Genomic DNA, 57,671 nt, shown 5'->3' on the forward strand with positions numbered 1-57,671 from the left:
TGGAATCGACTGAAAGGAAGCATTATATGTTCTATATTTATATTATTTTTGATTTTGCAATGGCAGTAATTATGCTTTTATTTGGAATATGGTTTTATAGGTCAAAAGGACAAGCATCCAACTTCTTGTCTGGTTATAATATGAAATCTGCAGAAGAACGAAAAAAATATGATGAAAATGCTATGTGTAAGGCATATGGGAAAAGAATGATGTTTATGTCAATTCCTTTTATTGCTGGAATGATTATAGATATTTGGCATATAGGAATCGGTTGTTTAATTGCATGGGTGATATGGTTTGTTATGTTTATTCTGCTGCTTATGGATAGACATAAAAGAGAAGGTTAATTTATAGAGGAATAGAATGCTTTTGGGGTGAAAATACCGTTTATTTGTTTTAGACATACGATGTCCGGTTGAAAATTAGCGGATTCTCGTTTTATGTCGTGGTAATTTTGATACATATTGGTAAGCTGTAAGTGGAAGAGAGGTAGAGACATGGACACAAAAAAGATTGGAGCTTTTTTAAAGCAATGTCGTAAAGAAAAGAATCTTACACAAGAGCAGCTTGCTGAAAAGTTTGGAGTATCTGCAAGAACAGTTTCCAGATGGGAAACAGGAATAAATATGCCAGATCTCAGTATACTTGTTCAACTTGCTGAGTATTACGATGTTGAGATGAGAGAGCTCCTGGATGGAGAAAGGAGCCAGACTATGAATAAAGAGATGAAAGAAACATTGGACAAAGTTGCGGTGTATGAAGAATGGGTGAAACAAAAAGCATTAAAGGCTGGAAATCTTGCATTTGCATCAATGTTTGTGATTAGTGTGTTAGCGATTATTATTCAGATGTTATTAACTGTGGATATTCGCTTGGTTTTAGGAGAGACAGCAACTGCTTTGGTAGGAGGAATTCTGTATGCTTCTATTATGGTGTACAATGGAATATGGGATAAATGTTTGCCCAAAAGTGCTACTATATGGCGCGATTTTTTCACCAGTGTGATATGTGCAGGAATTTTTACAGTCATCTATGGCATATGTTTATTTAGAATGGGAGCTACAGAAACACAGGTAACACGATTAGCATTGGGATTTCTGATTGGTATTACTATTGTGGCATTTATTGTTCTTAGGCTCTTGGCATTTATTAATCGAAAAAGAAACCAGAATTCGTCAAATGTTCCGGAGAAAAAGGAAACTTCCCTATCTAAGGCAGAATGGACAAAAATTTATAATGCACAGAATATAGTAGAGACAGAACAACTTGTAGAAATGTTAAAGCAAAATGGAATAGCAGCTTTTTCGCAGGAAGCAGGTGCGAATGTTGCAATGCATGGGGCACTAGGATTTGGAATATATGGTGTGGATATATTCGTGAAAACCGATGATGCAGAGAAGGCAGTACAGTTGATCAAGGAGATTAATAACCAAGAATGAAGAAAATTTTTGACATTTTCACACATGCGTGCTAATATAATTATAGAGAAAGAGTGCTACCGATAGACGGTTAGTCCGATATATGTTTTGACAAAAATTGCCGCTTAGTTTACCAGACCAGGGCGGCTATTTTTGTGGTTTATTATTATCCTTGCCAAAGGTATATCCAAGACCAAAGCAGGTTAAGCCGAAGCTCACTACTGCTATAAAATCAACAATACTCATGGCTTAGCCCTCCTTTCCAGTGGATTCTCTTTCGAGTTTCTATGTAATCAGAGGGTCACAGTCCCTCTGATGAAGGACTAACCGCCTACCGTTATGATAGCACCCATGTTTCGATTATAACAGTCAAGGTGGGAATCTGCAACCGGAAAGTTGATGACCCATAAAAATCTGACTGTGATACTATTTTGATACTAAAAAATGAAAAGAACAGAAATATAGCGTAGAAATCTTATAACACAGGATAATAAAGACACGAAAATTACAGAAAATAATGAGATTCTAAGAACCTCACAAACGTGAAGGCGGACGTACAGTAGGTTCAGGAAGAGTTGCTTCTATCATCGAGTAATCTACGCGTAAGTAACGAGAAGATTAGATAAATAAAAAATATCCGGAGAGTGTTTACACTCTTCCGGGTATTTTTTTGTTTATCGATTAGCAGCAATATTGACAATGAAATTACCGGTATGTTATTTTGTAGATGCAAACAATTGGGTGGGCTTATAAGCAAGCCCTGTGCAGCAGAAAAGGAGATATCAATGAAGAAAATCTTGATTACCGGTGGAACCACATTTGTCAGTAAGTATGCAGCAAAGTATTTTGTAGAGCATGGATATGAGGTCTATGTAGTGAACCGTAATTCAAAACCGCAGGTTAAGGGCGTGACGCTGATTGAAAGCGACAGGCATAATTTAGGGGATAAGCTGAAGAATCTGCATTTTGATGTTGTTGCCGACATAACCGCTTATGATGCACAAGACATAATTGATTTACATAATTCGCTGGACTCTTTTGATCAATATATAATGATTAGTTCCAGTGCGGTATATCCGGAGTATGGTGTACAGCCATTTCCTGAGGATTCTGAAAGAGCAGTAAATAAATTCTGGGGAAAATATGGAACAGATAAGATCGAAGCAGAAAATGCACTGTTGGAGAGAGTCCCGGATGCTTATATTTTAAGACCGCCATATTTATATGGTTCTATGGACAACGTCTATCGGGAGGCGTTTGTATTTGACTGTGCAATGGCAGACAGAAAATTTTATTTGCCGGAAGCCGGTGAGATGAAATTACAGTTTTTCCATGTGGAAGATTTGTGTAGGCTGATGGAAGTAATAATTACAAAGTGCCCAACGGATCATATTTTGAATGTCGGAAATGAAAAGTCAATATCGATAAGAGACTGGGTTATCAAATGTTATGCTTGCTTTGATAAAGTGCCGGAATTCGTATCTGTACCGGAAACAGTAGAGCAGAGAAATTATTTCAGCTTTTATAATTATGAATACTGTCTTGATGTGACCCGGCAGAAGAAGATATATCCGGAGACGATGTCAATGGATGCCGGGTTACAGGAGGCTGCAAATTGGTATATAGAGCATGAAGGTGAGGTAAACAAGAAGCCATATTGGAAGTATATTGATACCAATTTGGTATAAAGGTAATTGACATAATAAGATGACAAGCGTGTGTATCGGGAAGGAAATTACGATGAAAATAATAGAAGTAACGGATCTGAATCGTCCGGAACTGGCGGTTTATGCGGAGCTTTCGGAACGGCAGCTTGCAACAATTTATGAACCGGAGGAAGGATTGTTTATTACCGAGAGTCCGAAGGTGATCGAGCGGGCATTAGATGGTGGATATGAACCGGTGTCTTTTCTGGCAGAAAAGGGACAGCTTGCAGAGGCTGAGGAGATTCTGGATCGGATGGAGGATGTCCCAATCTATGTTGCACCGGATGAGATATTGACGAAGCTTACCGGTTACCATCTGACAAGGGGGCTCTGGTGCACGATGCGCCGCAGGACATTGCCAACGATAGAGGAGGTATGTCAGGGAGCGAAGCGGATCGCTATTTTGGAAGAAGTGGTCAATCCGACAAATGTGGGAGCATTGTTCCGCTGTGCCGCAGCACTTGGTATGGATGCAGTGATATTGACCGGTGGCTGCAGTGATCCTCTTTACAGACGTGCAAGTCGTGTGAGTATGGGAACAGTATTCCAGATTCCGTGGACAATGTTGTCAAAGAAGGATGGTGTCTGGCCGGAGCAGGCAATGAAGACATTGAAAGAAATGGGCTTTAAGACGGCGGCAATGGCACTCCGAGAAGATAGTGTAGGAATTGATGATCCGCAGTTAAATAGTGAGGAAAAGCTGGCAATTGTGCTCGGTACAGAGGGCGATGGGCTGGCCGGAGATACGATAGCTGACTGCGATTATACGGTTATGATTCCGATGGCACATGGTGTAGATTCACTTAACGTAGCGGCGGCAGGAGCGGTAGCTTTCTGGCAGCTGGGACATCAGCGGCAGGAGTAGTATCCGTTTGTAAAGATTGTGCGTCGACGACAGGAAAGGGTGGTCTTCTGGCAGTTGAGATACCGCTGACAGGAATAAATAGTATTCATCTGGAAAGTTATAGCATCAGTCGCAGAAAGTTGCAGCCCGCAAGAAAACATGCTGGGAATATATTGATGCCAATTTGGTAAAATAATAAATTGACAAATAATAAGATGGCAGTATAATGATTGGTAGCACTGAATTGGTGCTACCAATTTCTTTTATATGAAAAAGTATAGTTCAAACGAAAAAGGATAAAAAATGTAGAGAGGATATTTGAATGAAGTATATTAGACAGTTTTTAATCATTCTTGCAATTTCATTTATCGGGGAACTGCTCAAATATGTATTACCTTTGCCGATTCCTGCCAGTATTTATGGAATGGCGATTTTATTTGTATGCCTGATGACTGGATGGATCAAGTTAGAGGCAGTGAAAGAGACAGGGAAATTTTTAATTGAGATCATGCCATTGATGTTCATTCCTGCCGGTGTTGGTCTGATGGTTAGCTGGGGAACGCTGAAGCCGGTGCTGATTCCGGTATGTGTGATCACGGTCGTTACGATCATTACGGTTATGGCGATGACAGGCAGACTGTCACAGTGGATCATCAGAAAGGATAGGAAGAAAGAGGAACAAGAGGATGCATGATTTTTTTGAAAACTCCCTGTTTGCGGGAGTTACACTTAGCCTGATCTCATATTTGATCGGGTCAATATTAAAGAAGAAATTCAAACTGGGAATATTTAATCCGTTGCTGATCTCGATTGTAGTTACCATCCTGGTACTGGTTGTGAGCAAGGTGGATTATGATACTTATAATGAAGGCGCCCAATATTTAAGCTGGCTGTTGACCCCTGCAACCGTATGTCTGGCGATCCCGCTCTATGAACAGTGGGAACTGCTGAAGCATAACTGTAAGGCGGTTATGGCAGGTCTTGTTGCCGGTGTGGTGACAAGTCTTTGTACGGTGTTTGTATTGTCAAAGATCATGGGACTTACACATGAGGATTATGTAACGATGCTTCCGAAGTCTATCACGACTGCGATCGGTATGGGTGTTTCAGAAGAACTGGGTGGATATGTAACGATTACGGTTGCGGTTATTATCGTAACGGGTGTTCTTGGAAATATATTTGGTGAATTAGTGTGCAAGATTTTTCGAATCACCGAACCGATATCAAAGGGTCTGGCATTTGGATCTGCATCTCATGCGATCGGAACGGCAAAGGCGATCGAGATCGGTGAAGTGGAAGGTGCAATGAGCAGTCTGGCGATTGCGGTTTCCGGTATTCTTACGGTTGTGCTTTCGTCGTTATTTGCGCATTTTATGTAAATATATATGCTGCTTATAAAATGCAAGGATTTATTTCGAATTTACAGATCGGATATAGAAATAATGAAGTTAGTTGATAATCTCATAGGCGGGTATCCGCTGGTAGCAGATATCAAAATATAGAAATAACGAAATTTATTGATAGTCAGGGAGACGAGTATGGAAAAACAACATGTTACATCAGAATATGAAAAAGCAATTCAATATATTTACAGCCTGATGCAGGACGGAACCTTGCAGAACGGAAGCAAGCTTCCAACCGAACGTACGATAGCGGAAACGTTAGGAATCGGAAGAAATTCGACCAGGGAGGCACTCAGTATCCTGCATGGCATGGGAATGATCGAACGCGTACAGGGATCGGGAAATTATATATCAAAAAATGCCGGAGAGTCGATCCGTCAGATGCTTATGATGATGCTGGCACTTGGCAGTATCACGAAATCCGAGGTCTGTGAGTTCCGTTGTACAATGGAAAAGTCTGTATGCAGTATGCTGATCGAGAAAGGAATACCATTTGAGTGTCAGGTGCTTCTGGAGGATAATCTGGCAAGGATGGAGCAGGCGGATGGTTCCGAACTGGTTAGCGTGGATAAGGAATTTCATGAATTGCTGATCCGGGCAACAGAGAATGAACTATTTTCGATGATCATGGAGGCGGTTATGATCGTTTATCGGGAATGGATCGATCTGGTGCTGCGCCGTGTGAATACAAAAGAAAAGGCAAACTTGCTTAATTATCACAAGCAGATCTATAATAGTGTATTAGAACGTGATGAAGCAGCCATGAAAGCGGCGGTAGATGGGCATTATCATCTGATCAGCCAGATGCTTGCATTGTAGGTGAGTAGAGGTAATATATAAGAAGGAGGTAAGAGAGTATGATCGTAACACTTGGAAGACAATGTGGATGTGCCGGAGATGAAGTTGGGAAAAAATTATCGGAGCTGTTAGGGATTCCCTTTTATACGAAGCCAGAGCTGATCGCGCTTGCAAAAGAAAAGAAAATTTATGAAAAGTATCCAATGTATTTTGGTGAGCAGCCGGTAAATGCGATGATCAGTTCGGTTGCGGATGATTTCTGTCCGAGGAATCAGTATGATACACCGAAACGGGCATTGTCAGCAATGTTTGGAGGACAGAGTTTTATCATTATAGGACGTGCTTCGAATTATGCCTACCGGGATGATAAGGATGCTGTCCGGGTGTTTCTGTGCGGAGATAAGAAGCAGCGGGCGCATCATATCGCGGGAAAGCATAAGATCTCGGAGCGAAAGGCTATAGCGCTTGTTGAAAAGACAGATGAGAAACGGCGTGGTTATCACAGATATTATACCGGAGAAGAATGGGGCTATGCAGAGAATTATGATCTGTGTATAGACGCGGTACGACTGGGTGTTGATAAGACGGCGGAATTGATCGCAGACTATGTAAAGCATGTTGGAGGAAGATAAATGACAACGAGAGAAGAAGCGCTGGCATATGGACTGTCTTTTCCTGATACATATCAGCAGGCGCCGTTTCATGATCCGAACTGGCAACTGGTGCGTGTGAAAGGAAGCAAGAAGGTATTCCTGTGGACATATGAGAGAGACGGATATATTAATCTGAATGTAAAGGTCGATCCTGAATGGCGGGATTTCTGGCGGAGCGCATTTGACGCGGTGATACCGGGCTGGCATCAGAATAAGGAGCACTGGAATACGATCATTCTGGATGGAAGTATTCCGGATCAGGATGTGAAACGGATGATCGCAGAGAGTTATGATCTGGTGACAACCAGTCCATCAAAGAGAATCTATGAGGCGGTGAAAAAGATTCCTGCCGGAAAGGTTGCAACCTATGGTCAGATCGCGGAGCTTGCCGGGGATAAGAAGATGGCGCGTGCAGTGGGAAACGCGCTTCATAAGAATCCGGATCCGGAGCACATTCCCTGCTTTCGTGTGGTAAATGCAAAGGGTGAATTATCCGGAGCATTTGCATTCGGCGGAAAGAATGTACAGGCAGATCGATTGACGGCAGATGGAGTTACAGTTGTCGATGGACGGGTGGATATGGAGAGATTTGGAATAAAGATCTTAGATGGAGAAATCATATAAAGTGAAAAATGATTTATATGCAGGAAATGACCGTTCAAATACAAAGGTTATTTGAAACAGAAAACAAGTCATTTTTGCAAGACTACTGTACAGGCAAGGGGGAGGCAGTATATAATATATCCGTAATTCCAACATGGGGATTTAAATGAGGTTTGGGATACATATATAACCAGAGACTTGTCGGGGGCGATAGTCTCTGGTTTTTTTGTTTGGGATGCATATTTTACGGAGTGGAAGTTAATTATTTTGTAATTCCGTTTGAATGTGTAAGATTTGTAGGCAATTCTTTATTTGAAAGGAAATAAAAATGTCAGAATATCAGTATGTAGAGCATGAATTTGCTCCGGTATATAATGAAGAATCACAGGTGCTGGTTCTTGGCAGTCTGCCATCGGTGAAATCCAGAGAGCAGGGCTTCTACTACGGACATCCGAGAAACCGTTTTTGGAAGGTTGTGGCAGCTGTACTTGGTGTACCGGAACCCTTGACGATAGAAGAGAAAAAACGGATGCTGCTTGCCGGTCATGTGGCGGTCTATGATGTGATCCGGGCTTGTGAGATCATCGGTTCCAGTGACAGCAGTATCCGAAATGTTGTTCCTGCAGATATTAAAAGCATTGTAGCACATACACCGATCCGGGCAGTTTTTACAAATGGTAAGACTGCCGGCAGATTATACAAAAAATATCAGGCAGAACATATCGCTCTTCCAATGATCGAACTGCCATCGACAAGCCCGGCAAATGCAGCGTTTTCGCTGGAACGACTGGAAGAAATATGGAAATTGGAGATTGGTAAATATTTGTAAAAGTATTTTACAATAGTGATGTTGACATATAAAAAGAACAGTATTTTACATTAATTATACACAACTTTACAGATTCATCAGATGATTTTACCTGTGTATGATAGCGGGCGTTTTTTCTAATTGATAAACTTATATTATAAAAAGTAATGATGAACGAAAGAGAGAAAGAAAATGAATGAAAATGTGATCGAACAGCCGGTTGCAGCTATGTATATGGTATCCAAAGAATTGAATCGTCTGGCAGGTTTTACGACAGAAATGTTGTTTGGTCTTAAATCAACAATTATGAGTAATCGATCCGAAGAAAGTCAACAGAAGTTTACAGAGAAGCTTCAATATGAAACAGTTCCTTCTGCAGGGCTTTTCTCACATCCTGAATTATGTAGATTGTTTTTTCTCATGCCATTAGTTTATTTTTAATTTTACAAAATTCTGGTGGGTGTGGTATAGTAAGGATAACTTTTTTTCTGATGAACAATAGACGTGGAGGTTACAAGGAAATGTCTCAGATAACGAAACGTGCGTTGGAAGCATCACTGAAGAAGCTTCTTACAAAGAAACCGCTTGATAAGATAACGATAACGGATATCACGGAAGACTGCGGCATCAACCGAATGACATTTTACTATCATTTTAAAGATATCTATGATCTGGTAGAGTGGGTGTGTGTGGAGGATGCAACGAGGATACTGGGTGAGAATAAAACCTATGATACCTGGCAGGAAGGCTTCCTTCGTATCTTTGAAGCGGTGAGCGAGAATAAGACATTTATGATGAATGCATATCATTCGATCAGCAGAGATCAGGTAGAAAAATATCTGTACAGTCTGACGTATGATCTGATGATCAAGGTCATCGAAGATAAGGCGAAGAATATGCAGGTGCGGGATGAAGATAAGAAGTTCATTGCTGATTTTTACAAATGCTCCTTTGTCGGTGTGTTGCTTGAATGGATTGAGAATGGCATGAAGCAGGATCCACATGTGGTCGTGGATAAGATGGGACTGGTGATGCATGATAATATTACCAGAGCACTGGAAGCATTTCGGACGGATGTCTTTCACAAAAAAACAGAGAGCTGACAGATACATTGAAAAAACAATGTGTCTTATTTTTCAGACCGGTTATCCCATCAAAACAGGGGAAATGATAAAATTTTAGACAGAACAAGTACCGTGAATATATTTTTATCACGGTACTTTTTTTGTTTATTGAGGGCAAAAACGGGGAATCTTATAATAAAGACAGTTTTTGAGATAACCGGTCTGTTTGCAGGCAGGCTGTATAGATTGGAGGTAATTCGTATGTATTACGCAAGTGGAAATTATGAAGCATTTGCCAGACCAAAGAAGCCGGCGGGTGTGGATCAGAAATCGGCATATATTATAGGTTCGGGACTTGGTGCATTGGCGGCAGCCTGTTTTCTGGTAAGAGATGGACAGATGAAAGGCTCGCATGTGCACATTCTGGAGAAAGACCCGATTCCGGGCGGTGCATGTGATGGTTATCAGTACAGCGATATCGGCTATGTTATGCGTGGCGGACGTGAGATGGATAACCATTTTGAGTGTATGTGGGATCTGTTCCGTTCGATTCCGTCCATCGAGACAGAGGGTGTCAGTGTACTGGATGAGTATTACTGGCTGAATAAGGCAGATCCAAACTATTCTTTGTGTCGGGCAACTGAGAATCGGGGGCAGGATGCACATACCGATAAGAAGTTTGGATTGTCCGATAAGGGTGCAATGGAGATCATGAAGCTGTTCTTTACCCCGGATGAAGAATTATATAATAAACGGATCGATGAGTATTTTGATGAAGAAGTGCTTAATTCTAATTTCTGGATGTACTGGCGGACGATGTTTGCATTTGAGAACTGGCATTCTGCACTTGAGATGAAGCTCTATATTAAGCGTTTTATCCATCATGTCGGAGGACTGCCGGATTTCACGGCACTTCGTTTTACCAAATATAACCAGTATGAGTCCATGATTCTTCCGATGGTAAAATATCTGGAATCATTCGGTGTGGTGTTCCATTATAATACTAAGGTTATAAATGTGGAATTCGAGATCGAAGCAGGAAGAAAGCTGGCAAAGAAGATTGATATTATCCGTGACGGTGAAGCAGATGCGATCGACCTGACCGAGAATGATCTGGTATTTATCACAAATGGCGGCTGCGTGGAGAATTCTTCATACGGAAGCCAGAACAAACCGGCTGAGTTTAAGACCGAGATCCGCGAAGGCGGTGGATGGGATATGTGGCGGAAGATCGCTGCACAGGATCCATCCTTCGGACATCCGGACAAATTCTGCTATGATCCGGAACAGTCGAACTGGATGAGTGCAACGGTAACGACACTAGATGAAAAGATCCTTCCATATATTAAGAAAATCTGCAAGAGAGATCCACTCTCCGGCAAGGTAGTTACAGGTGGTATCGTGACTGCGAGAGATTCCGAATGGCTGCTTTCATGGACGATCAATCGTCAGCCGCAGTTCCGTAATCAGCCAAAGGGACAGGTGCTTGTATGGGTATATGGATTATTTTCGAATAAACCGGGTGATTATGTAAAGAAGACCATGCGGGAATGCACCGGTAAGGAGATTTGCGAAGAGTGGCTCTACCATATCGGAGTACCGGAGGAGAAAATACCGGAGCTTGCTGAGCACAGCGCAAATACAGTGCCGGTTATGATGCCGTATATTACAGCATTTTTCATGCCGCGTGAGAAAGGTGACCGCCCGGATGTTGTACCGGAGGGAGCAGTAAATTTTGCATTCCTCGGACAGTTTGCAGAGACAGCAAGAGATACGATATTTACGACCGAGTATTCGATCCGTACCGGTATGGAGGCAGTATATACCCTGTTGAATATTGACCGTGGTGTGCCGGAGGTCTGGGGCAGTGTCTATGATGTACGGGATCTGTTAAATGCGACCGTAGCAATACGCGATGGCAGAAAGATCACAGATATGAAGCTTGGACTGAAAGAGAAGATCGCAATGAAGGAGCTTTTAAAGGCGGTAGAAGGAACCGATGTCGAGAAACTTCTCCGGGAGCATGGAGCGATATAGAGAAAAATAGAATAATAAATATAACAAATGCTCTGGCAGAGGTGTGGTTTGCCAGAGCATTTTTGGGATTGTACGATAATGTACAAGCGGAAGGACTGCCACATGGCAGATTCCTGTGTTTTGGTTGCGTTTAGAGATGTGTATATTTATTAAACAAGTGCTTCGCCAAGTGCGGTACAATCAGCAAGACCTGCTTCATCCGGTGTTTCATGGCAGATCAGTGGAGCTGCTGCAAATACAGCACCGTCAGCTTGACACTGAGCTTCCCATGTATCCATCCATTCGCCGCTTCCCCAGCCATATGAACCGAAGATGGCGATCTTCTTACCGTTTAATGCCGGTTCACATTCAGCGAACATTGGCTCGAATTCGCTTTCTTCTAAGACTTCGGCACCCATAGCAGGGCATCCGAATGCAATCGCATCGTAGTTATCTACCATATCTACAGTGAATTCTGCGGATGTTAAAAGATCACATTCTGCTCCTTTTGCCTTTGCACCTTCTGCAACAGCCTGTGCCATTAATGCTGTGTTACCTGTGCCACTCCAATATACAACTGCAACCTTACTCATAGTAGGTTCCTCCTTATAATCATGTATTTTATATTTAGAGATCTCCGTATGGAAATGCCTGCGGGAATCTCCTATATTCATTTTTGTTATGTGAACGTCGTTTGCATAAATACTTATTTTGTTATGCGGATGCAATTTTCTAAATACTTATGCGGCAACCGTCAACTGCCAGATCGTTCGTCCCTGATGCCAGAGATTTGCATAGATCTCACGGCATTTTTTAAACTTGGCAAATGTTTTCTGGGCCTCACCCAGATCTCCGTATACCTTCCAGTCGCCCATGCCTTTGCAGTTACTTCCGTGGTTTTTGATAAATCCGAGAACATCATTTAACGGATAACCAAGGAAGACACCGATCTCATGCGGAAATTCTTCCGAACCATGAAGACGGCTACGAAGCTGTTCAAGCATTTGATCGATCGTTCCTGCCTGATATCCTGTGCTTACAAGAAAAGAGATGATCTCCGGTCTTGATAATTCACGAACCATAGCATCCGGTCTGTAGACATAGATCAAAGCAGTTTCGGTATCTTCTCGCAGGATCGTGATCCGGATCCCTTTTTTCTGAAATTGTGCATCCCAGACAGCCACACTTTCGTATAATTCTTCTCCGGAAGAAAAACGATAAAGAAACAGGCTGGCAGGTTTTAAGGACGCCAATGTAGGCGAACAATGTGTGATCAAATATTCTTCAAACATAATCACAAACTCCTTTTTGCATCGATTCCGACAAATATTCTGCTATATTCAAAAATCCTAAAGCTATATGCAGTGCTGGTACGCTCGCGTCAAAGCAGCGTTGCATATCAAATTTTAGTATGCACCGTAACTCTGTAAATCATTCAATCTACAGGTTAGGCACATCTAACTCATGGGTGCATTATACGGTCTGATTCTGTAAAAATCAAGCGAAAAATGTGATAGAAATTCTCAATAAATTCGACCGTTTTTTGTTGACGGAAAAGGCTTCTGCATGGTATTTTTATAAATGGTTAGCAGGAACTAACTAAAAATCTTGTGAATAAATCGTGTGGCTCCATTCTGTATGCATCCCTGACTGCTGAAAACAGGGTATGTACCCGGATGCAATGACGGATCCGGGACAGAAGCTGTCACCAGAAAGAAGGATCAAAGCATGATGAATTATTTAGAAATCGAAAAAGTAATTGGACGAGAGATTATTGACTCAAGAGGAAATCCTACAGTAGAAGCAGAAGTTATTCTTGCAGATGGTACTGTCGGACGTGGAGCTGCTCCAAGTGGTGCATCAACAGGTGAGTTTGAAGCATTAGAGCTTCGTGATGGTGATAAGAATCGTTTTGGCGGTAAGGGCGTTCAGAAAGCTGTTGAAAATATCAACACAAAAATTAATGACGTATTAGTTGGAATGGATGCATCTGATACATATGCTGTAGATCAGGCAATGATCAAGGCAGACGGAACAAAGGACAAGTCAAATCTGGGTGCAAATGCAATCCTTGCTGTATCAATCGCAGCAGCAAGAGCAGCAGCTATTTCACTGGATGTACCTTTATATCGTTTCTTAGGCGGTGTAAGCGGAAACAGACTTCCGGTTCCTATGATGAACATTATCAATGGTGGATGTCATGCATTATCATCCGGTCTGGATGTTCAGGAGTTCATGATCATGCCGGTTGGTGCTCCTTCATTCAAAGAGTGTCTCAGATGGTGTGCAGAGGTATTCCATGCACTTCAGGCTATCTTAAAGGAAAGAGGACTTGCTACATCAGTTGGTGATGAAGGTGGATTTGCACCTGCACTTGCATCTGATGAAGAAGCAATCGAGACAATTCTCGAGGCAGTAAAGAAAGCCGGATATGAACCGGGTAAGGACTTCAAGATTGCTATGGATGCAGCTTCATCCGAGTGGAAGACAGGCAAGGTTGGCGAGTACAAGCTGCCAAAGGCCGGTACAGTATATACATCAGAAGAGCTGATCGCTCACTGGAAGAGACTGGTTGAGAAGTACCCGATCATCTCCATCGAAGATGGTCTGGATGAAGAAGACTGGGAAGGCTGGAAGAAGCTTACAGCAGAACTTGGCGACAAAGTACAGTTAGTTGGTGACGACCTTTTCGTTACAAATACAGAGAGACTTGCAAAGGGTATCGAGCTTGGCTGTGGTAACAGTATCCTGATCAAATTAAACCAGATCGGTTCTGTATCAGAGACATTGGAAGCGATCAAGATGGCTCACAAGGCCGGATACACAGCTATCTCATCTCACAGATCAGGCGAGACAGCAGATACAACGATCGCAGATCTTGCAGTTGCTTTAAATACCTGCCAGATCAAGACCGGTGCACCATCCAGATCTGAGCGTGTAGCTAAGTACAACCAGCTCTTAAGAATCGAAGAAGAGCTTGGTGCTTCAGCCGTATATCCGGGTATGAAAGCCTTCAATGTAAAATAATTATTGTCATATATTTTCCTCAAAAAAAATATGAATAAATGGTATGGGAGACGTAAGTTTTGCGTCTCCTATATTTTTTATCGCACTTTGTGGAGAAGTAGTTAATTGCTTCGCGTTTCCGCGCAGGTGCGAAAGAGTCACTTGTGACTCTTTATTAGGCGAAATGTTGAAAATAGCAGATAAATTCCGGTAAAAAATAAATCTCGATTTAGAAGAAAAAAGGAATTAGCGTATAGCGTGTTTGCTGTTTGAATGGTATAATTTTTATCAGTGTAAAACATATATTACCGAGAATTTACAGACTGGAATAGTGGAAGAAAACTGCCGGTTGGAAAGGCTGTATTATAGATGAAAAAAATTGAATTTTTACTGTTCTTCGGGGTACTTTTTGGTACATTGCTTACCGGCTGCTCATCTGAGAAGGAGTCAGCAGGAGCTATGAACAATGGAACGACAGAAGCGGCGCATGTCACGGAAGATGTGACCACAGAAGAACAGGAAGTAACGACAGAGAAGACGGAATTTGGAAAACAGAGATTAGAAGCAGTACCGGACAGACCTGCTTCCGATAAAACACAGACCGAGACTGTATCTGAAGAAGAATCAGATGAGGCAGAGCTGGATGGAGAAGGTGAAACTTCGGTATCAAAGAAAAGTGATGACTGGAAGACTGCATATGTTGATTATCTGGAACATGTGTCAGATACAGAGGGACAGCAAGGGTATACGCTGATTTACCTGGACAATGATGATATACCGGAGCTGGTAGAAGTAGGAAAGTCGGAGGCATCCGGTGTCCGTATTGTAAACTATTCAAATGGCTCCGTTCATGTAAACGGATTGAACCGTTTGTACTTTACTTACATAGAAGGAAAGAATCTCCTTTGCAATTCGGATGGGCTGATGGATTCCTATTATGACTATATTTACAGTATTGTTGATGGAGAGTTGACCTTGGTTGCACAGGGGCATTATGGAGCGAAGGATGGAACCGGGCTGAGATTTGATAAGAATGGGATGCCGATTTACACATATGACTGGAACGGAGAAGATGTCAGCGAAGATGAGTATAATGCTGACTTTGCACAAGTCTATGACAGTTCGGCAGCAACAGAAGGCTATGATACGGATAAGCTGGAGTCGATCAAAGAGGTTATAGATGATATAGAGACAAAGTAAGATAAATGGGGAGAATAAGATGAATAATATACGAGTGCTTTTTATCGTAGCGGCACTTCCGGCATTATTGTTGCTTGGATTTATATATTACAGGGATCGCAAAGAGAAACCGCCGGTTAAGTTGATGATTCTACTTTTGGCGACCGGTGCAGCAACTACTGTTCCGGCAGCTATCGTAGAGTTTATAGGTCAGGCATTTGTCATGGGTGATTCAGATGATTTGGGACTTCGTCTGCTTATCTTCTGTTTCTTTGTTATAGCTGTAGCCGAGGAATTAGGTAAATATCTGGTTACGATATGTATCACATGGAAAAGTAAGGAGATGCAGCATAGCTATGATGGCGTGATTTATGCCGTATGCTCTTCATTGGGATTTGCAATTCTGGAAAATGTGTTATATGTATATCAGGGTGGACTACTGACCGGAATTATGAGGGCGTTTACAGCGATTCCCCTTCATTGTACGGTCGGTGTTGTGATGGGAGCATTATATGCAAAGGCGAGAGAAGAAGCATATGCCGGTGACAGAGGCGGAATGATCGGTTACATGGCATGGGCGTATCTTGTGCCGGTATGTATTCATGGGGCATATGATTACGCGATCATGGCGGCTTCTTATGGTTTAATTGCAGAAGGATGGATTTATGTCATTCTGATAGGGGCATATATTATATCTGTTGTGTTGATTCTGGTATGTTCCAATCATGATCACAGAATTGACGGCAGACCTGAGACAGCTGATTATGGATTCTATCGAACCGAATACCGCAGGCCGGGCAGAAGCTATTATTATCAGACTCAGCAGGCAAATCCGATGGGCTATCCGCAGAATCAGGGTTATCCGGGAAATACCGCATACCCGCAGAATCAGGGTTATCCCGGAAATAATGCATATGTGTCGAATCAGTATTATACGGGTAATACAGTGAATCCACAGAATAACGGATATGCAGGAAATACCTCATATCCACAAAACCAGAGTTATATGGGTAATGCGATGAATCCACAGAATCAGGGTTATACCGGAAATAATGCATATGTGTCGAATCAGTATTATACGGGTAATACAGTGAACCCAAAGAATACCGGATATATCGGAAACACATCATATCCGCAAAATGCCGGAGTAAATCCATATCGTAGATCAGACACAGCAGCAGATCAGACACCAAATTCAACAACACCATACAGTGTGAATTCATATAATGGACAGATGTATTCATCATATAATGAACAGGAAGATAACTATAATATGAGATAGACCGAATATGCCGAACGTTTTAACGGAAATCGCATAAGCTATAATGAGCACAAAAATTATTTGCTCGTAAGAAGTTAAATCGCTTGCTTATCAGGGGGTGAAAGCATGAGATTTCACAATATACCCGTTCGCGATATCATGCAGGAGGCAGTTCGTTATGGCGGGGTGATCGTGGATGTTCGAACAGAAGAAGAATTCCTGAGAGGGCATATACCGATGGCTGTTAATGTGCCATTATCCGAGATTCAGTGTGGCAATTATAATCTTCCAAAACATAAAGTATTACTCACATATTGTCAGTACGGAGGCAGTAGCGCACTGGCGGCAAGAATACTGACACAGGCAGGTTACAGAGTGATCAATACAGTTGGTGGAATTGTACAGTATAAGGGTGCATTGACCAAAAACCGCTGACAGAGGTGAGGCAAACCATTATGGCAAACAGGAAAACGTGGTTTGAATATGAGAATAACAGAATAAATAGATCCCGGACATGACGGAGTATATTAAGAAAAGTACATGTCCGGGATTTTTTATTTAATTTACTTGTGGTGGCAGGGGGAAGTATGTATAATATGGTCAGGGAAATTTGGTGGATAGCATAAGATATCCCTGGGTATTTATTTCAGAAAAGAAAGGATATAGGGTAAATGAGAAAAAAATTTTTAGCAACAATCGTTGCGGTAGGGCTTGTTGCAGTAGCAGCATTTGCAGGGGCAAATGGGCTGACAGAGACACAGGCGGCATGTGAACATTCACAGGTGAAGGATGGAACCTGTGTGGATTGTAATGATCCGGTAGAATGCATTGAGGTAGAGGATGCAAGCGGAACAGCAAAGGGAACCTATTCTAAACTGGAAGATGCAGCGGCGGCAGCCGGAAATGGTGATATACTGAAGCTTCTATATAATTGTGAGAGTACATCAGCATATATTGATGCGGGAAATAAGAATCTTACAATTGATCTGAATAAAAAGAAATTAAAGGCTGTTCATTTTGAGATTATGGGTTCTCTTGTGATAGAAAATGGAGAATATAGTGGCTATATCAGGAATGCAGCGACAGGGAATGAACATACATTAACATTTGAAAATGTGAGAGCAGATCTTACGCAGCTTGGATGGTATGCAAAGGGTGGCCTTAAACTGGTAAACAGTAATATAGAACAGCAACATGATGGTGCAACATTTACAGAATGGTGGCTTGAAAAGCTGCAGATGGATCAGACATCTGTTTATAAGATTACAAATTCGCCAAGCGGACTAAGCAATTATGGGTTGCTTTCATTAGATGAAGCTGTGGGCGGTATTGAGGAATTTCTTCCGGCCGGATACACATTGGATGGACAGCCGAATTCCTATAATACGATATTAGATGAAACAGGCACAAAGGCGAGAAGTGTAGAGCTTCGTTACCGCAGACTGACAGATGCGAAAGTATCCGTATCCATCGATCCGACTTCGTATGTGTATGATGGAACAGCAAAGGAACCAACAGTGACGGTGGCATATGACGGCAAGAAGCTGATAGCAGGAACGGATTATACCTGTATATTTTCAGATAATATCAATGTCGGAACAGCAAGTGTTAAGATAACAGCAAAGAGCAAGACCTATCACGGAGAGATCGTAAAGAATTATACGATCGAGAAAGCACCACAGGCAGCACCGACAGGGCTGACAGCAGTTAATGAAAGTGCAACAGGAAAGAAAGACGGATCTGTTGCGAATGCCGCAGCGACAATGGAATATTCTACAGACCAGACTACATGGACGGCTGTAACAGGAACAGTTGTAAATGGTCTTGCAGCAGGCGATTATTTTGTAAGATATAAAGAGTCCGCAAACTATTATGCATCACCGTCCGCAAAGGTAACAGTCGGTCTGGCAGCTTCTAATACAACAGAAGCATCTACAACAGAGAGTGCTACTACAGAAAGTGTTACAACGGAGAATACTACAACAGAAACAGCTTCCAGTGAAGATACCACGACAGAAGATGCGACGGATGAGGAAGAAACGGAAGATGTGGATACCGAGGATGAGACAACAGAGGTTCTTCATGAGGATGAGACAGAAGCAACCGGTGATAAAGGCAAAAATGATCAGAAGAAAACCGGTGTAAAAACCGGTGATGCATTTGCAATGAAGGCAGCAGTTGCAGGTATGCTCATTTCGTTTGGAATGGCATGCGTGGTTATTATAAGAAAGCGCAGAAAATAAGAAAGAAAATTAACAGACAGAAAATAATAGTGCTGGATTTGGACAGAAATGTCTGAATCTGGCACTTGTGATTGAAAGGAAGCATATGAGCAGAATCGAATTGATCGCTCCATGTCATTTTGGATTGGAGTCAGTATTGAAAAAAGAAATCCTGGATCTTGGATATGAGATCGTTCAGGTAGAAGACGGAAGAATAACATTTGCAGGAGAAGAAGATGCGGTTGCAAGAGCAAATATGTTTATTCGTACAGCTGAACGTATCATGATCAAGTGCGGAAGCTTTAAGGCTGTAACATTTGATGAATTATTTGAAGGAACCAAGAGTATTCCATGGGAGCGGTATCTGACCCGTGATGCAAAATTCTGGGTATCCAAGGCTACATCAAATAAGAGCGCACTGTTCAGCCCATCTGATATCCAGTCCATCGTGAAGAAAGCTATGGTAGAACGTTTGAAACAGACCTACCATGTATCATGGTTCACGGAAGATGGAGCAGAATATCCGGTTCGTGTATTTATATTTAAGGATATTGTTACGATAGGACTTGATACATCAGGAATATCCCTTCATAAGCGTGGCTATAGGAAACTGGTTGGCAAAGCACCGATATCGGAAACTCTGGCGTCGGCACTGATCATGCTTACACCATGGAATAAGGATCGTGTACTGGTTGACCCATTCTGTGGAAGCGGAACATTTCCGATCGAGGCAGCTATGATCGGAGCAAGGATTGCACCGGGAATTGACAGAGACTTTCTGGCTTCTGAGTGGGCGAAGGTCGGCGACAAGAAGATGTGGTACAATGCAATCGATGAAGCAAATGATATGATCGACCATGATGTGAAGATGAATATTCAGGGATATGATCTGGATAATGAGATGGTGAAGTGTGCGATGGAGAATGCCAGAGCAGCAGGAGTGGATGAACATATCCATTTTCAGCAGAGAGATGTAAAGGATCTCAGGCATCCGAAAAAATATGGATTTATCATCACGAATCCGCCATATGGCGAGCGCCTCGAGGATCGGGAGGACCTTCCTGAATTATATAAGACGATCGGGGAAAGCTTCAGACGACTGGATGACTGGTCGATGTTCCTGATCACGTCATACAGTGAGGCGGAGAAATATATAGGAAGAAAGGCGGATAAGAATCGTAAGATCTACAATGGTATGATCAAATCATATTTCTATCAGTTCATGGGACCGAAGCCGCCAAAGAGAAAGTGAGACAGAGTTGAAAAAGTATTTGATCGTGGCAGCGGTTGTTATTCTGGGGGTATTTCTGTATCTGGGTTTTCTGAGACATCCGGATGTAAGCATTGAGAAGACGGAAGAAGCGGGTGCTGCCGCAGAAACTATGTTGAAAGAGATTGTGACGAATGCAAATGGAAAGGGCATTATATTATATATAAATGACAGCAGGATCACAGAAGCGGAGTATCAGCCGTATTTCAGTGACCATTTGCAGCTGATGCTCCCTATCGCGACATTTACCGATAAACTGGATTGCCATGTGAATGCATATGAAAATGGGACGATCACATTTTCCAAAGGAGACAGTCTGGTAAAGGTCTATGGTGATTCGGATGTGGTAAATATCAATGGAAATGCAATACAGGCAATCGACAAGCCAGAGAAAAAGGATGATATCATCTATGTGCCGGTGAATGAGATCTGCGAGGCATTAAACTACAGTTGTAATATCAATCTGGAGACAAATGCCGTGGTGTTAAAAAAGATTGCCGAGGAAGAAAAGCTTCCGGCAGCATATGATATGAGAGAACATGATCGTGTATCTCTTGTAAGAGATCAGGGTATCTATGGAACCTGCTGGGCATTTGCATCACTTGCGGCACTGGAAAGTACGATCCGTCCGGCTGAAAATCTGGTATTTTCTGTTGATCATATGGCAATGAATAACAGCTTTAATGTCAGCCCATTTGACGGTGGCGAATATTATATGAGTATAGCCTATCTTGCGGCATGGCAGGGACCGGTACTTGAGGAGGATGATCCGTACGGAGATAACCAGACGGTAAATGGGCTGTCAGCGGTAAAGCATCTGGAAGAAGCCATCATCCTGAAGGACAAGAATTACGAGGCGATCAAATCATCCGTATACAAATATGGTGGCGTGGAAACGGTTATTTACTGTGATATGAAGAATGCGACGAGTAGTTCTTATTATTATAACAGAAACCGCAGTTCCTATTATTATAATGGAGATCAGACACCGAATCATGACGTGGTGATCGTTGGCTGGGATGACAACTATCCGAAGGAATATTTTAATACAGAACCGGCGGGAGACGGCGCATTTATCTGCAAGAATAGCTGGGGGCAGGATTTTGGTGACGAGGGATTTTTTTATATCTCTTATTATGATACCAATATCGGTATGAACAGCGTAGTATATACGAAGCTTGGAAATAGTGACAACTACGACAAGATCTATCAGTCAGATCTGATGGGCGAGGTCGGAACGATGGGATTTGACGACAAGCCGGAGGCTTATTTTGCAAATGTCTATACGGCTGGAAAGAACGAGACATTGAAGGCGGTTTCTTTCTATGCGACAGGTCCGAAAACGACATATGATGTGTATGTTGTGACGGATTTTACCGATGTATCCGACTTGCAGCAGCGGACAAAGGTGGCATCCGGTGAAATGCAGTACGAGGGTTATTATACGATCAATCTAAATGAGGCAGTACCGCTTCCGGATGATCGGAAATTTGCGGTGGTTGTGCATGTGAACACACAGGATTCCACGATGCCAATCGCAATCGAATATAATAATGATGAGAAAACGGCGAACTTCGATATCACGGATGGCGAGGGCTATATCAGCCTGTATGGCACGAAGTGGTCGAGTGCGGAGCAGGAGAATGACTGTAATGTCTGTTTGAAAGCCTTCACGGATGTGGGGGATTGAGAAAGTGCTGCCATATCGGGCGTGGCATGGCAAATGATACTGTTATGCAGCAAGCCTGTCCACGCTGTGTAACTTCGAACTAACCTCGGTCAAACCTCGCTAAGGTCTCAGTTACTCATGTCGGTCCTTAGTGAGCGGCTATATGCAGCGAACTTAGTACCGCTACATGAGGATAGAGCGAAAGCGTCTTGCGGAATAATATGTATCTTTGCCATGCCACACTCGATATGGCAGGTGGAGTACAGAAAGAAAAGGAGAAGACAAGATGAAGAAATTGATTTTTGCTACGGGTAATGAGAATAAGATGAAAGAAATCCGCATGATCCTTGCGGATTGTGGATATGAGATCCTGTCGATGAAGGAGGCCGGAATTCAGGCTGACATCGTAGAAGATGGAAAAACATTTGAAGAAAATGCCATTATCAAGGCAGAGGCAATCCGTAAGATGACAAATTGTCTGGTGCTTGCGGACGATTCCGGTCTGGAGGTAGACTATCTCGATAAAGCACCTGGAATCTACTCTGCAAGATTTATGGGGGAAGACACCTCATACCGGATCAAGAATAAAGCGATCATTGACAAGCTTGCCGGTGTTCCGGATGAGAAGCGTACTGCAAGATTCGTATGTGCGATCGCGGCTGCATTCCCGGATGGAAAGACCATTACCAGACGTGGCACGATCGAAGGAATCATTGGATATGAAGAACGCGGCGAGAATGGATTTGGATATGATCCTATCTTCTTCCTGCCGAAGTATGGTAAGTCCACAGCAGAGTTGTCACCGGAAGAAAAGAATACGATCAGCCACAGAGGAAACGCACTTCGCTTGATAAAGGAAGTTATAAATGAGAATACTGATAATTAGTGATACACATGGAAGAACCAATACGATTCGGGATGTCTTAGATACGGTGGGTGACATCGATATGTTTATCCATCTGGGAGATGTCTGCGGAGATGAAGAATATATTTATGATAACGTAACCTGTCCGATACACATGGTTGCCGGGAATAACGACTGGGATTCCGATCTTCCGATGCAGGAGGAATTCATGATCGGCCGGTATAAGGTATTTATCACGCACGGACACCGGTACAGTGTCCATTATGGAACGGACCGCTTACAGGAGTTGATCAAATATGATGGTTACGATATTGTGATGTATGGACACACGCATGTCCAGAATCTGGAACGATATGGCGGTGCTTATATCGTAAATCCGGGCAGTCTGGCATATCCGCGTGATGGCATGAATGGCAAATACATGCTGCTGGAATTTGATCAGCATGGAACACCATTTTTTGCAGAAAATGAACTGAAACCGAAACGTCGGATGCGCAGCATATTTGAAGATATGTGGGGCGACCGGGAAGAGTAGAGATTATTAGAGACAAGAAAGAGGTCGGCTGTGAAGAAACGAGAGATTATAGAAGGTGTTATAAAAGACTATGATTTCCCAAATAAGGGAAGCTTTGAACTGGATGGCAAAAAAGTGATCGTGAAGGGAGCACTGCCCGGACAAAAGGTGTCCTGTATGGTATCCAAGGTGCGGAAGGATAAGGCAGAAGCACGTCTGTTGGATGTGCTGGAACGCTCCGAGATCGAAGATGCAGTACCACCATGTCCACAGTTTGGCATTTGCGGCGGCTGTGCATACCAGACCATGAGCTATGAGCATCAGTTGGAATTAAAGGCAGGACAGGTGAAGAAGCTGTTAGACGGTGTGATCGATTTGGAGGCACATCCATATGATTGGGAGGGCATCATCGGCTCGCCTGTTACAACTGCATACCGGAATAAGATGGAGTATTCATTTGGCGACGAATATAAGGATGGTCCGCTGGTACTAGGACTTCATAAGAAGAACAGCATGTACGATATCGTTCCTGTCTGCAACTGCGTGATCGTAAGCGAAGATTATAACAGGATCGTTTCTTATACGATGGAATTCGCAAGGGCGCATGGACTGTCTTATCATAAGAAAATGCAGCATGTAGGACTGCTTCGTCATCTGGTGCTTCGCCAGTCCAAGACAAATGGCGGACTTCTGGTAAATCTTGTAACCAGCACGGACGGATTAGAGAATCTGGATCTGAATGCATATGTAGAAGGGCTTCTGGCACTTCCGCTTGACGGAACGATCATTGGTATTCTCCATACGGCAAATGATTCTCTGGCGGATGCTGTTGTGCCGGAGAAGGTAACGCTGTTATACGGAAGAGATTATATCGAGGAAGAGGTGCTGGGACTGCATTTCCAGATCTCGCCGTTCTCATTTTTCCAGACAAATACAAAGAGCGCGGAACGACTGTACAGCAAAGCCCGTGAATATGCCGGAGATACCAAGGACAAGCTGATCTTCGACTTATACAGCGGAACCGGAACGATCGCCCAGATGTTATCACCGGTTGCCTCCAAGGTTATCGGCGTAGAGATCGTGGAAGAAGCAGTCGAAGCTGCAAGAGAAAATGCAAAGAGCAATGGACTTGATAACTGCGAATTCATCGCAGGCGATGTCTTAAAGGTCATCGACACCATCGAGGAAAAACCGGATCTCATCATCCTCGATCCACCGAGAGATGGCATCAATCCAAAGGCGCTCCTTAAGATCATCAACTACGGTGTAGATGAGATCGTCTATATCAGCTGCAAGCCAACCTCCCTCGCAAGAGATCTTGTGACCTTGCAGGAGCATGGATATTATGTGAAAAAGGCATGTGCAGTGGATCAGTTTGTGAATACCGGGCATGTGGAAACTTGCGTTCTCTTAGAGAAGACAAGTGCAACGCACGCAGTCTGAACTTAGAAACGCAGTTGTTCTGGCGAGCGGAGCGAGAGCAGAACTTCCTTGAACCTTGTCACGAAAAGATAAATAACAGCCAGAAAGTGGCGTATTTCCGGGCTTTTTCGGAAGTTGGGATTGGAAGCCCAACCTCTGAAAAGACTCGGTTTTCTTATATGGAAACATATCTACTGCAAAATGTGTGTCAGGTTGTGACCTCGGATTAGATAACGCAAATTGAGTGAGTGGATTAGATGTCAGGGATTTTGGAGTGGTTTTTGAAAAGTGAAAATAGCCGACAACAAATTCGGCAACTCGATACTAAGGGCATTTTCGGACAGTGGAATAGATGTTAAGGAAGGTGATATAAATGGACAAGCTACTATGTCTTCTTGAAAAGTATAGATGTCATTTGAATCGTGGAAATAAATCAAGTGTAGATTTTCTTCGAGATAATTATTCAGAGTATATTTCTGATGTAAAAGCGGCTTTATCACCAAAGGATAATCAGCTGGTAGGAGCGGAAATGTGCAAAATGGTTTCTGAGCAGATAGATACTATAGAGAAAAATGCAAGTCTGCTAATTGAAGTATTGGAATTATATAATAAGGGTAGGATTGTTCTAGCTTCGCAAAAAGCCTTTGAAGTATTCGAAAATATGAAACCGCAACTTATGCAGAGGTATTCTGGCGCTTATCGTCAAGAAGCCTATTTTAGAATACGTTCAGTAAATGACAATAATCCTTTTACATTGAACAGAAAAGAGTTGTTCCATATTCCATTCAATAAAAACTATTTAGTGGGTACTGAGCGATATAGTATGCCGGGGCATCCGTGTTTATACCTTGCTTCTCAAGCAGAATTATGTTGGTATGAATGTGGAAAGCCTGAAAAATTTGCTTTATCAAGATTTGACATTCCTCAGAGTGAGGATAATTACATGAAGTTTATCGACTTTTCAGAAAAGTTAATGCCACTTATGCACAGTTTCTTCTGCTGGTTTCATAATGAAGAAGACGTAGAACAAGTAAGAAAATATCTACTTAAGTATATATGTACATATCCATTAAGAGCTGCTTGTTCAATAGTAGTTGAGCATCCGGGGAGCAGATTTGTTGAAGAATATACAATTCCGCAACTGTTGTTACAATGGGTATTGAATGACCGTGATTTCGATGGAATAAGATATGAATCTTGCAATTCATCAGACGAGGTCAAATGCTTGGGAGGCCATAATTTAGTATTGGTTACTAATAACTTTGATAAAGATGGTTACGATGTTAATCTTAAAGCAAATATCAAAGTAGGCGAACCGGCTGTTTTCGATATAAATAGCATAAATATAAATCCGAATTTGAAGGATTGTTTAATGGGACGAGACATTAAGGAAGAACCTTTTTTGTGGGGATTAGAAGATGTTCCTAACAATTTTGAAAAAATATAAACTGGAGGATGAACTATGATTTCAGAAGAATTAAAAGCAATAGTAGATAAGTTTAAAGAGCAAGGAAAGATGAATTTCTTTGATGAAACAACTGAAGAAAAGATACTGGAATTTGAAAAAGAAAAAGAAATTACACTTCCATCAAAGTACAAAGAATGGATGTTGTTTTCTGACGGAGGAGAGCTGTTTCTTCCGGCAGGTGTTCAGCTATATGGAATTGAGCATAAGCCCCTTATAGATGTAAATGATAATTCAAGACCGAGTGATGACTATATTGTTATAGGTGCATTTGCTTCAGGAGACCCAATTCTATGCAAAAAGGCAGAAGAAACAATTTCTATATACAATCAGAAAATTGGAGAAATTGATGAAGAATTGGTATATCCGGACTTTGTAGCTTTCCTAAATGATTTATACGAACTACTTGGCATAGGAGAGTGATTCTATGGCAAAGAGTAGTTTTGTAGAACGAAACAAAGCAGTTCGTGAAGCATGGAATAAGGAACTTGAACTTGTACAAGAAGGTAAAGGCACAAGAGAGTGGACGCTGGAGCAGCAAAAGGACATTCTTGAAAAAGGGCGAGCTTATGATGAAAATGGCAAAGCTTTTGAAGGGCAGCATATGAAGAGTGCCGAAATGTATCCTGAATATCAGGGTGAAGCCGGAAATATACAATTCCTTACAAGAGCAGAACATTTAGAGGCACATGATGGCAATTGGCAAAATCCAACGAACTGGTATTATAATCCGATCACAAAAGAAAAGTTTGATTTTGGTGACGGTCCATTCATTCCGTGTGAGATAATTCAACTGCCGGAACCTATTATTTCTTTAACGGATGATTCGACTATACAGGAAATAGTTATTGAAGAAAAAGAGAATTTTAGTAAGGCTGAGGAGACCTTGAAACAATCTACAGAAACAAGTAGAAAAACGTACAGTAAACCTGAAACACCAAAGACTCATAAAGTACAGATTGAGACTTCTAAAAAAGCAAAAAATGCTTTTGTTAAAGGACTAAAATCAGTCGGAAGATTTATTGTCGAGCACCCAGTCGAGGCACTTGAAATAGCTGGATTAGCAATTGGTGGTGTGGCGAAAGCAGTATCTTCCATCAAAGGTAGAGGTTCTGGAAGTACGCATAGCACAGCATCTACTTCTTCAAATTCATTAGTCGCAGAGAAGGTAGCAAATATAGTAGAAAAAACAAGCAGGTCTTTACCAAGCGAGAACGATGTAACGGGTCATAAACAACGCTATCATACGAAAAACGGTGTTGTATGGAAAGATAAAGCGCCATATCACAGAGGTGGCAAATAACAAAGGGAACCCTCTTGGCCAACTAAGGTCGAGAGGGTTTCATGCATTTGCAAGTATTATCCTTCAATCTCAATTTTCAGTCCGGACTTAAGTTCCACAGTGAAGTGGTCATCCCAGACGATGATTCACTCAAGCCAGCATTTTACCATAGTGTCGTCGAAGAACTCAAGGCGTGTAGGTTGTTGCTTAATGCTCCCGGGAACTCCTAACGCTTCTTATCAATGCTATCAGCGGTATTTTGCTGAGTCATTTAGCTGACTCTTGCGATGTTCTGTTGTAACTGTGCTGGATGCATGGACTTATTTTCGAGAAGTTTATTGATTGAGACCGAGTTCTTCTGGTACTTATGGATAAATGCCCTTTGGAATAATGGCTTAATGATTGTCTTTTACGTAATATTGTAGGACAAGATCGTTATTCTTAACTCGGGTATTGTTAAGAATGTTGGTGTTGTAGGTTTTCTGGAGCAAAGCATCGCCGATGTATTTTTCGTTTCAAAGAATTTTGTTGATGGTGTTTGTATGCCGTCTTTTTCCTCTTGTACTGGGGAGAATGCTATCACGTTCTAGCTCATGGACAATCTTATTTATACTACGCACTTTGTGGTCACGTGTGAGCTTCCGGTTAGGTCAGACAGTTTAAAGACATGTATGGGACAGATGTTTTATCTTCCGGAAAAAAAGAATTTATTTGCGTTCGTAAATAATTTATAAACGATAGCTTGCAGAAGATTGAAAAACGTGAAAAATATGTGTTATACTTTAAAAAATATTTTGAGACCTGCTGTTAAGTATGAATCCATAATAGTAAAATTGGATTCTTGAGTTTTGATCGTGGCTGATCATGGATTATGCCAAGCTAGAGGGAAACCTCACAAAGGAGACAAAATGAAACTATCGTATAAAAAATTATGGGTGAAACTTGTAGAATTAGATATGAAGAAAACAGAGTTTGCTAAGAAGGCGGGAATTAGTTCTGCATCTGTAGCAAAGCTTGGTAAGGGGGCAAATATCACTACAGATGTGCTTGTAAAGATATGCGAGTATCTCAAGTGTGATATTGCTGATATTGCGGAAATAGTCCCAAATGAATCATCAGAGGAGGAGAGCTAAAATGGCGGATAAAAATACAGCCAATATTGGATTTGAAAAACAAATATGGGATGCGGCTTGTGTGCTTCGTGGAAACATGGATGCATCAGAATATAAGAATGTCGTTCTGGGATTGATTTTCCTAAAGTATATTTCAGACAGATTTGATGATAAGTACCAAGAACTTGTTGAAGAAGGCGACGGATTCGAGGAAGATATTGATGAATATACTTCTGAAGGTATTTTCTTTGTACCTGCAGGTGCACGTTGGAGTGAGATAGCAGCAAAAGCACATACTCCGGAAATCGGTACGGTTATTGATAATGCTATGCGGGCTATTGAAAAAGAGAATAAACGATTGAAAGACATTCTCCCTAAGAATTTCGCACGTCCAGAATTGGACAAGCGAAGATTAGGAGATGTGGTAGATTTATTTACTAATATCCAGATGATCGAACATGGTAGTGAAAAGGATATTTTGGGTCGTACCTACGAGTATTGCCTTTCTATGTTTGCTGAACAAGAAGGCAAGCGTGGCGGTGAATTTTTCACACCGTCATGTGTAGTGCGTACTTTGGTGGAAGTATTGAAACCTTTTAAGGGTAGAGTATATGATCCTTGTTGTGGATCAGGTGGTATGTTTGTTCAATCTGCAAAATTTATAGAGAATCACAGTGGGAACATCAGCAATATTTCTATCTATGGTCAGGATTCAAATCCGACTACATGGAAGATGGCACAGATGAATCTGGCTATTCGTGGAATTGAACCAGATCTTGGAACCTATGCTGCAGATACATTCCTAGATGATCGCCATCCAACATTGCGGGCAGACTATATTATGGCCAATCCTCCTTTTAACCTTTCCGATTGGGGATTGGATAAACTAAAAGAAGATCAGCGTTGGAAATATGGAATACCACCAGCAGGAAATGCCAACTTTGCATGGCTGCAGCATATGATTTATCACCTTGCACCGGCAGGAAGAATTGGTATGGTACTTGCTAATGGATCTCTTTCTTCTCAGTCAGGCGGAGAGGGGGAAATTCGTAAGAATATCATCAATGCTGATTTGGTTGAGTGCATTGTCGCAATGCCTACTCAGCTTTTCTATACAACACAGATTCCGGTTTCACTTTGGTTTATTAATAAGCAGAAGAAGCAACCAGGAAGGACATTATTTATTGACGCTCGCAAGATGGGCAAGATGGTAAGTCGCAAACTTCGTGAGTTGACGGACGATGATATCAAGAAGATTTCAGATACCTATGAGGCTTTTGTCGATGGAACTCTTGAAAATGTAAAAGGATATTGTGCTGTTACAGATACGGCTGAAATTGAAAAGCAAGATTATATTCTTACTCCGGGCAGATATGTTGGTATCGAAGAACAAGAAGCTGACGATGAGCCGTTTGAGGAAAAGATGGATAGGTTAACATCTGAACTGGCGGAAATGTTTGCAAAGTCGCATGAGCTGGAGGACGAAATCAGGAAGAAGCTGGGGGCGATTGGGTATGAAGTATAATCTTGCAGATATATGCGAATATGCCAAGGGAAAAGTTGATGTCGCCATCTTGGATGCTGATACTTATATATCTACGGAGAATATGATGCCCAATAAGAGGGGCATCACAAGTGCGACTTCCTTGCCGACTGTAGCGCAAACACAGGCATTCCTTGCCGGTGATATTTTAGTGTCGAATATCAGGCCATACTTTAAGAAGATATGGTTTGCTGAGTTCAATGGCGGGTGTTCTAATGATGTTCTTGTGTTTAGAGCAAAGAATGGCGTGAGCAAGCGCTTCCTGTACTATGTGCTTGCAAACGATACATTTTTTGACTATTCGATGTCGACTTCAAAAGGCACAAAGATGCCTCGTGGTGATAAAGCAGCCATTATGAAATATGACGTTCCTGATTTTACATATGAGAAACAGGAGAAAATTGCAGGAATACTGGATGCACTCGACAAAAAAATACAGCTTAACACAGAGATAAACAATAATTTAGTGGCTTAAAGGTCAATGTCGGACACATCAAGTTCCCCGGACATAAGTTTTGGCAACAATGCATCACGAAGCTCTGATAGGTTAATATTTTCTTTTTGATTTGAAAGTATTGTATCAAACAAGGGCCTGCATAGGGAATCAAAGTCCTGTAACACAAGTTCGGATGGGATCATTACCTGTATCTTGCCAAACTGTGTTTTATTTAAGTTGACTATTGTGCTACCACTTTGCCCAAGTTTGTTGATAGTATCGGCTAATGTTTGCATTAATAGGTAGATATAATATACAGAGATACCTTCTTTGGGAATTATTGAGTTAATCTGTTGATTAGATTGACTCTCTTCGGATACCAAAGTTACCAGACCGGCTGTCCCTATACAACTTACGCATACAGTATTAGGTGGAAGTGTTTTCTTCGGTTGAGAAGCAACACCTGCATCTGAAAGATAACGCTCGGTAGAAACAATATAAACGCAGCCATGCATATCAGGAATTGTTATGAATGGAGTATTACCACCATAATATTCACTTTTCTTGGTAGAGGGTGTTTTTCCACATATGATTTCAGTTCCGAGATCATCAATTGTACCATCTGACCAGTCATCTGGCTTCGTTCCGTCAAAAGGTTCATAATTAACAAACCAAGAACGGTATATAGCCTGAGCTTGTTGCTCTAAATTATTGTTTATAACATATCCCATAACTTCTGTGGGTGGCGGGAGTTAATATCAGGGGACTTCCGCCCCATAGTCGTTCTCTAAAATATTTCAAAGGAGAATTGACTGTGAAACAGAATTTAATCAAAGATGTTATTCAGGGAATGTTGCCTTACCTGAACAACGCGCAAAATGAAAAATTGCAAGAGGTGTTGCGATATACTCTTGCAAAGTATGAGGTAACGGAAAATCAAAACAAAGAGAAATACTCGGAGCAGAACTATGTAGAGTTATTTCTATCGGCAAAGAGAATAGAGGGCTGTTCCGAGAAATCTCTTAAATACTATAAGGCAACTATTGAAGCCATGCTTGATGAACTTCAAAAAGATGTTAAACACATAGTAACAGACGATATACGCGGATACCTGACAGAATATCAAGAAAAGAAGAAGTCAAGTAAGGTTACGATAGACAATATTCGTCGTATTCTGTCCAGCTTTTTCTCTTGGTTAGAGGATGAAGATTACATACTGAAAAGCCCGGTTAGGCGCATACACAGAGTAAAAACTGGTACTAATATTAAGGAAACATACTCTGATGAAGCTTTGGAGCTTATGAGGGATAACTGCACAGAGCTTCGAGACTTGGCGATTATTGATATGCTTGCTTCAACGGGTATGCGTGTTGGCGAAATGGTGCTGCTCAACAGAGATGATATTGACTTTAATGAAAGAGAATGTGTTGTTTTTGGTAAAGGCAGTAAAGAGCGAGTGGTTTATTTTGATGCTCGCACAAAGATACATTTACAGAATTACTTGGAGAGCAGAAGGGACAATAATCCGGCACTGTTTGTTTCACTGAAATCACCGCACAAAAGATTGAAAATAGGCGGCGTTGAAGTCCGTCTGAGAGAATTTGGAAAGCAATTAGGACTTAACAAGGTACACCCGCACAAATTCAGGCGTACACTTGCAACTATGGCAATAGATAAAGGAATGCCCATTGAGCAGCTTCAACAGCTCTTGGGGCATAGAAAGATAGATACAACCTTGCAATATGCAATGGTCAAGCAGAGCAATGTTAAGATTGCTCATCGTAAATATATTGGATAGAGAGGAAAACGAATATGGCTGAATGGAACAATACATATCTTTCTGACGTTTTAGTAGATAAAGGCTATATAAGAGGACCATTTGGATCAGCACTTAAAAGAGGTGATATGAAAGATAATGGTATACCAGTATATGAACAACAACATGCTATCTATAATAGTAGACATTTTAGATATTATATTGATGAGCAAAAGTTCAATGAGATGAAGCGATTTCAGGTAAATACTGATGACTTAATAATAAGTTGTTCAGGGACAGTAGGAAAAGTTTCTATTATCAGAAGTGATGATCCCAAGGGGATTATTAGCCAAGCACTTTTGCTGTTAAGAGTAGATCAAAATAAGATATTGCCGTTGTATTTGAAATATTTCTTTACATCAAGAGATGGATATAATGCTATTGTTTCACGTTCAAGTGGTTCTGTACAAGTAAATATTGCCAAAAGAAATGTTATCGAACAGATACCGCTTATGCTACCAAAGATAGAAACTCAAAGGAAAATAGTTGAGATACTAAATTCTATCGATAAAAAAATTGAAGAAAATGAAGAAATAAACAATAATTTAGAGCAGCAAGCTCAGGCAATCTATCAGCAAATGTTCATAGATAATGCTCGTTCTGATTGGGCAGAAGGCACTTTAAGTGATATTGCTGATATTACAATTGGTCAGTCGCCAAGTGGCAGTAGCTATAACGAGGACGGAACTGGCACAATTTTCTTTCAAGGTCGTGCGGAATTTGGATTTAGATTTCCGTCAGTTCGTCTATACACCACTGAACCTAAACGAATGGCACGGTCAAATGATACTTTGATGAGCGTTCGAGCGCCGGTAGGCGACCTAAATGTCGCTCATACGGATTGCTGCATTGGTCGTGGACTTGCTGCCATTCATTCTAAATCCAACCATCAATCCTTTGTTCTTTACACGATGTTTTCGCTAAAAAAGCAGTTAGATGTTTTCAATGGCGAGGGAACGGTTTTTGGTTCTATCAATCGTAATTCGTTGAATGATATGCCAATTCTTATACCATCTGATGATATTTTGGACGAATTTGAAAGGATTGTAGCACCGATGGATTTAACCATTCGCAATAATTACGATGAAATTTGCCGCTTGCAGGATATTCGTGATACCTTGCTTCCTCGTTTAATGTCCGGTGAACTTGATGTCTCTGATATAGACATCTAAGCCACTAAATTATTGTTTATAATTTTCAAATGAATGAAAAAGGGAGGAAAAATATATGAAAAAACAGCCTATTTTAGCAATTTGTTATGATTTTGACAAAACCTTATCTCCAGAAGATATGCAAGCACAAGGATATATACAGTCGATTGAGTATGAAGTGGCAGATTTCTGGAAGGAATCAAATAAGTTAGCATCAGACAATGATATGGATCAAAATCTTGCTTATATGTATATGATGCGTGACAAATCAAGAGGAAAAGTATTATTCACAAAGGAAACATTACGTCAAGATGGTGGTAAGGTACGATTGTTTCCAGGGGTTAGCACATGGTTTGACAGAATTAACGAATATGGTAAAAGTAAGGGGGTTATTGTAGAACATTACATTATTTCATCTGGATTAAAAGAAATGATTGAAGGTACAGAGGTAGCAAAAGAGTTTAAGAAAATATATGCAAGTTCATTCTATTATAATGATGCAGGAGAAGCAGTATGGCCGGCACAGGTAGTTAATTATACCAATAAAACACAATTTTTGTTTAGAATAGAAAAGGGAGTGCTTGATGTAAATGATCAAGAAGTTAATTCTTTCTTTGAACCTAATCAGTATAGAGTGCCATTTAGAAATATGATTTATATTGGGGATAGTGATACGGATATTCCGTGCATGAAGCTTGTAAATATAAATGGAGGACATTCCATAGGAGTGTATGATTCTGATTCAAAGGATAAATCAAAGGTTTTCAGGATGCTTGATGAGAACAGGATAAAATATTTTGCTCCAGCTGATTATGAAGAAGATTCAACACTTGAACGATTGGTTAAAAAAATAATTGACAGAACTATCTCTAATGAAATTCTTGAAGAGATTCATTTTGATTGTGTATCAGAGAAAATATCTGAAACGAAAGGTCAAAGTGAAGAAGAACGCAAGAAAGAAGAATTAATAGATAAACTTGAAGATAGTGAAAGCTTTGCTAATACGCATACGGTTATAGGACAACTTTCAAAGATTAAAGACTGGTCGGTAAAGCAAAAAAATAAGTTATATAAAATTGCATTAGAAAACACACAAGTCATGTATATTTTGAAAGATAAGGATGTTAAGAAATTTTATAGCATGATTTGTAAGGATGATAATAACGAAGATGCTGTGAAGATAAAAGAAATTATATATGAAGAGTAATTAAGTTTACAAATGAGGAACAGAAAATATTTTTCTTATTGGAATATAACGAAAAATACAGGAGGTTGAACATGCCAAATTTATTTACAGAGGATACATATGAACAGGCAATCATTGAATTGTTTGAAAACATGGGCTATGACCACCTCTACGCTCCGGATTTTGATAGAGATTATACCAGTCCGATTCTGGATTCTATTCTGAGAGATAGTTTGGTGCGTATCAACCGTGGTCTGCCTGTAGAAGCTATTGATGAGGCAATGTCTAAATTAAAGAATTTTGATACCGGAAGCCTGCTGCAGAAGAATATGATATTCATGGATTATCTGCAAAATGGCGTTACGGTTAAGTTTTTTGTGAAGGGCGAGGAGCAATCGTCGATTGTACGTTTGATTGATTACCAAAATGTAAATAGCAACTCTTTCTATGTGGTAAATCAGTTTACGTTTTTAGAAAATGGAAATAACCGTCGTCCGGATATTATTCTATTTATTAACGGATTGCCTCTTGTTTTGATGGAATTGAAGAGCCCGGCTAAGGATGAAGTTGGAGCAGAAAATGCATTTCATCAGATTCGAAATTACATGCAGGATATTCCATCTATTTTCTATTATAATGCGATTTGTGTAATTAGTGATTTATCTACGAATAAGGCTGGAACTATCACCTCCGGATTAGATCGTTTTATGGAATGGAAAACAAAAGACGGTAATTATGAAGATACTGCGTATGCGTCCTTTGAAACTTTCTATGAGGGTATGTTCCAAAAGGAACGTTTGCTTGATATTTTGAAGAATTTTATTCTTTTTTCAGGCGTAAGCAGTAATCGTTTTAAAGTATTAGCAGGATACCATCAGTATTTTGCAGTACGTAAAGCTATTGAGAAAGCAAAGGTAGCAACAAAGACCGATGGTAAGGGTGGTGTGTTCTGGCATACACAGGGCTCTGGTAAGTCATTGTCGATGGTATTCTATGCACATTTATTGCAAGATGCATTAGATAGCCCGACCATCGTAGTTATGACAGACCGTATTGATTTGGATGATCAGCTCTATGCACAGTTTTCACAATGTGCAGATTTCTTGCGTCAAACACCGGTACAGGCGGAGAGCAAGGAACATCTGAAGTCACTTCTTGATGGCAGAAGTGCAAATGGAATTATATTTACTACGATGTTTAAATTTGAGCGTGGAGAGAAAGCTTTATCGGAACGCAGAAATATTGTTGTTATGGCGGATGAAGCACATCGTGGACAATATGGTTTTGATGAGAAAATCGTTATGTCAGAGAATGAAAACGGTGAAAAGGAAGCACATACGGTAATTGGTAATGCCCGTGTTATTCATGACGCATTGCCGAATGCTACATTTATTGGCTTTACTGGTACACCGATCTCAGCTAAGGACAGAAATACTCGTGAGGTTTTTGGTGACTATATCGATGTTTATGATATGACACAGGCCGTGGAAGATGGCGCTACTCGTCCGGTTTATTATGAAAGCCGTGTAGTTCATCTAAAGTTGGATGAGAATACGCTGGCGTTAATTGATTCCACTTATGATGTCTTGGAGCAACAATCCGATGCGCAAACGATCGAGAAGAGCAAAAAGATGCTTGGCCAGATGGAAAGCGTACTGGGAGCAGATTCTACGATTGAATCTCTTTGTGATGATATCGTTGAACATTATGAAAAATACAGAGCAAATCTTCTGACAGGGAAAGCCATGATTGTGGCGTATTCTCGCCCGATTGCAATGAAAATTTACCGCCGCATCTTAAAAATTAGACCTACATGGACAGATAAAGTTGGTGTGGTTATGACTGGTGGTAACAATGACCCGGAAGATTGGAAAGAGATTATCGGAACCAAAGCGCACAAAGAAGAACTCGCGAGGAAATTTAAAGATAATAATGATCCAATGAAAATAGCCATTGTTGTAGATATGTGGCTTACCGGATTTGACGTACCTTCTTTAGCTACCATGTATGTGTACAAGCCAATGCATGGCTATAATTTGATGCAGGCAATAGCTCGTGTTAACCGTGTATTCAAGGACAAAGAAGGTGGCTTGATCGTAGACTATGTTGGAATTGCGTCAGCTCTAAAGGCGGCGATGAAAGAATATACGAAACGCGATCAGTCTAAATATGGTGACATGAATATTGCAAAGATGGCCTATCCGAAGTTTCAAGAAAAGCTGCAGGTATGCAAGGATTTACTGCATGGCTTTGATTTTAGCGGCTTTGTAGGTGGTTCTCCGCTTACAATGGCTAAGCTTATTACGGGTGGTGTAAACTTTATTCTCGATGCAAGTGTACCAGAAAGAAAAGATTTGTTCTTGAAGGAAGCTATGCTTTTGAAACAGTCTCATTCGCTTTGTTCAAGTATGACAACAGAACAGGAAAGGCATGAAGCAGCTTATATGGAAGCTTTGCGATCTACGGTTATTAAGATCACTTACGGTGGTACCGGTGGAAAGAGCCTGTCGCTTACTGAGATTAACGATCAAATCAACGAACTTTTGAAAGCGGCAGTACAGAGCGAAGGTGTCATCAGCTTATTTGACAGCAGCAAAAGTGGTGGTGAAAATTTCAGCTTGTTTGATCCGGCAGTCCTGGATGAAATCTCTAGGATGAAGGAAAAAAATATAGCTGTCGAGATCTTGAAAAAACTCATGGCCGAGCAAGTGGCTCTTTACAAGAGAACAAATGTGGTACAGTCACAAAAATTCTCGGAAAAGATTGCACAACTGATGAACTCTTATTATAACGGACTAATCACCAATGAAGAAGTTATTAAAGAACTGCTGAAAACTGCAGAGGAAATTGCAAATCTCTATAAGAATGGTCAGAAACTGGGGCTTTCACAAGAAGAGCTTGCATTTTATGATGCCCTTACAAAACCAGAGCATATTAAGGATTTTTATAAGAATGATGAGTTGATTGCTTTGACAAGAGAACTTACAGAAATGCTTCGTAAGAATCGCACTATCGATTGGCAGAAGAAAGAAACTGCTAGAGCGCAGATGCGTAAGATGGTTAAGCGACTCCTCAAGAAATATAAGTATCCGCCGGAAGACTATGATTTTGCAATAAGCACAGTAATTAGTCAGTGTGAGCTTTGGACGGATAATGTGGAACCACGAAAAGAGGAAAAACTCTATAAATATGTATCTGAAATAGAACTAAGCAAGGTGGCAGAGGATACGGTTTCTTATGGAGAAAAGAAGTAATGGAGGTGCGATATGGATGCACGTAAAGGCAATATTTATGAGATATTGAACGGAAATAAGCAATTCTTGATTCCGGTTTATCAGAGATTCTACAGCTGGGATATAGATCAGTGTAAACGACTTTGGAACGATATTGTAGAGATGCAGAGAAAAGGTAAAGTGGGCCATTTTGTAGGTTCTATTGTTAATATTGCTGAACAGGCAATGCCAACAGGTGTTCAGAAATATATGATTATTGACGGCCAACAGCGAATGACTACCTTAACACTGCTTCTTCTGGCTTTGCGTGATTATGCAATAAAGAATCCGAATGACACAACAATCAATGCTCGTCGTATAGATAATATGCTTCTAAAAAACGAGTATGAAAGTGGTGATGAACGATATAAGTTACTGCTGACTGAAACAGATAGAGATATTCTTATAAGCCTTGTTGAGGAAAAGCCAATTGCAGAAGGCACTAGATCAAGACTGATTGAAAATTACAATTTTTTTGCTGGAAAACTTGCTGATAAAGAAATTCAGCCTGCAGAGGTATATGAGTCAATTGGAAAATTACAAATTGTTAATATCACATTAGATCGCGCTGTTGACGATGCACAGGCAATTTTTGAAAGTTTGAATTCTACTGGTAAGGAACTTTCTGAATCTGATTTGATTCGTAACTATGTTTTGATGGGATTAGAGCCATCTGAACAAACTTATGTATATGAACATCTTTGGCGGCCTATGGAACAGCTGTTTATCTATGAAACGCAAGGAACGGTAATGGATGCTTTCTTCCGCCATTACTTGACCATGAAACTTTCTCGTATTCCAAAGCAAGGACGTGTATATGAAGAATTTAAATTGTATCATTTGAATTGTGAATTTGGAACTATCAGAGAATTATGTCAAGATTTGCTTGAATATGCAAAATATTATACAAATATTGTATTCAAGCGAAATACTGACACGGATTTAAAGAAGTTATATGAGGACATTATCGATTTAAGAATGGAAGTATCTTACCCGTTCTTGCTGAAAATTCATCATGACTGCGTAGAAGGACTAATTACATCAGATGAACTGAAGAAAATTTTGAAGCTTTGTATTAGCTATGTTCTGAGACGTGCAATTTGTGAGATCCCGACCAACTCAATGAACAAAACCTTTGCAACATTGAAGAATTATATTAGACCAGATGATTATCTGAATTCTATTAAGGCATTTTTCGTGATGCAGGATACATATAAAGAATTCCCAGATGACGATAAGTTTGAAGATGCATTTGTAAGCCGTGATATTTATAATATGCGTGCTAGAAATTATATTCTCAGTCGTTTGGAAAACTTTGAAAACAAAGCTCCGATTATAATAGAGAATTACACCATTGAGCATATTATGCCGCAGAACAAAAATCTTTCTTTAGAGTGGCAAGCTGATCTTGGTACTGAGTGGCAAGAGGTTCAGAAAAAGTATTTACATACAATTGGCAATCTTACTTTGACTGCATATAATTCTGAAATGAGTGACAGGCCTTTCTTGGAAAAGATGGATATGCCGGGTGGATTCAAAGAAAGTGCACTTAGGCTTAATAAATATGTGGTTTTGCAAAATAAGTGGAATGAAAAACATATCCAAGAGAGGGCAAACGAATTAGCAAAGAAAGCAGAATCTATTTGGCCATATCCAACTTTAACAGTTGCAGAACTTGCGCCATATCAAGTAGAAGATAAAACAGTGCAGAAATATTCCTTGGAAACATATGATGTGAATGCTTTTACAAGAATACTATTCGAGTCTTTAGATAAGCGCATTATGAACTTATCCCCTGCGGTTAAGAAGGAATATAAAAAGTTGTATGTTGCCTATAAACTAGATACTAATTTTGTTGATATTGTTTTTCAGAAACAAAGATTGCGTATCTCGATTAATATGAAGTTTTCAGAGATTAATGACCCTAATGGTATTTGCAAAGATATTACTGGCTTAGGACGTTGGGGAAATGGCGATGTAGAATTGTTTATGGAGCATCAGGATGAATTAGAGCAAATCATGGAAATTGTGAAACAATCCTTTGATGCACAGGCAGAGTGATGATTTCTGAATAGGCCAAGTCGAAAGCTCTCCCGACGGCTAACATCAAGTAGGACGTATCGTGTCATGTGGAGACTATAATAGGGCTACGTCGTACAGATTCGTGAAAATCCTTGAATTTACGCACTTTTGCAGCTTTTTCAATTTCGGCAGAACCGATGTGAAAAGGAATAAAAAGCAGATAGTGGACAGAATTCATGTCGTTGTCGGCTATAGAGTCGACACGAGGGACACAATATTCTTTGATGAATAAAAGTGAATAAAATAGCCAATTTGGCAGGGATATTTAATTACAAATATTGAATATCCCTGCCTTTTATTTTTCTATTCAAGGAGGTGCCTATATGTTAAAGATAAGGCTTCAAGGGACAAAAAATGACATACGCTGGTTTGTACGTTTACTTCAGAGAGATAAGCGATTTGACGTGAATAATGTTTCGACTTTTTTCGATAATGTTGGAACAGATAAATATAAACGTGTGTATGCAGAAGTATCAAGAAAGAAAAAGGATTCTGGTAAGAAACCAAGTAACGTTATGCAGGTAGAAGAAAAATGCCACTATGTAGGAAGTGGCATGGTGATTCGATAGAAATGGAGGTACAGACTTGAAAGTACAGGAGGGATACCGACTTGGCAGCATTGTTCGCAGAGATTTTTGCCCTGCGTTACAAATAGATGCAGATTCCGAGCAGGTTGTAACTTCAATGCTGAATCAGAATTTTGTCCCCATCGTTGATGGCCGGAATGCTCTATGCGGGATTCTGACAAGGAAACGGCTGATTGAATTTCTGGCACAAGCTCGTGATAAAAAAGAATAAGTCCTGCATCTTTAGACGGTCTTAATACAGATGCGCATTCTCTTTTACTTTCTTTACTCCCTTTGATTTATAATTAAGGGCACATAAAGGGGTATAAAGGAGGATTGCAGTTATGGGAGTAGTGTTGTTAAAAAGGAAGTTGACTTCGTTTCAAATTATCATCCTCGGGTTTTCCGGTGTGATCCTTTTCGGCACCTTCCTTTTAATGTTGCCGTTTTCCAGCCGAAGCGGACTGGCAACGCCTTTCTCGGATGCATTGTTTACTTCTACCTCAGCAGTTTGTGTAACCGGACTCATTATACATGATACGGCAACATACTGGTCGGCCTTCGGCCAGTTTGTCATTTTACTGCTGATTCAGATTGGAGGCATGGGGGTTATTACCATAGCCGCATCTTTTGCAATGATTTCCGGTCGGAAGATTTCTTTGATGCAGCGCTGTACCATGCAGGAGGCGATTTCAGCGCCAAAGGTAGGGGGAATCGTTCGCTTGACTGGCTTTATCGTCAGGGTGACACTGGTGATGGAACTGCTGTGTGCAGCCGTGATGGCGCCGGTGTTTTGCCGTGATTTCGGGAAAAAGGGACTTTGGATGGCACTGTTTCATTCCGTGTCCGCTTTTTGTAACGCAGGCTTTGATCTATTGGGTGTGCGCACTCCCTTTTCCTCCCTGACCAGCTATGCAGCAAATCCAGTCATAAACTTTACTATTATGTTCTTAATTGTGTTTGGAGGCATTGGCTTTCTGACTTGGGATGATATTCGGACAAATCGATTGCATTTGCACAAATATCGGATGCAGAGTAAGGTGATTCTTTGTACCACAGCGGTTTTATTGATCGTTCCGGCAATTTACTTTTATTTTTTTGAGTTTGCTGATCTTACCCGAAAGGAACGGCTTTTATCTTCTCTTTTTCAAGCTGTGACACCACGAACGGCGGGTTTTAATACGGTGGATTTAACTGATTTGAGTGAGGCCGGACAATTTATCACCATTGCGCTGATGCTGATCGGCGGTAGTCCCGGGTCTACCGCAGGCGGTTTGAAAACAACAACCATTGCTGTTTTGCTTACTACTGCGATTTCTACCTTTCGGCGCAGAGAAAATGCCAACCTCTTTGGACGTCGCATTGATGATGATGTCGTAAAAAATGCAGCGACAATTTCGCTTATGTATATCACGCTATGTTGTACCGGTGGGCTTATCATCAGCGTTTCCGAAGGACTTCCCATGCTTACCTGCCTTTTTGAAACTGCCTCAGCTGTTGGCACAGTCGGCCTGTCCCTGGGAATTACGCCGGAACTGAATCTGCTCTCACGGAGTGTTTTGATTCTGCTGATGTTTTTTGGACGAGTCGGTGGCCTTACATTAATTTTTGCGGCCTTGTCCAGTGCACAAAAGAAAGTTTCAAAACTACCAAAGGAAAAAATAACAGTAGGATAAAGGAGACATTATGAAATCAATTCTTCTAATTGGTCTGGGGCGATTTGGAAAGCATATTGCCCTGCACTTAAATCATTTGGGCCATCAAGTGATGGCGGTAGATACTTCGGAGGAACGTGTAGAGGCTGTTCTGCCCCTTGTTACCAATGCACAGATTGGAGACAGTACGAATGCCGATTTCTTGGAATCTCTCGGTGTTCGCAACTATGATGTATGCATTGTGGCCATCGGCAACAACTTTCAAAGTTCACTGGAAACAACTTCTCTGCTCAGTGAATTAGGAGCGAGGTTTGTAGTTTCCAGAGCTGCAACTGATGTTCAGGAAAAATTTTTGCTGCGTAACGGTGCAAATGAAGTAGTCTACCCGGAAAAACAGCTCGCAAAGTGGACAGCAATCCGTTACAGTGCGGATCACATTCTCGATTACATAGAACTGGATGAAAATCATGCCATGTTTGAGATTCCCATTCCCAAAGATTGGGCGGACCATTCGATTGGAGAGCTTGATATTCGTAAAAAATTCAATATTAACATTATGGGAATCAAGAAAAGCGGCAAGCTGGAGTTATCTATTACTTCAGACACAGTGCTGAAAGCAGGAGATACCATGTTGGCGTTAGGAAGTAACAGAAATTTGCAAAAGTGCTTTCATACTTGATTTTAAGAAAAATCAAAGGAATTGGGGGTGAATCCATGCAGGATGTTATTTTACTTGTAAGTACATCAGCCATATTTATTTTTGGGGATTTTCTGATGAATAAACTGGATGTTTTTCTGGAAAACAATTTTGAGCCGATTACCCAGAATCAAATCACACAAATAGCACTATGGAGGGATTCCAAAAAATTACCTGTCGTCGATTTTTTCATTGGATGCCTGAACAAATTTGCCGTGGATCAGTCGCAGATGTAGGCTTTGACGTTGTGTGTTATAATATTGAAAAAGGAAATCGCTTTTACTTGAGTGACAGATAGGAGGGTTAAAATGGAACTGCCAAGACAAGATCCGGATCAGCGTCTTCGTGTGATCCGTAACGATGCATCCACTAAGAAAAGCGGAAAACTCAAAATCTTTTTCGGTTATGCCGCAGGTGTCGGAAAGACCTATGCCATGCTTCAGGCGGCTCATCAGGCTAAGGAGCGTGGCATCGATGTGGTTGCTGGATACATAGAACCCCATGCCCGACCCCAGACGATGGCACTTCTGGACGGTTTGGAGCAGCTTCCTGTGAAACAAGTTGCTTACGAAGGAATGACCTTTCGTGAATTTGATATTGATGCTGCACTCAAGCGAAATCCTCAGCTCATACTGGTGGATGAGTTGGCCCATACCAATGCCGAAAGCAGTCGGCACACGAAGCGGTATCAGGATGTTCAGGAACTGCTAAATACTGGAATTGATGTCTATACGACTGTAAATGTCCAACATATTGAGAGTCTCAACGATACAGTAGCCTCTATCACCGGAATTCTTGTGCGGGAGCGTATTCCGGATTCCACCTTTGATCAAGCAGATCAGGTAGAACTGGTGGATATTGAGCCTGCGGAGTTGCTGGAACGACTGGCAAGTGGAAATGTGTACCGGGAAGATCAGGCGCAGCGGGCAACAGTTAATTTTTTCACGCTGGAAAATCTCACCGCATTGCGGGAAATCGCCCTCCGTCGGTGCGCTGACCGGGTGAACTTGCTGACGGAAAGCGCCAGAGTACAGAGCCGAGGCGATTACCATACAGACGAGCGCATTCTGGCATGTCTTTCCTCGTCGCCATCCAACGCAAAAATCATTCGGACTGCTGCAAGGATGGCAAGAGCCTTTCGGGGAACATTTACCGCTCTTTATGTGGAAACGACAAATACAGCGGCGATGAGTGACGATGATAAAAAACGTTTGCAGGATAATAAGCGTCTGGCTCAGCAACTTGGCGCTGCGATTGAGACAAGTTATGGCGATGACGTGCCTTATCAGATTGCGGAATTTGCCCGTCTTTCCGGCATCTCAAAAATCGTAATTGGACGAAGTACCATTGCACGAAAGAATATTTTCAGCAAGCCCACCTTGACGGAACGCCTGATTTCCAGCGTACCTAATCTGGATATTCATGTGATACCGGATGCCAGCACAGGAACCAGCTATCAGGAAAAAAAGAGTAAGGCGCAGGTAGATGCGATGCCCCTGCGTGATGTTCTGAAGAGTATAGCTGTATTGCTGGTAGCTACACTAATTGGCTGTGGCTTTGACGCTCTTGGGTTCACGGAGAGTAATATTATCGCAGTTTATATATTAGGCGTACTTGTGACCGCTGTAATCACAACCAACCGACTGTGCGGGATTCTGACCTCGGTTGTCAGTGTGCTGGTTTTCAATTTCTTTTTTACCACTCCGAGACTGACATTCCATTTTGACGATCCGAACTATATTATTACCTTTACCATTATGTTTATAGTAACACTGCTTTCCGGATCTCTCGCTACCCGGCTGAAAGAAAATGCGAAACAATCTGCCCATACAGCTTACCGTACAAAGATTCTTTTTGAAACCAACCAGCTTCTGCAAAAAGAGCAGGATGAGAATGCGGTAATCACCGCTACGGCAGGGCAGCTCATGAAGCTGCTGAAAAAAGATATTGTGGTCTACCTGTCTGATGGTAAAGAACTTGCCACCCCTAACGTTTTTCGTGCTGTTAATAGCATTCAGGAAGATTTAATTTCTGAGAACGAGAAAGCAGTCGCCGATTGGGCCTTCCGAAACAATAAACACGCCGGTGCCACAACAGATACATTATCCAGTGCAAAGTGTTTATACCTTGCGATTCGGGTTAACCAGAATGTATATGGAGTAGCTGGTATTGCTGTGAACGGTACTCCATTGGACTCTTTTGAAAATAGCGTGCTTCTTTCCATTCTTGGCGAGTGCGCATTGGCGCTGGAAAACATCAAAAATGCCAAGGAGAAGGAGGAAGCGGCTGTCCTGGCACAAAATGAACAACTTCGTGCCAACCTGCTGCGGGCAATCTCCCATGATCTTCGGACGCCTTTGACAGCGATTTCCGGCAGCGCAGACAATTTGCTTGCAAATTATAAAAAAATGGACGATGCACTACGGGAGCAGACCTTTACTGATATTTATGACGATTCCATGTGGCTAATCAATCTGGTTGAAAATTTGTTAGCAGTCACACGAATTGAGGGCGGACAGGTCAATCTAACTCGGAGTATCGAACTCATGGATGAGGTCGTTTCTGAAGCGCTGAAGCACATCAACAGAAAAAGTAAAGAACACACCATTCGTGTGACCAGCGGTAAAGACTTTATCCTTGCCCTCATTGACGCGAAGCTGATCGTTCAGGTGATTATCAATTTGGTTGACAACGCCATCAAATATACCCCTGTCGGTTCAGTAATTGAAATACACACCGATCAAAAAGAGCAATGGGTCACGGTTTCCGTTTCCGACAACGGCCCTGGGATTCCCGATGAGCAGAAACCCCGTATTTTCGATATGTTTTATAGTGGGGCCAATAAAGTGGTCGACAGCCGCAGAAGCCTTGGATTGGGGCTGTCCCTCTGTAAGTCCATTGTGACCGCCCACGGCGGCACGATTTCCGTATCAGACAATCAGCCAAATGGCACTGCTTTTAAATTTACATTACCTGCAGAGGAGGTAGAACTTCATGAATAAACCTTTGATATTAGTGGTTGAGGATGACCCGTCTGTACGAAATCTCATTACGACCACTTTAAAAACAAATGATTATCGTTATGTGGTAGCACCTAATGGCTCGGCAGCCATTATGGAGGCCACATCGCACAATCCTGAAATCATCTTACTGGATTTGGGCTTGCCGGATATGGATGGCATTCAAGTCATTCAAACGGTTCGCTCTTGGTCCAATGTTCCGATTATTGTAATCAGCGCCCGAAGCGAGGATAACGATAAAATCAAGGCGCTGGATGCCGGAGCGGATGATTATTTGACAAAGCCCTTTTCGGTAGAAGAACTGCTGGCACGACTTCGGGTGACGCAGCGAAGACTCTCTCTGATGACGGCAGAGATGTTTACTGCCAGTTCTGTATTTGTGAATGGTAAGTTGAAAGTGGATTATGCCGGGGGATGCGCTTATCTGGATGAAAACGAACTTCACCTGACACCCATTGAGTATAAGCTGTTGTGTCTGCTGTCCAAGAATGTCGGCAAGGTACTGACCCATACCTTTATCACACAAAATATCTGGGGCCGCAGTTGGGATAACGATGTGGCTTCGCTGCGGGTATTTATGGCAACATTGCGAAAAAAACTGGAGCCAACAGAGGAGTCTCCACAATATATTCAAACACATATTGGTGTGGGCTACCGTATGATGAAAATAGAATAACGCTATAAGGACGGCCAGTGTTCTCTATGAAAAATAGACGATTGAGTTTCGGATTGCCCTAATCATTTTTTGATTTTTAGGAATAAGCACTCCAAACACAAAACCGTTGCTATTTAACAGCGATGATTTGCGCTTGAGATGTCGCGGCGGTTGAAACCAAACATTTCTGCCGCCCTCCTCCTCCGGGCAAGTATAACATTGCATCGGCATTATCGTTCCATGTAATTCAGTATAATAATGGCTGTTCTTGGCGCGCCAGTTTTCCCTCACGGAAATCTGGCGTTTTTTGTTGCCATTTTTTCGGAGGTGACCCGGTTGCCTGCCGGTGTCGGTCTCCGCCTCCATTCGATTCACCCGTCAATCATCCGTGAATCGAAATGGAGGTACATAATGAAGAAAATTAACCTTCGGGAACTTTATCCTGAAGTTTATACAAGTAGGAGAAGAAGTTTATATCAGTATGATAAATAAAGCTGAAAAATATTGTTGGTTTATGACGCCATATCTAATCATAACAGATGAAATGACGCATGAAAAATAAATTTTGTTGAGGTTAAATTGAGATTGACTTTGTATTGTATAAGTATGAAATAAAAAGGAATCAGGTGATGTACAATGATAAAGCATAAAATATGTAAAATCCTTCTTGTTATACTGGCAATTTTTTTATGTGTGGTTTTTTATGAATTGCTCGGAATCTGCGTTGCATATAAAAAGCAGCCGGAAGTGTCCAATACAACCAAAAAAGAAACAATAAATGGGTCATGGAACGAATGCAGTGAAAATACAGAACGGGCAGTAATCATAGAAAAGAATCCAGAAGCGCTTTTACAAAGAGTGCGTTTGATTAAGAATGCAAAAAAGGAAATTATTCTTTCTACTTTTGCATTTCAATCCGATGAAAGTGGAAAATTGATTTTAGGAGCACTGCATGATGCGGCAGACAGAGGTGTACATATTCGTCTGTTAGTAGATGGAATGGAGAGCTGGATTGATATGGAAGGAAATCCGTATTTCTATGGATTATCTTCCCATGAGAATGTTGAAATTAAACTGTATAATAAGGCCAATCCGTTGAAACCGTGGAAAATGATGGGTAGAATGCATGATAAATATTTGATTGCAGATGGAAAGAGATATATTCTTGGGGGAAGAAATATACACAATTATTTCCTGGGTGATTTTCCGGGACATAAGAACTATGACAGAGACGTGTTAGTGGTTTGCGATGAACCTGAGAAAGAAAATTCAGTTAACCAGTTGTCAGAGTATTTTGAAACCATATGGAATCAGGAAGACAGTGGTTATTTTCATAACAATAAAAAACTGGCAAATAGAAAATCTGTAAAGAACGCAGTTTTAGAGCTGCAGAACAGCTATCAGAAATATTTTGAGGAGAATAAGGAAAGAATCTGCGAGACCGATTATACGGACGAAACTTTTGAGACAGAAAAGATTACATTAGTGTCAAATCCTATTCACACAGGTTCCAAAGAACCAGTAGTGTGGTATCAGTTGGGAGAATTGATGAAAAATGCAAAAAATCGTGTGAAGATCCACACGCCATATATTATCTGTAATGATATGATGTATAATACATGGGAGGAGATTGCAGAGAACGTTTCAGATTTTTCTATCATGACAAATTCAGTTGCGAATAATAGGAATCCATTTGGGTCTGCCGATTATGCGAAAAACAGAAATAGAATCTTAAGTACAGGAATTAATATCTGGGAATATGAAGGCGGTTATTCATACCACGGAAAAAGTATTCTGATTGACGATGATCTGTCTGTAATCGGTTCCTTTAATATGGACATGAGAAGTGTATATCTGGATACGGAACTGATGCTTGTAATACGCAGTAAAGATATTAATAAACAGTTGGAAGAGGGCATGATGGAATATGAAAAAGTGTCCCGCCAGATATTAGAAGGCGGAACTTATAATGATCCATATCATGTAGAGCCAATCGAATTAACAAAGAAACGTCAGAGAAAAATATTTTTGGTACAGCATCTGCTTGGATGGGCAAGGTATCTGTTTTAATAAGGAGGAAGGAAAACGTGTTTCAAATATTGATTGTAGAAGATGATAAAGAATTAAGCCAGCTATTCCAAAAAGTGCTTGAGAAGAATGGATATCAAGTCAAAAGTGCATCGGATGGAGCACAGGCATTAGAAGTATTGGATAAGGAATATATTGATCTGATCATTTCTGATATTATGATGCCGGTTATGGATGGCTATGAACTGGTGTCAGAACTTCGTTCAGCAGGATATCAGATACCAGTGCTTATGATCACTGCGAAAGGTTCCTTTGATGATATGCGTCAGGGATTTTTTTCGGGAAGTGATGATTATATGGTAAAACCGGTAAATGTGAATGAAATGGTTTTAAGAGTCGGAGCACTGCTTCGCCGTGCACAGATATTGAATGAACACAAAATTGTGATCGGTTCAACAGAGTTTGATTATGATGCAATGACGGTTACAACTGATAAGGAAAGTCTTGTTTTACCTAAAAAACAATTCCTGCTTTTATATAAGCTTGCAGCTTCGCCAGGCAGAACATTTACAAAACAACAGTTGATGGATGAAGTATGGGGATACGAGACGGAGGCAGACCCACATACAATAGAGGTACATATAGGAAGACTCAGAGAGCGTTTTAAAGATAACCCAGATTTTGAAATCGTAACAATGCGTGGAATTGGATACAAGGTGGTGAAAAAATAATGGAACAAAAGAAAAAAAAAGGATTGCGGATCCGATCCTGTCTGACTGGTGCAATCTGGCTTGCACTTGTATTTTCAACAGTCATATCTGCTTTATTATTTGCTTTTTTGAATCATTTTTTTAATCTGCCGGGCAGCATACCTGTGCTTGGCTGGCTTTTGATTTTCAATACATTGATTGCAGGGCTGATCACTTCCTTTATCAATGCAAAGTTACTGGAACCAATTACCAGACTTAGTAAAGCAATGAAGGAAGTTTCTCAGGGAGATTTTGAACAGCATTTGGAAACGAACAGCCGTATAGCAGAAGTTGGAGAATCTTATCAAAGTTTTAACGTTATGACAAAAGAACTTCGTGCAACAGAGGTGCTGCAGATGGATTTTGTATCTAATGTTTCTCATGAGTTTAAGACCCCGATTAATGCCATTGAAGGATATACAATGCTGCTTCAGGGAGAAGAACTGTCTCCGGATCAAGAGGAATATGTAGAAAAAATCTTATTTAACACCCAAAGGCTTTCCGGATTGGTTGGTAATATTTTGCTGTTATCCAAGTTAGAGAATCAGAATATACCAATGAAAAAAACGGAATATCGTCTGGATGAACAGATCCGCCAGGCATTTCTTTCATTGGAAACAAAATGGACAGAAAAAGAAATTGGTTTTCAGGTAGAATTGGAGGAAGTTAAATATACTGGGAATGAAGGACTTTTTATGCATATCTGGATAAATCTTTTAGATAATGCGATTAAGTTCAGCCCTTCAAAGGGGACAATTACGATGTTTCTGAAACAAGAACAGGATTCTGTTAAGTTCATTCTGGAAGATGAAGGACCAGGAATAGAGGATGATGTAAAATCCAGAATATTTGACAAGTTCTATCAGGTAGATGGATCTCATAAAGCAGAAGGAAATGGCCTAGGTCTTGCACTTGTAAAACGGATTGTAGATAGTGCCGGAGGAACAATCAAAGCAGAAAACCGTGAATATGGTGGATGCAGATTTGTTATAGAGCTGCCAAAGCAGAAAGATGAGATTATATAGTTTTAAGATAAATTAGAAGATAGGAGGATTTATATGACATTTTATCAGGAGTTGCAGTTAAATCAGGCAGGTTCTAAAAAACTGTTGAAAGAGAGTGAAACACTAAAAGAAAAATTATATCATATGTGGGTATATCTGGTGAAGATAGCTGTTACAATGGCATTTTGTTTTTTCTTTGTTAGTATGTTCAGCATCCTATTTGGAAATGAGAACAGCATTGTAGGTGTAGTAGTCTTATTATGTCTCATGGTGTTTAGAAATGCGGATCTGGGGATCCACACCGGACAATCTACGATGCTTTTGGCTTTGTTCTTTGTAATTATGACTGTATGTCCGCATTTAGCAAATCAGTTTTCACCGGTATTGGGAATGCTGTTAAATATTGCGGCACTGGCTGTGTTGATTCTGTTCGGATGCCATAATCCACTCATGTTTAATCAATCTACATTGGTTCTTGGGTATCTGCTGCTATATGGTTATGATGTTACGGGAAAAAGCTATCAGATGCGATTAGTCGGAATGGCTTTAGGTGCAGCACTTACCTGCTTCGTATTTTATCGAAATCATAAAAACAGAACTTATAAAAGAAATCTGAAAGATCTGATACAAGAATTTGATATCACTTCTTCCAGAACAAAATGGCAGATATGTCAGATTTTATGCGTACCGATTGTCCTTTGCATTGCAGAACTTTGTAATATGCCACGTGCAATGTGGGCTGGTATTGCGGCCATGTCCGTGATTTTGCCGTTTATGGAAGATATGCACTACAGAGTCCGTAAAAGGATTGTCGGAAATATTGCAGGTGTTATATGTTTTACAGTATTATATTTTCTGCTTCCTTCGTCAATCTATGCATATATAGGAATTCTTGGTGGAATCGGTGTAGGATTTTCAGCACAATATGGCTGGCAGGCAGTATTTAACACATTTGGTGCTTTAGCCATTGCTGCAGAGACTTATGGACTACAAGGAGCGGTTAGTCTTAGAGTGATTCAAAATGTTTTTGGTGTTGTGTTTGCTTTAGCATTTTGTGTTATATTTTATTGGTTTATGTCTAAAAAAAAGGAAAGTGAGGTGACCGTACATGCAGAGTGAAGTGAATCAGGAAGAAAATTTGAATAGAATTATTACGGTTCCTAATCTTCTTTCTTTTTTTCGGCTTTGTCTGATTCCGGTAATTATATGGAGTTATTGTGTAAAGAAAAATCCTCTGTTAGCTGGTGAAATCTTATTGCTGTCTGGTCTTACGGATCTTGCTGATGGATATATCGCAAGAAGATTCCATAGGATTAGTAATTTAGGAAAAATACTTGATCCGGTGGCTGATAAGCTGACACAGGCAGCGATGTTAATCTGTCTGTTTACTCGTTTTCCGCATGTGCTTCTTTTAATCGTAATAATGGCAGGTAAAGAGTTGTATATGGTAGTCAGTGGATGTCTTGTGATACGAAAGACAGGAAAAGTATATGGTGCAGACTGGCATGGAAAGATAGTAACCTTTTTATTATATGGAACTGCAGCGGTGCATATTATATGGTTCCACATTACACCGATGGTATCAGATCTATTGATTGGTTTGTGCGCTATAATGATGGTCATATCGGTCGCTCTGTATATTATCCAGAATACCAGGACTCTTAAGGGAGAGACTGTATAAGCAATTTTATATTGCAATGACTAGAAAAATATTTAGGAGAAGATAGATATAAACAGTAAGTCAAACACACAAACTATGGAGTCTTTAGTCGGTTTAATAAAATTTTAGATTCTCTATTTACCAGGTTCTTCCACAGCTGATTGAACTCTGGGGACTGAATGTAAAAACGGATGTTGAATCTAAAAAAAGTTCGCCCAACTGAGCGTGAAATGACAACCCCATTGTTTCTGCTTCGATGTGTGCAGTTAGGCTTATCGATGGCAGATCTTGATATGCTGTCGATAGGTCTTATCAATGATATGTATGCAGAGAGCAGAAACGATGATTGCAAATATGCAGAACTAGCAACGCAGGAAGATTTCGACAAGTTTTAATGGTAATAATTATTAATAATATGTTATACTCAAATCAGTAAAGAGGTGATTATATGGTTAATAGCCATTTTATTCCTCAACTCATTTTGAGACATTTTTGTGAAGACGAAAAAATCCAGTATTATGATTTGAATTCAGGGAATATAGAGTCCAAGAGTACCAAATCAGTATTTTCCGAAAAAGGGTATTATCCTGAGAATATTGAGAAAGACTTATGTCACAAGATAGAGGTTCAGTTTGCTAATATATTGAACAACAAAATTCTTAAAGAAAACTACAATATTGCTTTAACATCAGAGGACTTATTAACAATAAAGAAGTATTTAATTATTACGACTTTAAGAGTTAAGGATGAAAATATGGAGCATAATCTCTGGTATAAGACCTTAAAAAGAGATGGATTTATTTTTGAGAATGACCCATTTAAGGATATATTCAGTGGTGATTTCTACGAAAACATGAATAAGATTTTAGAATGTCAAAATAAGGAAGAGTTGGTTAGGATAGCAAATAAAGGCGAGAACATGAATCTTTTTAATTATGTGAAAGATGTTGTTTTTTCGTATAATGTATTTGTAAGAACAAACAATAGTAAAGAGGATTTAATTATTACTGATAGAGGATGGGCTGCATATATGGGACCTATTGGTGTAAGAAAGATGAACGCACTAATGCAAAGTGGTCGGATTGAAGATGCTATGTTGCTTCAAATGGTATCACCGCAAGATTATGGTATATTTCCTTTATCAAGGAATATGGCAATAATTACAATGAGTCCTGCATATAAACAGCACTTAAAGGGTTCAGGTACAAGGATAATATATCCGCCACATGCCCCAACTTTATCTGCGTGTTTGGGATTTGGGAGTGAAGATACGATAGAACCACCTACAAATAAATTTTTAAAATCTGGTGCGATGGTGTATCAATATAAAATTAAACAGTTAGTAAAAAGAGATGTTATCTTTTTGAATTCATTGTTACTAGATTATGCGAATCAGTTTTTTGGCTATGCAAATGCAGATAAAGTAAGATCAAGTTTGAAGGAAAAGAATATTGATATTTAGTTGAGAGCATCAATCCTTAAGTGGGTTGGTGCTTTTTCTTGCTCGGAGAAATCCGAGCATTTTTATGTCAAAATTTAGGAGAGAGGAGGTGAGAATTCATGGCAAGCCGTATACAAGGAATTACCGTAGAAATTGGTGGTGATACAACCAAATTACAGAATGCCCTTAAAGGTGTGAATGGACAGATCAAGTCCACCCAGTCGAAGCTGAAGGATGTTAACAAACTGCTGAAACTGGATCCGGGCAATACGGAACTTCTGGCACAAAAACATAAACTGCTTGCTGAGGCCGTTGGTGAAACGAAAGAAAAACTGGCAACCTTAAAGACGGTAGCAGAACAGGCAAATACAGCACTTGCCAATGGAGAAATCTCACAGGAACAGTATGATGCCCTTCAAAGGGAAACCGTAGAGACGGAGCAGGATTTGAAGAACCTTGAAACACAGGCAAATCAGTCAGCTACGGCAGTCCAGAAGATAGCCACAGCCGGAGAAAAGTTAAAGACCACAGGAGATAACATTTCCTCTGCCGGACAGAAACTATTACCCGTTACAGCAGGGGTGACTGCTCTTGGAACCGCATCGGTTACTACGGCTGCCAATTTTGAATCTTCCATGTCACAGGTACAGGCAACAATGGGAATCACAAAAGATTCTATGTCAAAGGTAAACGGTCAGTCAGTGAATACAATGGATACCCTTTCTAAACTGGCAAAGAAGATGGGTGCAGAAACTGCATTCTCTGCATCAGAGTGTGCAGAGGCTCTTAATTATCTGGCTCTTGTAGGATATGACACACAGCAGATCTAGAAGGTTGGTTAGGTTTCCAACATTGACCTTGTGGTAACTTTGGACAGGAAAAGGAAACATAACAAGTAAAAATATCTGTTAATATAAAGAATACTACAGAATAAATTTAAACAGGTTTTACCGACAATGAAATGTTGGTAGAACCTGTTTTCAGTTTTGAGATGACCTGTGTTATAATGAATATTAATTTATTTATAGTTGCAAAAGAAAAAGGAGATGCATAACATGTGGTCTGTGACCAGAATAGATGAAGCAGATTATGGCTGCGAGGAGCGGATGCCCGGGGAACCGCTTCTGGTGCTGGTAACAATCGAAAGTGACGATGGCAGAATGTGCCGGTTTGAGTGTGCGGAGAACTGGCTCCTGCAACAGGGCATAGATGAGGGTGATGAATGGCCGGAGGATATTGAACAGGTGGAAGCGGACAGAGAACAAATTGACCGGATGAGCGAGTGGATGAACAAATACTATGAAGCCGTAGAGGAAATGGAAGACCTGTTTGATGCAGAGTGAATAAGTAAACGAAGAAAGACAGAAAAGAGAGGACTTACCATGCAGATAATGAATGCAACAGAAGAAGATAAAGATGAACTGCTGGCTTTATACCATGCGATGATCGGGGGACCATGTGAGTGGAGCGAGACATACCCGGATGAGAACACGATCGCATTTGACCTTAAGAATGAAGACCTGTTTGTGATGAAGAACGATGCGGGAGAGATCATTGCGACGATCTCAATCGACCATGACGATGCCGTGGAGTCGCTCACCTGCTGGCATGAGGATCAGGCACCGTCGGGAGAATTGTCCAGACTCTGTGTAAGAAAGGATATGCAGGGACAGGGAATCGCAAAGCAGATGATGAATTATGCCGGTGATGTGTTGAAGAACAGGGGCATGAAAGGAATCCATATTTTGGTTCGGGAAGGCCATGTGGTAGCACTCTCGACATATGCAAAGATCGGGTTTAGAACTGTCGGGGAATGTGATCTGTTTGACAAACATTTCATTTGTATGGAGAAGAAATTCTAAGACAAATTACGGACATAAAAATTATATCAGTCAGGAAATATAGCACTGCGTTCCGGTGTTTGCCGCAACGCCTCAAACTCGCTATTTTCCTGACTTTTTTCATGATTTTTCTTGTCTGAAACGCTTGTGGAATCAGGTGCTTTTTGATAGAATGACTGCAAATAACTTCCCTGGGGAGGGAAGCAGATGGAGGACAAAATTATGAGGAAAAAATTAGGGATTTTTCTAAGTTTATGGCTGTGTATCAGTATGATATGGTTGCCATTTGCCAGCACACAGGTAAGGGCTGCAGAAACCAACATGGCAACATTGAATTTTATCGGGGCATCTATTGAAAATGGAAAAGCGACCTTTGCTGTTGATGATGCCTATAAAGTAAGGCTGACATTATGTACGAGAGATATTGTTATGGACAGTTACACAAATTGTCCGATCAATGGAAATAACATGCAGATCGATCTGTCAGATAAAGAATATTATCTGAAAGCAACTACCGTTTTGGATGTTTCCTCGCCAGATGACCTGCTTGGAATCTCAAGTGTGAAACTTCAGTTATATATCAATGATGAATCGTATGATATCAGCTCGAATCCTTATGTAAAATTGGATACAAACCGTTTTAGCGGTAATCTGAATTTCAGAATAGAAAAAGTATCAACGCCTCCGAACCCCGGTTACCCGGATGATATTCAGATCATGGGAACCTATGATGGATTTGGAATGGAAATTTATCTGAATTCAGCGAAGATCGGAGCTGAGAGCAGTCAGATACAGGGAACTGGCAAGGGATATGCGTCCGGTGAAATCTATAATCTGCTCAGGATCCAACTGGCATTTGGAGATGGAGATATCGGGACGGTCACAGTAAATGGAAAGGCAATCACATTGCCGGAAGGAACGAAGGATACAGTGGAATTCACGATTGCGCCTGCCAGTGAATATGTGATCGAAGTTACAAAGAAGCCGACGATCATACCAAGAACTATTATATGGGCCAAAGATAAAACAGGTAATAATGGATTGAAAGATTATGAGCTGTTAAAGAATGGAACGCTTGAGATCCTTGAGATCAAAAATCCGGACGGAACATCGATTGGTTTAGATGGTGTTAAGCAGGACACCAATTATGGATGGGCAAGTGTTATACCGAGTTCAGAAATTATTCTCCGGGCAGTACCGGAATATGGATATCAGCTTGGATCGATAACGATAAATGGTCAGTCTTTAACGCCTTTGTCAGATGCATCTACATTTTCATATACAATGCCGGATGAAAATGTACATATCAGCGGCATATTTACAAAGGCAGAAGATCAGGTAGAGCTTAAGACAGATAAAGTGAAAAAAGCATTGATCCAGCTTGCAGAAAATGAGATCACGTCAGGAAACAATAGACTGACGATCAAGGATGCAGTTCTCACACAGCAACAGCTTGAGGCTTTTAAAAAGGCAGCAGGTGATTATCACATCACCGGGTATTTTGATATCAAGCTGGCACAGATCCTGTATAAGAATACAGTAGCAAATTTGTGGGTAAATAATATAGAGACATTGAAGAAACCGGCAAAGGTATCCCTTCAGATAGAAGCCGACTGGGAACCTGCAAACAGTGAGCTGGCAGTTATTCATGAGAAAAAGGATGGAACCTATGAGATTATTCCTGCTTCTTTTGATGTGGCAACTAAAATGGTGATGTTCCAGACAGATGGATTTTCAAATTATGCAATCGCATATAAGAAGGTTGAGACGACAACAGAGGATCAGACAGGAGCAACGACTGAGGATCCATCGGAGGATACGACCGGGGATGTAACAGAAGCTTCAACAGAAGAAACAACAGAACCGGAAACAGAGACCACAACCGGAGAGACAACAGAAGTTACGACGGAAAATTCTTCAGAGGGCACAACAACAGACCGTACAGAAGATGGAACAGGCAGCACGACACAGAGTGGTGATGGAGATACAACAGAAGTGAAAAAAGATGATAGGACAGCATCACCCAAGACAGGAGATGATATGAATCTGGCTGTGCTTTATATTCTGCTTGCAGTATCAGGAATGGGATGTCTGTATACGATCCGAAAACGGTAATCTGGTATTGGTAACAGGTATAGTAGTAGTTCTCTTATTTGAAAAATAATGTAGAACAAATTGTGTAAATAATCTTGACTTTTATAAAATAACAGCGTTACAATAACACTGTTATTTTATATTGTATATAAATGCAAATACTGATCAAGGTGTGGTTTATGAGAAAAGAATCAG

At 40.8% G+C, this 57,671-nt stretch carries 56 protein-coding genes and 1 pseudogene (1 of these 57 running past the window's edge); 53 read left to right on the top strand and 4 right to left on the bottom strand.

Annotated elements, in window-relative coordinates; genetic code table 11:
• Positions 1–26: 26 nt before the first annotated feature.
• From LK416_12670 to LK416_12730, 13 genes are all read left to right on the top strand, one after another.
• Positions 27–347: a DUF3784 domain-containing protein gene (locus tag LK416_12670; protein ID UEA74495.1), complete on the top strand. Its 321-nt coding sequence runs from the start codon at positions 27–29 to the stop codon at positions 345–347.
• A 150-nt stretch (positions 348–497) separates the two neighbouring features.
• Positions 498–1,439 carry a helix-turn-helix domain-containing protein gene (locus LK416_12675; GenBank protein UEA74496.1) on the top strand — a complete coding sequence of 314 codons (942 nt, stop codon included), beginning with the start codon at positions 498–500 and terminating at the stop codon, positions 1,437–1,439.
• Between the two features lie 764 nt (positions 1,440–2,203).
• Positions 2,204–3,106 (top strand): NAD-dependent epimerase/dehydratase family protein, encoded by a 903-nt coding sequence (locus tag LK416_12680; protein UEA74497.1) that lies wholly within the window; start codon positions 2,204–2,206, stop codon positions 3,104–3,106.
• A gap of 52 nt (positions 3,107–3,158) precedes the next feature.
• The gene (locus LK416_12685) at positions 3,159–3,989 is read left to right on the top strand and encodes an RNA methyltransferase (GenBank protein UEA74498.1); all 831 of its coding nucleotides are present in this window, start codon (positions 3,159–3,161) and stop codon (positions 3,987–3,989) included.
• 301 nt (positions 3,990–4,290) lie between these two features.
• Entirely contained in the window at positions 4,291–4,662 is a 372-nt protein-coding gene (locus tag LK416_12690) for a CidA/LrgA family protein (protein ID UEA74499.1), read from the top strand.
• Entirely contained in the window at positions 4,655–5,347 is a 693-nt protein-coding gene (locus LK416_12695; protein ID UEA74500.1) for an LrgB family protein, read from the top strand. Before LK416_12690 ends, LK416_12695 begins: the two co-directional genes overlap by 8 nt.
• 159 nt (positions 5,348–5,506) lie before the next feature.
• A complete protein-coding gene (locus tag LK416_12700; protein UEA74501.1) occupies positions 5,507–6,190 on the top strand; it encodes an FCD domain-containing protein in 684 nt (227 codons plus the stop codon).
• Positions 6,191–6,228: 38 nt separating this feature from the next.
• Complete coding sequence (locus LK416_12705) at positions 6,229–6,801, top strand: cytidylate kinase-like family protein (protein UEA74502.1); 573 nt, start codon at positions 6,229–6,231, stop codon at positions 6,799–6,801.
• Positions 6,802–7,446, top strand: coding sequence for a methylated-DNA--[protein]-cysteine S-methyltransferase (locus tag LK416_12710; protein ID UEA74503.1), 645 nt, complete (start codon positions 6,802–6,804; stop codon positions 7,444–7,446). It abuts the gene before it with no gap.
• Between the two features lie 307 nt (positions 7,447–7,753).
• Positions 7,754–8,254 carry a DNA-deoxyinosine glycosylase gene (locus LK416_12715; protein UEA74504.1) on the top strand — a complete coding sequence of 167 codons (501 nt, stop codon included), beginning with the start codon at positions 7,754–7,756 and terminating at the stop codon, positions 8,252–8,254.
• A 171-nt stretch (positions 8,255–8,425) separates the two neighbouring features.
• Positions 8,426–8,674 (top strand): hypothetical protein, encoded by a 249-nt coding sequence (locus LK416_12720; protein ID UEA74505.1) that lies wholly within the window; start codon positions 8,426–8,428, stop codon positions 8,672–8,674.
• An 80-nt stretch (positions 8,675–8,754) separates the two neighbouring features.
• The gene (locus LK416_12725; GenBank protein UEA74506.1) at positions 8,755–9,336 is read left to right on the top strand and encodes a TetR family transcriptional regulator C-terminal domain-containing protein; all 582 of its coding nucleotides are present in this window, start codon (positions 8,755–8,757) and stop codon (positions 9,334–9,336) included.
• A gap of 222 nt (positions 9,337–9,558) precedes the next feature.
• Entirely contained in the window at positions 9,559–11,334 is a 1,776-nt protein-coding gene (locus LK416_12730) for an oleate hydratase (protein UEA74507.1), read from the top strand.
• 149 nt (positions 11,335–11,483) lie between these two features.
• On the opposite strand, the gene LK416_12735 is transcribed toward LK416_12730, so the two are convergent.
• Both LK416_12735 and LK416_12740 read right to left on the bottom strand, forming a co-directional pair.
• A complete protein-coding gene (locus LK416_12735) occupies positions 11,484–11,906 on the bottom strand; it encodes a flavodoxin (GenBank protein UEA74508.1) in 423 nt (140 codons plus the stop codon).
• A 147-nt stretch (positions 11,907–12,053) separates the two neighbouring features.
• Positions 12,054–12,605 carry a DUF3793 family protein gene (locus LK416_12740; protein ID UEA74509.1) on the bottom strand — a complete coding sequence of 184 codons (552 nt, stop codon included), beginning with the start codon at positions 12,603–12,605 and terminating at the stop codon, positions 12,054–12,056.
• A 439-nt stretch (positions 12,606–13,044) separates the two neighbouring features.
• Here LK416_12740 and eno point away from each other — a divergent pair, with 439 nt between their 5' ends.
• The 16 genes from eno to LK416_12820 all read left to right on the top strand — a co-directional run bounded on the left by eno (position 13,045) and on the right by LK416_12820 (position 30,598).
• Positions 13,045–14,340: a phosphopyruvate hydratase gene (eno, locus tag LK416_12745; protein ID UEA75922.1), complete on the top strand. Its 1,296-nt coding sequence runs from the start codon at positions 13,045–13,047 to the stop codon at positions 14,338–14,340.
• 348 nt (positions 14,341–14,688) lie between these two features.
• Positions 14,689–15,519, top strand: a complete 831-nt coding sequence (locus LK416_12750; protein ID UEA74510.1) for a hypothetical protein — start codon at positions 14,689–14,691, stop codon at positions 15,517–15,519.
• Positions 15,520–15,538: 19 nt separating this feature from the next.
• Complete coding sequence (locus LK416_12755; GenBank protein UEA74511.1) at positions 15,539–16,780, top strand: PrsW family intramembrane metalloprotease; 1,242 nt, start codon at positions 15,539–15,541, stop codon at positions 16,778–16,780.
• A 105-nt stretch (positions 16,781–16,885) separates the two neighbouring features.
• Positions 16,886–17,194, top strand: a complete 309-nt coding sequence (locus LK416_12760) for a rhodanese-like domain-containing protein (GenBank protein ID UEA74512.1) — start codon at positions 16,886–16,888, stop codon at positions 17,192–17,194.
• Between the two features lie 236 nt (positions 17,195–17,430).
• On the top strand, positions 17,431–19,002 hold the full coding sequence (locus LK416_12765) for a hypothetical protein (GenBank protein UEA74513.1): 1,572 nt from the start codon (positions 17,431–17,433) through the stop codon (positions 19,000–19,002).
• A gap of 85 nt (positions 19,003–19,087) precedes the next feature.
• Complete coding sequence (locus tag LK416_12770) at positions 19,088–20,233, top strand: class I SAM-dependent RNA methyltransferase (GenBank protein UEA74514.1); 1,146 nt, start codon at positions 19,088–19,090, stop codon at positions 20,231–20,233.
• A gap of 7 nt (positions 20,234–20,240) precedes the next feature.
• A complete protein-coding gene (locus tag LK416_12775; GenBank protein ID UEA74515.1) occupies positions 20,241–21,941 on the top strand; it encodes a lectin like domain-containing protein in 1,701 nt (566 codons plus the stop codon).
• A 265-nt stretch (positions 21,942–22,206) separates the two neighbouring features.
• Entirely contained in the window at positions 22,207–22,806 is a 600-nt protein-coding gene (locus tag LK416_12780; protein ID UEA74516.1) for an XTP/dITP diphosphatase, read from the top strand.
• Complete coding sequence (locus LK416_12785) at positions 22,787–23,320, top strand: metallophosphoesterase (GenBank protein ID UEA74517.1); 534 nt, start codon at positions 22,787–22,789, stop codon at positions 23,318–23,320. Before LK416_12780 ends, LK416_12785 begins: the two co-directional genes overlap by 20 nt.
• Positions 23,321–23,350: 30 nt before the next feature.
• Complete coding sequence (gene rlmD / locus LK416_12790) at positions 23,351–24,742, top strand: 23S rRNA (uracil(1939)-C(5))-methyltransferase RlmD (protein UEA74518.1); 1,392 nt, start codon at positions 23,351–23,353, stop codon at positions 24,740–24,742.
• Positions 24,743–25,094: 352 nt separating this feature from the next.
• Positions 25,095–26,168, top strand: a complete 1,074-nt coding sequence (locus LK416_12795; protein ID UEA74519.1) for a hypothetical protein — start codon at positions 25,095–25,097, stop codon at positions 26,166–26,168.
• A 15-nt stretch (positions 26,169–26,183) separates the two neighbouring features.
• Positions 26,184–26,609, top strand: a complete 426-nt coding sequence (locus LK416_12800) for an SMI1/KNR4 family protein (protein ID UEA74520.1) — start codon at positions 26,184–26,186, stop codon at positions 26,607–26,609.
• Between the two features lie 4 nt (positions 26,610–26,613).
• On the top strand, positions 26,614–27,489 hold the full coding sequence (locus tag LK416_12805) for a teneurin-3 (GenBank protein ID UEA74521.1): 876 nt from the start codon (positions 26,614–26,616) through the stop codon (positions 27,487–27,489).
• An 887-nt stretch (positions 27,490–28,376) separates the two neighbouring features.
• Entirely contained in the window at positions 28,377–28,601 is a 225-nt protein-coding gene (locus LK416_12810; protein ID UEA74522.1) for a helix-turn-helix transcriptional regulator, read from the top strand.
• A gap of 1 nt (position 28,602) precedes the next feature.
• Positions 28,603–30,105: a type I restriction-modification system subunit M gene (locus tag LK416_12815; protein ID UEA74523.1), complete on the top strand. Its 1,503-nt coding sequence runs from the start codon at positions 28,603–28,605 to the stop codon at positions 30,103–30,105.
• Positions 30,095–30,598, top strand: a complete 504-nt coding sequence (locus LK416_12820; GenBank protein ID UEA74524.1) for a restriction endonuclease subunit S — start codon at positions 30,095–30,097, stop codon at positions 30,596–30,598. The genes LK416_12815 and LK416_12820 overlap by 11 nt, the downstream gene beginning before the upstream one ends.
• Here the strand turns inward: LK416_12820 and LK416_12825 are convergent.
• Complete coding sequence (locus tag LK416_12825; GenBank protein ID UEA74525.1) at positions 30,595–31,290, bottom strand: restriction endonuclease subunit S; 696 nt, start codon at positions 31,288–31,290, stop codon at positions 30,595–30,597. The genes LK416_12820 and LK416_12825 overlap by 4 nt on opposite strands.
• A gap of 83 nt (positions 31,291–31,373) precedes the next feature.
• Between LK416_12825 and LK416_12830 the strand changes: the two genes are divergently transcribed.
• The 12 genes from LK416_12830 (at position 31,374) to LK416_12885 (ending at position 46,680) form a co-directional block, all read left to right on the top strand.
• A complete protein-coding gene (locus tag LK416_12830) occupies positions 31,374–32,357 on the top strand; it encodes a tyrosine-type recombinase/integrase (protein ID UEA74526.1) in 984 nt (327 codons plus the stop codon).
• Between the two features lie 14 nt (positions 32,358–32,371).
• Positions 32,372–33,547 carry a restriction endonuclease subunit S gene (locus LK416_12835; protein UEA74527.1) on the top strand — a complete coding sequence of 392 codons (1,176 nt, stop codon included), beginning with the start codon at positions 32,372–32,374 and terminating at the stop codon, positions 33,545–33,547.
• A gap of 55 nt (positions 33,548–33,602) precedes the next feature.
• Positions 33,603–34,733 carry a haloacid dehalogenase-like hydrolase gene (locus LK416_12840; protein ID UEA74528.1) on the top strand — a complete coding sequence of 377 codons (1,131 nt, stop codon included), beginning with the start codon at positions 33,603–33,605 and terminating at the stop codon, positions 34,731–34,733.
• Between the two features lie 71 nt (positions 34,734–34,804).
• Complete coding sequence (locus LK416_12845; protein UEA74529.1) at positions 34,805–37,966, top strand: type I restriction endonuclease subunit R; 3,162 nt, start codon at positions 34,805–34,807, stop codon at positions 37,964–37,966.
• A 12-nt stretch (positions 37,967–37,978) separates the two neighbouring features.
• On the top strand, positions 37,979–40,045 hold the full coding sequence (locus LK416_12850; GenBank protein ID UEA74530.1) for a DUF262 domain-containing protein: 2,067 nt from the start codon (positions 37,979–37,981) through the stop codon (positions 40,043–40,045).
• 344 nt (positions 40,046–40,389) lie between these two features.
• Entirely contained in the window at positions 40,390–40,635 is a 246-nt protein-coding gene (locus LK416_12855) for a hypothetical protein (protein ID UEA75936.1), read from the top strand.
• Positions 40,636–40,651: 16 nt separating this feature from the next.
• Positions 40,652–40,864: a hypothetical protein gene (locus tag LK416_12860; protein UEA74531.1), complete on the top strand. Its 213-nt coding sequence runs from the start codon at positions 40,652–40,654 to the stop codon at positions 40,862–40,864.
• 112 nt (positions 40,865–40,976) lie between these two features.
• The gene (locus LK416_12865; protein ID UEA74532.1) at positions 40,977–42,308 is read left to right on the top strand and encodes a TrkH family potassium uptake protein; all 1,332 of its coding nucleotides are present in this window, start codon (positions 40,977–40,979) and stop codon (positions 42,306–42,308) included.
• 10 nt (positions 42,309–42,318) lie between these two features.
• Positions 42,319–42,966, top strand: coding sequence for a TrkA family potassium uptake protein (locus LK416_12870; protein UEA74533.1), 648 nt, complete (start codon positions 42,319–42,321; stop codon positions 42,964–42,966).
• 35 nt (positions 42,967–43,001) lie between these two features.
• On the top strand, positions 43,002–43,220 hold the full coding sequence (locus tag LK416_12875; protein ID UEA74534.1) for a hypothetical protein: 219 nt from the start codon (positions 43,002–43,004) through the stop codon (positions 43,218–43,220).
• 72 nt (positions 43,221–43,292) lie between these two features.
• Positions 43,293–45,986 carry a sensor histidine kinase KdpD gene (locus LK416_12880; protein UEA74535.1) on the top strand — a complete coding sequence of 898 codons (2,694 nt, stop codon included), beginning with the start codon at positions 43,293–43,295 and terminating at the stop codon, positions 45,984–45,986.
• Positions 45,979–46,680: a response regulator transcription factor gene (locus LK416_12885; GenBank protein UEA74536.1), complete on the top strand. Its 702-nt coding sequence runs from the start codon at positions 45,979–45,981 to the stop codon at positions 46,678–46,680. The genes LK416_12880 and LK416_12885 overlap by 8 nt, the downstream gene beginning before the upstream one ends.
• A gap of 24 nt (positions 46,681–46,704) precedes the next feature.
• Here LK416_12885 and LK416_12890 read toward each other — a convergent pair whose 3' ends face one another.
• Positions 46,705–47,025 carry a hypothetical protein gene (locus LK416_12890; protein ID UEA74537.1) on the bottom strand — a complete coding sequence of 107 codons (321 nt, stop codon included), beginning with the start codon at positions 47,023–47,025 and terminating at the stop codon, positions 46,705–46,707.
• 270 nt (positions 47,026–47,295) lie between these two features.
• Between LK416_12890 and LK416_12895 the strand changes: the two genes are divergently transcribed.
• The 12 genes and pseudogenes from LK416_12895 to LK416_12950 form a co-directional block, all read left to right on the top strand.
• Positions 47,296–48,729, top strand: a complete 1,434-nt coding sequence (locus tag LK416_12895) for a phospholipase D family protein (protein UEA74538.1) — start codon at positions 47,296–47,298, stop codon at positions 48,727–48,729.
• Positions 48,708–49,418: a response regulator transcription factor gene (locus tag LK416_12900; protein UEA74539.1), complete on the top strand. Its 711-nt coding sequence runs from the start codon at positions 48,708–48,710 to the stop codon at positions 49,416–49,418. Before LK416_12895 ends, LK416_12900 begins: the two co-directional genes overlap by 22 nt.
• Positions 49,418–50,461 (top strand): HAMP domain-containing histidine kinase, encoded by a 1,044-nt coding sequence (locus LK416_12905; protein ID UEA74540.1) that lies wholly within the window; start codon positions 49,418–49,420, stop codon positions 50,459–50,461. Before LK416_12900 ends, LK416_12905 begins: the two co-directional genes overlap by 1 nt.
• 33 nt (positions 50,462–50,494) lie before the next feature.
• Positions 50,495–51,559, top strand: coding sequence for an FUSC family protein (locus tag LK416_12910; protein ID UEA74541.1), 1,065 nt, complete (start codon positions 50,495–50,497; stop codon positions 51,557–51,559).
• Positions 51,549–52,121, top strand: a complete 573-nt coding sequence (locus LK416_12915; GenBank protein ID UEA74542.1) for a CDP-alcohol phosphatidyltransferase family protein — start codon at positions 51,549–51,551, stop codon at positions 52,119–52,121. The genes LK416_12910 and LK416_12915 overlap by 11 nt, the downstream gene beginning before the upstream one ends.
• Before the next feature lie 170 nt (positions 52,122–52,291).
• Positions 52,292–52,495: a hypothetical protein gene (locus tag LK416_12920; protein ID UEA75937.1), complete on the top strand. Its 204-nt coding sequence runs from the start codon at positions 52,292–52,294 to the stop codon at positions 52,493–52,495.
• Between the two features lie 53 nt (positions 52,496–52,548).
• Positions 52,549–53,562, top strand: coding sequence for a DUF4238 domain-containing protein (locus LK416_12925; GenBank protein ID UEA74543.1), 1,014 nt, complete (start codon positions 52,549–52,551; stop codon positions 53,560–53,562).
• Positions 53,563–53,660: 98 nt separating this feature from the next.
• Positions 53,661–54,365 (top strand): annotated as a pseudogene (locus LK416_12930) (phage tail tape measure protein).
• Between the two features lie 231 nt (positions 54,366–54,596).
• Positions 54,597–54,884 (top strand): hypothetical protein, encoded by a 288-nt coding sequence (locus LK416_12935; GenBank protein ID UEA74544.1) that lies wholly within the window; start codon positions 54,597–54,599, stop codon positions 54,882–54,884.
• A gap of 39 nt (positions 54,885–54,923) precedes the next feature.
• Complete coding sequence (locus LK416_12940; GenBank protein ID UEA74545.1) at positions 54,924–55,403, top strand: GNAT family N-acetyltransferase; 480 nt, start codon at positions 54,924–54,926, stop codon at positions 55,401–55,403.
• Between the two features lie 201 nt (positions 55,404–55,604).
• Positions 55,605–57,497 (top strand): hypothetical protein, encoded by a 1,893-nt coding sequence (locus tag LK416_12945; protein ID UEA74546.1) that lies wholly within the window; start codon positions 55,605–55,607, stop codon positions 57,495–57,497.
• Positions 57,498–57,655: 158 nt separating this feature from the next.
• A protein-coding gene (locus LK416_12950; protein UEA74547.1) for a TetR/AcrR family transcriptional regulator crosses the window boundary here: on the top strand, positions 57,656–57,671 show its start. 590 nt of this gene lie beyond the right edge of the window; the window shows 16 of its 606 coding nt (coding positions 1–16); it begins with the start codon at positions 57,656–57,658; its stop codon lies off the right edge, out of view.

The organism is Lachnospiraceae bacterium GAM79 (genome assembly GCA_020735665.1).
Classification (GTDB): Bacteria; Bacillota; Clostridia; order Lachnospirales; family Lachnospiraceae; genus Coprococcus.

Excerpts from the sequence above, each read along its gene's own strand:
- LK416_12695 (UEA74500.1), top strand. The coding sequence starts at position 4,655 with ATGCATGATTTTTTTGAAAACTCCCTGTTTGCGGGAGTTACACTTAGC.
- LK416_12945 (UEA74546.1), top strand. The coding sequence starts at position 55,605 with ATGAGGAAAAAATTAGGGATTTTTCTAAGTTTATGGCTGTGTATCAGT.
- LK416_12900 (UEA74539.1), top strand. The coding sequence starts at position 48,708 with ATGGGCAAGGTATCTGTTTTAATAAGGAGGAAGGAAAACGTGTTTCAA.
- LK416_12810 (UEA74522.1), top strand. The coding sequence starts at position 28,377 with ATGAAACTATCGTATAAAAAATTATGGGTGAAACTTGTAGAATTAGAT.
- LK416_12735 (UEA74508.1), bottom strand. The coding sequence starts at position 11,906 with ATGAGTAAGGTTGCAGTTGTATATTGGAGTGGCACAGGTAACACAGCA.
- LK416_12865 (UEA74532.1), top strand. The coding sequence starts at position 40,977 with ATGGGAGTAGTGTTGTTAAAAAGGAAGTTGACTTCGTTTCAAATTATC.
- LK416_12880 (UEA74535.1), top strand. The coding sequence starts at position 43,293 with ATGGAACTGCCAAGACAAGATCCGGATCAGCGTCTTCGTGTGATCCGT.
- LK416_12715 (UEA74504.1), top strand. The coding sequence starts at position 7,754 with ATGTCAGAATATCAGTATGTAGAGCATGAATTTGCTCCGGTATATAAT.
- LK416_12875 (UEA74534.1), top strand. The coding sequence starts at position 43,002 with ATGCAGGATGTTATTTTACTTGTAAGTACATCAGCCATATTTATTTTT.
- LK416_12685 (UEA74498.1), top strand. The coding sequence starts at position 3,159 with ATGAAAATAATAGAAGTAACGGATCTGAATCGTCCGGAACTGGCGGTT.
- LK416_12840 (UEA74528.1), top strand. The coding sequence starts at position 33,603 with ATGAAAAAACAGCCTATTTTAGCAATTTGTTATGATTTTGACAAAACC.
- LK416_12890 (UEA74537.1), bottom strand. The coding sequence starts at position 47,025 with ATGGAGGCGGAGACCGACACCGGCAGGCAACCGGGTCACCTCCGAAAA.
- LK416_12700 (UEA74501.1), top strand. The coding sequence starts at position 5,507 with ATGGAAAAACAACATGTTACATCAGAATATGAAAAAGCAATTCAATAT.
- LK416_12680 (UEA74497.1), top strand. The coding sequence starts at position 2,204 with ATGAAGAAAATCTTGATTACCGGTGGAACCACATTTGTCAGTAAGTAT.
- LK416_12920 (UEA75937.1), top strand. The coding sequence starts at position 52,292 with ATGTTGAATCTAAAAAAAGTTCGCCCAACTGAGCGTGAAATGACAACC.
- LK416_12820 (UEA74524.1), top strand. The coding sequence starts at position 30,095 with ATGAAGTATAATCTTGCAGATATATGCGAATATGCCAAGGGAAAAGTT.
- LK416_12885 (UEA74536.1), top strand. The coding sequence starts at position 45,979 with ATGAATAAACCTTTGATATTAGTGGTTGAGGATGACCCGTCTGTACGA.
- LK416_12825 (UEA74525.1), bottom strand. The coding sequence starts at position 31,290 with ATGGGATATGTTATAAACAATAATTTAGAGCAACAAGCTCAGGCTATA.
- LK416_12795 (UEA74519.1), top strand. The coding sequence starts at position 25,095 with ATGGACAAGCTACTATGTCTTCTTGAAAAGTATAGATGTCATTTGAAT.
- LK416_12925 (UEA74543.1), top strand. The coding sequence starts at position 52,549 with ATGGTTAATAGCCATTTTATTCCTCAACTCATTTTGAGACATTTTTGT.
- LK416_12935 (UEA74544.1), top strand. The coding sequence starts at position 54,597 with ATGTGGTCTGTGACCAGAATAGATGAAGCAGATTATGGCTGCGAGGAG.
- LK416_12725 (UEA74506.1), top strand. The coding sequence starts at position 8,755 with ATGTCTCAGATAACGAAACGTGCGTTGGAAGCATCACTGAAGAAGCTT.
- LK416_12755 (UEA74511.1), top strand. The coding sequence starts at position 15,539 with ATGAATAATATACGAGTGCTTTTTATCGTAGCGGCACTTCCGGCATTA.
- LK416_12905 (UEA74540.1), top strand. The coding sequence starts at position 49,418 with ATGGAACAAAAGAAAAAAAAAGGATTGCGGATCCGATCCTGTCTGACT.
- LK416_12750 (UEA74510.1), top strand. The coding sequence starts at position 14,689 with ATGAAAAAAATTGAATTTTTACTGTTCTTCGGGGTACTTTTTGGTACA.
- LK416_12835 (UEA74527.1), top strand. The coding sequence starts at position 32,372 with ATGGCTGAATGGAACAATACATATCTTTCTGACGTTTTAGTAGATAAA.
- LK416_12815 (UEA74523.1), top strand. The coding sequence starts at position 28,603 with ATGGCGGATAAAAATACAGCCAATATTGGATTTGAAAAACAAATATGG.
- LK416_12800 (UEA74520.1), top strand. The coding sequence starts at position 26,184 with ATGATTTCAGAAGAATTAAAAGCAATAGTAGATAAGTTTAAAGAGCAA.
- LK416_12675 (UEA74496.1), top strand. The coding sequence starts at position 498 with ATGGACACAAAAAAGATTGGAGCTTTTTTAAAGCAATGTCGTAAAGAA.
- LK416_12870 (UEA74533.1), top strand. The coding sequence starts at position 42,319 with ATGAAATCAATTCTTCTAATTGGTCTGGGGCGATTTGGAAAGCATATT.
- LK416_12845 (UEA74529.1), top strand. The coding sequence starts at position 34,805 with ATGCCAAATTTATTTACAGAGGATACATATGAACAGGCAATCATTGAA.
- LK416_12710 (UEA74503.1), top strand. The coding sequence starts at position 6,802 with ATGACAACGAGAGAAGAAGCGCTGGCATATGGACTGTCTTTTCCTGAT.
- LK416_12705 (UEA74502.1), top strand. The coding sequence starts at position 6,229 with ATGATCGTAACACTTGGAAGACAATGTGGATGTGCCGGAGATGAAGTT.
- LK416_12740 (UEA74509.1), bottom strand. The coding sequence starts at position 12,605 with ATGTTTGAAGAATATTTGATCACACATTGTTCGCCTACATTGGCGTCC.
- LK416_12850 (UEA74530.1), top strand. The coding sequence starts at position 37,979 with ATGGATGCACGTAAAGGCAATATTTATGAGATATTGAACGGAAATAAG.
- LK416_12910 (UEA74541.1), top strand. The coding sequence starts at position 50,495 with ATGACATTTTATCAGGAGTTGCAGTTAAATCAGGCAGGTTCTAAAAAA.
- LK416_12915 (UEA74542.1), top strand. The coding sequence starts at position 51,549 with ATGCAGAGTGAAGTGAATCAGGAAGAAAATTTGAATAGAATTATTACG.
- LK416_12730 (UEA74507.1), top strand. The coding sequence starts at position 9,559 with ATGTATTACGCAAGTGGAAATTATGAAGCATTTGCCAGACCAAAGAAG.
- LK416_12895 (UEA74538.1), top strand. The coding sequence starts at position 47,296 with ATGATAAAGCATAAAATATGTAAAATCCTTCTTGTTATACTGGCAATT.
- LK416_12770 (UEA74514.1), top strand. The coding sequence starts at position 19,088 with ATGAGCAGAATCGAATTGATCGCTCCATGTCATTTTGGATTGGAGTCA.
- LK416_12690 (UEA74499.1), top strand. The coding sequence starts at position 4,291 with ATGAAGTATATTAGACAGTTTTTAATCATTCTTGCAATTTCATTTATC.
- LK416_12785 (UEA74517.1), top strand. The coding sequence starts at position 22,787 with ATGAGAATACTGATAATTAGTGATACACATGGAAGAACCAATACGATT.
- LK416_12670 (UEA74495.1), top strand. The coding sequence starts at position 27 with ATGTTCTATATTTATATTATTTTTGATTTTGCAATGGCAGTAATTATG.
- LK416_12720 (UEA74505.1), top strand. The coding sequence starts at position 8,426 with ATGAATGAAAATGTGATCGAACAGCCGGTTGCAGCTATGTATATGGTA.
- LK416_12805 (UEA74521.1), top strand. The coding sequence starts at position 26,614 with ATGGCAAAGAGTAGTTTTGTAGAACGAAACAAAGCAGTTCGTGAAGCA.
- LK416_12765 (UEA74513.1), top strand. The coding sequence starts at position 17,431 with ATGAGAAAAAAATTTTTAGCAACAATCGTTGCGGTAGGGCTTGTTGCA.
- LK416_12780 (UEA74516.1), top strand. The coding sequence starts at position 22,207 with ATGAAGAAATTGATTTTTGCTACGGGTAATGAGAATAAGATGAAAGAA.
- LK416_12855 (UEA75936.1), top strand. The coding sequence starts at position 40,390 with ATGTTAAAGATAAGGCTTCAAGGGACAAAAAATGACATACGCTGGTTT.
- eno (UEA75922.1), top strand. The coding sequence starts at position 13,045 with ATGAATTATTTAGAAATCGAAAAAGTAATTGGACGAGAGATTATTGAC.
- LK416_12760 (UEA74512.1), top strand. The coding sequence starts at position 16,886 with ATGAGATTTCACAATATACCCGTTCGCGATATCATGCAGGAGGCAGTT.
- LK416_12940 (UEA74545.1), top strand. The coding sequence starts at position 54,924 with ATGCAGATAATGAATGCAACAGAAGAAGATAAAGATGAACTGCTGGCT.